The following is a 42,033-nucleotide window of genomic DNA, read 5'->3' on the forward strand; positions in this document are numbered from 1 at the left end:
TTTCAGGGGGGACAGGGGCATTACTCTCCCCAAATCTCGCCTTCGCCTTTGATCCATTCTTTCACCAGGTCGGTGGTTACGGACTTGGGACGCTCGATGGCAAAACCAAGGGCACGGTCCCAGATGAGGGAAGCCAGTACACCCAGGGCACGGCTTACGCCAAACAGAACGGTGTAAAACTCGTATTCCACCATGCCGTAGTGTACCAAAAGGGCACCGCTGTGGGCATCCACGTTGGGCCAGGGGTTTTTAATTTTACCCAGGCTCTGCAAAATGGGCGGAACAGCATCGTAAATATTCCAAACGGTTTGCACCAGCGGGTCGTCGGGCATATGCTTTTTGCCAAACTCCATTTGTGCGGTAAAGCGGGGATCGGTTTTGCGCAGCACCGCATGGCCATAACCGGGAACAACTTTTCCGCTGCTCAGGGTCTTTTGCACATATTCCGCAATCTGCTCTTTGCTGGGTGTTTCGGTACCCAGTTCTTCACGCATCTCGAAAATCCATTTGATCACTTCCTGGTTGGCCAGGCCGTGCAGGGGACCGGCAAGGCCGTTCATACCGGCGGCAAAGCTCAGGTAAGGATCGCTAAGGGCCGAACCTACCAGGTGGGTGGTATGTGCCGACACATTGCCGCCTTCGTGGTCGGCGTGGATGGTGAGGTACAGGCGCATCAGCTCTTTGAAGCCGTCATCGCTGTAACCCAGCATGTGGGCAAAGTTACCGGCCCAGTCGAGCAGGCCATTGGGCTGGATATGATCGCCGCCCTTGTATTTGCGGCGGTAGATATAAGCGGCAATGCGGGGCAAACGAGCGATAAGGTCCATCGAGTCGTCGAACACCGCATCCCAATATTCCTTTTTATTCATGCCGTCGGCATAGCGGCGGGCAAAAGAGCTTTCCGTTTGCAGGGCCATTACTCCCACCACAAACTGGGTCATGGGATGGGTATTAACCGGCAGTGCTTCGATGGTATCGAAAACGTGGTTGGGCACATGGCTGCGGCGTTGCCACAGCGCAGTGATGTGGTGGGCATCCGCATCGGTGGGCAGGTCGCCTACCAGCATCAGGTAAAAAAGCCCTTCGGGCAAGGGCTCGGAGCCGCCTTCGATTTTGGGTAAAAGGTTCTGGAGCTCGGGAATGGAATACCCGCGGAAACGGATACCATCCTGTGCATCCAGCAGGGAGGTTTCGGACACCAGGCCGGTGATGCCGCGCATACCCTGGTAGATCTGGGAAAGCTGTACTTCCCCTATTTTCTTACTGCCGTGTTCTTTTAAAATATCCTTGATCTCTGCTGCCTGGTCATCGGCTTTTGCTTTGAACCGTTCTTTTAACACACCCATTTGATGATTTTATTATCCTGGAAGAAGGGTTTACCTAACCCCCTAAAGATATGTATTGACAGTGAATTGCATTTGCAAAAATAAAGGCTCACAAACCCCTTCCTTCTTTTTCACTTGGGTGCTTTACGGTAAATGTAAAGCGCAACAAATGAGAAGAATATATTGGGCAGCCAGGCAGCCAATAATGGTGGCAGGTTGCCTTTGACTGAAAACACCGTGGAGAAACGATCCGATACAATGAATACGGCTGCAATGATGATTCCAATGGCCAGGTGCAATCCACTTCCGCCCCTGTTCTTCCGGCCCGCTACAATGGCACCAATAAGGGTAAGCAGTACCACGCTAAAGGGCGTGGCCGATCGCCTGAACTTTTCCACCTTCAACGCATTCAAACCTTCAGTACCCCGCAGTTCCTCCACTTTGATATAACGGGAAAGATCAGGTGTAGTCATCCGGTCCTTGGCGTAATCATCTTTCCGGAGTTCTTCGGGATGCAGGTTGAGGGGCATGCGCATGGAGTCTTTAAATACTACCTGTTCGCCCATGGTACCCAACTTACGTTCTACCACGCTGGTGAGCAGCCATTGGTTGCGGGTAGTATCCCACTGCATGCGGCCGGCCCTTACATTGTACACCAGCTTACCACCCTGTATGCGGTCGAGGAAAAAATTGCCTGCCGTTTTGGTCGTGGTATCGTAGTACTTAACGCCGATATAAGTATTGGTATCAATACGGAGGTAATGGGCTGGCTGCAGGCCCTGGTTGCTGTTGCCTTTTCCCAGGTGTTTTACTTCAAAAGTGCTCCGCAGTTCGTTGGCTTTTGGAATATAGTACTGGTTGGCTACCCATAATCCTGCCCCGAAAAAAATGCCACCCAACAAATAAGGGCGCAGCCAACGGTTGAAACTGACACCCGCCGCAAGGATGGCAATGATCTCGGAGCGGAGCGCCATCTTGGAAGTAAAGAAGATAACCGAGATAAAAACAAACAGCGGGTATAGCAGGCCCCAGATAAAAGGCACAAATCCAAAATAGTACTGCCGGATGATCTCGCCGGTAGACAAACCGGTATTCACAAAATCATCGGTTTTCTCGCTGCTGTCTACCGCAACGGCAATTACCGTAAACAACAACATCGAGAAAACGAAGGTGGTGATGAACTTGCGTAATATGTACCAGTCGATCTTTTTGATCATTGCAGTGCGAAGTAAGGAGTTTTAAGGGTAACAGAAGGTTAAGGGTTTGGAGTTTGGGGTTTGGGGTTTGGAGTTAAGAGTTTGGGGGTTGGGGTTAAGCCTTTGAAGAAACAGTTTACCTGAAGTAGCCACATGCATCTCGCTTCAGTATTTGAAATACCAGAATTCGTTAGAACAGTTCATTCCAAAGAACACCAAACCCCAAACTCCTAACTCCAAACCCCTAACTCATAATCTTGTTTTCAACACCGGCACCAGCTCGTTTTTCCAGCTCATAAAATCACCGGCAAGGATATGCTTGCGGGCTTCGCGTACCAGCCACAGGTAGAAAGCAAGGTTTTGAACCGAAGCAATGGTATAACCCAACAACTCGCCGGCCTTGAACAGGTGCCGCACATAAGCCTTGGAGTAGTATTGGCTCCATTCGTTTTCAAGCCCCGGGTCGATGGGTGAAAAGTCGCGCTCCCACTTTTTATTATCGATATTGATCACGCCCTTTGTTGTAAACAACATGGCATTGCGGCCATTGCGGGTAGGCATTACGCAGTCGAACATGTCCACACCCAGCGCAATATTTTCCAAAATATTCCAGGGTGTACCCACTCCCATCAGGTAGCGGGGTTTGTCCTTGGGCAGGTGCTCGCAGCAAAGGGCCGCAATTTCATACATCACTTCCTCGGGTTCGCCCACGCTCAATCCGCCAATGGCATTGCCGGTAGCGCCTTTGGACGCTATGTATTCGCAGGAAGCCTTGCGCAGGTCGTGGAAAACCGCCCCCTGCACAATGGGAAACAGGTTCTGCGTATGACCGTATCTATCAGGTGTGTTATTGAAATGATTCCAACAGCGGTCCAGCCAGCGGTGGGTCAGGTGCATGGAGTTCTCCGCATACTTAAAGGTGCTGTTGGCAGGCGGGCACTCATCGAAAGCCATCATGATGTCGGCACCGATGCTGCGCTCGATGTCCATCACCTTTTCAGGAGTAAACAGGTGCTTGTTGCCATCGATATGGCTGCGGAAGGTCACGCCTTCCTCATTGATCTTGCGGGTGCCGGCCAGCGAAAAAACCTGGTAGCCGCCACTGTCGGTGAGGATGGGGCGGTCCCAGTTCATCAAGCGGTGCAGCCCACCTGCCGCCTCCATGGTTTCCATGCCAGGCCGCAGGTACAGGTGATAGGTATTGCCCAAAATGATCTGTGCCTGCACATCCGTCTTCAGCTGCTGCTGGGTCACCCCCTTCACGCTGCCCACGGTGCCCACCGGCATAAAGATGGGTGTCTGGATGGTACCATGATCGGTGGTGATGGTGCCTGCGCGGGCTGCAGAGGCGCTATCGGTATGTTCGAGGTTGAATTGTAAGGCTGCCATAAAGGGCGCAAAAGTAATCGCAGATTGTGGGATTGGGGAAGGATTTCGCTGATTGCAACATATAGATGATTGGATTGGGCGGGGATTTAACAAATAGATGCATTACGTTCAATACCTACTCATAAATTGGAAATAAAAAGATACCGCATATAGGAGCGGTTTAGCTCACTCTTTATCATGGCACAAAAGCCTACCGTTTTTATCTATTCATTTCAATTCATCATTAAAATCATAGGGGCTTATCAACTTATTGTTCCCAATCAGCGAAATCCTTCCTTAATCCCATCATCTGCGATTACTTTTGCCCACCTATGCCGCCCCTGGGACTACTACTTTTTATCTTGCTGACACTGGTATGCCTGGTTCAACTATACTATTACGGTTATTTTTTCCGCAGGCTGGCCTTTTATAAAGAGCCTGCACCGAGGCAGCAATCATTACAACACCCCGTATCGGTGGTGATCTGTGCCCGTGATGAAGCAGGCAATCTTACCCGCAATCTGCCGGGTGTGCTGTTGCAGCAATATCCCACTACCAATGAAGTGATTGTGGTCAACGACAACTCCGTCGACGAATCACGGTACGTACTGGCCGAACTGCAGAAAACTTACCGCAAGCTCCAGATCATTGAGCTTACGCAGGAAGCCAAATTGATTGACGGCAAGAAGTTCCCCCTCTCAATAGGCATCAAGGAAGCCCGCCACGAAGTGATGCTGCTTACCGATGCCGATTGCGTGCCCGCCACCGAACACTGGATGTTTCGGATGCAGGATGCATTTGCGCCGGGTATAGAAGTGGCCCTGGGTTATGGCGCCTACCACAAACAACCGGGTGTCCTCAACAAATTAATCCGCTTTGAAACCTTTCATACCGCCTTGCAGTACCTGAGTTATGCCCTTGCGGGCAAACCTTATATGGGCGTTGGCCGAAACCTGGCTTATCGCAAGGGCACTTTTTTGCGCAACAAAGGTTTTGCTTCCATCAACCACATTCCAAGTGGCGATGACGACTTGTTTGTAAACAAGGTGGCCACAAAAGAAAATACCACCGTTGTGATCGACCCGGATGCCTTTACCCTTTCGGCGCCCAAGCAAAGCTGGACCGAATGGCGCAAGCAGAAAGCAAGGCATTATACGGCAGGCAAGTATTACAAAGCCGGTCACAAAGCGCTACTGGCAACTTATACGGCAACTTTCCTGCTTTTCTATCCCCTGTTTATAGCTTCGCTGCTGCTTTTTGACTGGCGGCTGGCCCTGATACCGTTCCTGTCTCGCCTCATCGTTCAGGGAATTGTTTGGAAAAAAGCCATGACCCGCCTGCAGGAAGCCGACCTCTTCGCCATCTATCCCCTGCTCGACTTGTGGATGTTTTTTTACTACCTCGTATTTATACCTACGCTGTGGAAGAAGCCGGGGAAGTGGAAGTAAAGCCCACCCCAACGGCCCTCCCCAACCCCTCCCGTTGGAAGGGGCTTTGATTGCCGACAACACTTAGCTTCTTGTTGTCATTTGCTCATAATTAGAGCACCAATTGCTGTGGGGTACTTAAGCCCCTCCCTTCGGGAGGGGTTGGGGTGGGCTGCCTTTCCTATCTTCGCAGCCGTTATGGATATCCTCCTCAAGTATTTCGCCGACTTTAGTGAAAAGCAGCAGCAGCAGTTTGCTGCTTTGAACGCCTTGTATAAAGACTGGAACGCCAAGATCAATGTCATTTCCCGCAAGGACATTGATTCCTTATATGAAAAACATGTGCTCCACTCCCTCGCTATAGCAGCGGCTTTTGATTTTCCCAAAGGCAGCCATATCATTGATATTGGCACCGGTGGTGGCTTCCCCGGTGTGCCCCTGGCCATCTTCTTCCCGGAGGTGCGTTTTCACCTGGTGGACAGCATCAACAAAAAGTTGAAGATCATCGATGCAGTGAAAGAAGCCATTGGGTTGGATAATGTCACCACACAACATTCCCGTGCCGAGGACATCAAGAATATCAAGTTTGACTTTGCCGTTTCCCGCGCCGTTGCGCCCTTGAAAGACTTGTGGGGCTGGGCCAAGCCTTTGCTCAAAAAACGCGATTTTACTGTGGAAGCCGATGGCGGCTATACCGTTTTCCGCTCCGGCCTGATCTGCCTCAAGGGCGGTGACCTGGCGCAGGAAATTTTTGAAAGCGGCACCAAACCCCAGATGATTGAACTGAGCCGGTTGTTTGAAGAAGAGTACTTTGAAACGAAGTATATGTTGTATGTGCCGGCATAAACACCCCCTGTCCCCTAAAGGGGGAACTTAGGTCGAAGCAATTTATAGTAGTTGATAGGGTCCTGTTAATTGAGTTTTGATGGGAACACGGATTGAACGGATAAAACAGATTTTCGTTCTTATCTGTTTCATCCGTTCAATCCGTGTTCCTATCCCCTTGCCGAAGAGCGATGAGCAAGTACAAGTGTGCGACGCAACCAGGTTTCATAGTAGTACAATAGCCTGGTTCATTAAACAACAAAGCCACTCCGGATAGAGTGGCTTTGTTGTTTAAAACAATGTATGACCTAAGTTCCCCCTTTAGGGGGACAGGGGGTGTGGTATTACCACTGCAACTCCAGCTTATTATTCTTTCGCTCCAAATCAGCCATGCGCTGGCTGGGATCGATTTCCACACGAACAATGTCGGTCAGCTTGCGGCTGGTGCTGATGGTGTAAGTAGGATGGGTCCATTTCCACGACTCATATACCTTGCGGCTTTCCTGGCCGGCTTCGGCGGGCTTGCTGCCAAACATCAGGTACATGGGTACATAATGCCATTCGCTGCTGCCATCCTTGAAGGTGATCTTCACATCCATGGGCATGGGCATCTGGCCAATGCGGCGCAGGCGCACCTGGGTGGCATTACCTTCTTCCCACAGGCTGTCGATACCGTAGTCGATGGTCTTGGTGCTGTTTACAAAATATTCCTTGTACCAGTCCAGCACCAGTCCGCTTTCCTTTTCCGCCAGGCGCACGAAATCATTTACGTTGGGATGCTTGAAGCGCCACTGGCGGTAGTACTCCAGCAGGATGCGGTCGCGAACGGGTGCGCCCACTACATAACCCAGTTGCTCCATAAATACATTGCCCTTGCTGTAAGAGGCAATGCTATACGCAAAGTTGGTATTGAAATGATCGGCATGGGTGGTGAGGGGTTCTTCTCGGCCGCTCTTTACCAGTTGGAAATAACCGCCATAATTACCGGCATGGTACAGGGGCAGTTCGGCAGTGGCAATAGAGTCACTTTTACGTGCTTCGGCAGGATTGCTGGTACGCATTTGCTTCACGCCTTGCTGGCGGTAAAACTCTTCCACTAGGTTGGTGGCATACTCCGTAAAGCCTTCATCCATCCAGGGGTACTGGGCTTCATCGGTGCCCATCAAACCCTGGTACCAGGTATGCATCCACTCGTGGAAAGCAGTACCCAGGCTTGAGGAAGCCAGCATGGTACTCATGGGGTATTCCATACCACCATCCCCGCCGTGCAGGAAGGAGTACTGCTGCCAGGGGTATGCACCGAAGTTCTTTTTAATAAAAGGGTAAACCGTTACAGCGGCATCGGCTATACGGTTCCAGGCCGCATCTTCTGCAGGGTTGTTTGCATTGTTTTTATACAACACATGGATGGTAGGGCCATCGGCCATATCGCGGCTGATGTGTTTGTAGTTGGGATCGGCGGCCCAGGCAAAATCGTGCACATTGGGCGCTGTAAAGTGCCAGGCCAGTTTGGCACCCGCCGGGCGGGTAACCTTTGCACCTTTAGCCTCATAACCATAACCAATGCTGTTGGCGTTTTGCAGGTAACCGGTACCACCCAGAATATAGGTCTTGTCGATATTGATGGTCACATCGTAATCGCCCCACACACCGTAAAACTCACGGGCAACATAGGGGTTGGGATGCCAGCCATCATAATCATATTCCACCATCTTGGGATACCACTGCGTCATGGTGTAGCGTACGGTGGTCTGCGGGTTGTCGCGGCCACTGCGGCGTACCTGCAGGGGCACCTGTGCATCCCATGCCAGGTCAAACTGCACCTTGGTTTTGGGCAGGATGGGTTTATCTAAAATCACTTCCAGGATGGTTTCGTGCAGTTTGGTTTTCTGCACCCGGCCATTCAGCTTGATGGTAGCTACATTCTGGTAGCCCACTTCATCAGGCTTGAGCTTGGAGATGCGGTCGCGTACGCGGGCATCCCAGTCGCCCACATCATTGCCGTTGCGGTCTTTGCGCAAAGACACGGAACCCTGGCGGAGGCTGCGGGCATCCATCATGCTACCGGGCTGAAACGCATTCCAGTACAGGTGAAAAAACACACGATCCAGTGTATCGGGCGAATTGTTCCAATAATCGAGTTGGGTTTTACCGGCCAGCTTATTGGTTTGTACATCCACATCTACATTCATGGTGTACTTCACCTTTTGCTGCCAGCGGTCGGGCTGGGCCTGCGCTACAAAAGCAGCAAAAGCCAGCAAAAAGAAAAACGATCTTTTCATCATGTGAACGGCTGAGTTTTAAGGAGGGCTAAATTTCGGTGAAACCCTGTTAGGAGAAAAACAAAAGTTTAAAGCAACCGGGTTAAAAAGAAAAAAGCTGCATCGCTGCAGCTTTGAAATAAGGTAGAATCAAAAAGTGGTGCTAAAGTGTGATGGTTTCACTCACCAGTTTGCCGGTACCGGTAAAGAACAGGTACTTCTTCTGTACTTCGTTTTTTTGCACCTTAATGCGATACAGGGTTTTGTTTCCAGGGCGGGTGATGATCTTGGTTTCGGTTACCTCCCACTCATCGCCGCTGTACTTGCTTTTTTCAAATCCATCCTGCACATCGGCTTCCAGCTTTTCAAACTCCCAATCCTGCTCAGTCTCGCGCCACATGCCCTTGTTGTTGTAGCTGGCTACTTTCTTATTGCCGCCTTCGGCAAAATGCACCTGCACGCTTACAACCTTGTCCAGGTACTCGGGCGACTCTGCATTTGGGTATTGGGCAGCAAAGGCTTCCTTCACAGCAGCCGGTATCTCACGTAATTGGGCAAACGAAAATTGGGAAACGGCAATGGTCAATACGAACATCAAAATTATTCTGCGCATCATGGTCCGGTGGTTTGATTCAAAAAACGAAGAAAAGGCAGAAAAATTTTAAGGAGTGTTAAAGTGATTTCGAAGGAGGGATTTCGGCAGTTGCTTATAGGTGGGATTACGTTGAAGGCTTAGCGGAGGGTTGAAGTTCAGGGTACCTCAGTTTAGCTTATAGGTGAGGTCGAATGCATTACAGCAGCTAATCATCTATCCTTCAGCCCGCCTTTTGCCAAACCGCTGTCGGGCGAAGTGCTTCCTTTGGATGATTGCTTGGTGGTCTTACGAGCCACCTTCTTCTGCTTGTCAATCTTGATCCAATCGCTGATAAGGGCAAAGTCCTGCTCTGTCAACTGGCGTCCGGTAGTTATAAAATCTACGTTCTTCGCTTCTTTGATCATAGCTGTAATTTACTGATTTTGTGAAAAATACCGTGTCACCAACTTGGCCGCAGCACGTGTGTCAATAGCCATAATATTGCCAAAAAGTACAGTTGCTCCCAATGACTGCCGATAGTGCTCGATCAACCTGCTCTTACTCTCAAAAGAAACATATCCGTTATATCCCATTTCAAAGGAGTACTTACAGGCAAATGCCACCAAATTACCTGGCACACCTAAATAGACCTTTTTAGCACCGCGGTTGAACTTGGCACTTTCAATCAATGCCATAAAAATGTGGTCGCCCCGGTCTTGTAACGAGACCAGTCCTTGAATGATGTCGGGATTCCCTTTTATGACCAGCTTGTAAATTTGCCGTTCAGGCTGCTTTCCTTCTCGTTTCCAATCGAAAAGCCATTCTGCTTTTTTAAGCTTACGCCGGTCAGTTTCGGTCAGTGGAAGTACATCAGTTTGGAAGAGGTCACCGGTAATAGCGTTTTCTACAGATCGGGTCAGTTTATCAATTTTAATGTCGAAGGGCTGATCCTTAGGCATATTCTAATGTAGCAAATCTTGCTTACGGACTCTTGCAGATCGCGGACGCCGCATTTCGCCCAACATTACCCTTTGCTACTTCCCGAAACCCCACATCCGACATTCCTACATCTCCTTGCCGCCCACTACCAGCACTATCTCTCCTTTAACCGTTTTCTGGCGGAAATAATCCGCTACTTCCTTCAGGGTGCCGCGTTTGGTTTCTTCAAACATCTTGGTGAGCTCGCGGCTTACGCTGCAGGGGCGGTCGGGGCCAAAGTACTGGGCCAGGTCGTCGAGGGTTTTTACCAGCCGCATGGGCGATTCGTAAAATACGAGGGTGCGCTCTTCCTCGGCCAACTTGGTAAAAGCGGTATGCCGGCCTTTTTTCAAGGGCAAAAAACCTTCGAAGGCAAATCGGTGGATGGGCAGGCCGCTGTTGACCAGGGCGGGCACAAAGGCTGTGGCGCCGGGCAGGCACTCTACCCTGATGTCCTGTTCGGCACAGGCCCTTACCAGCAGAAAGGCAGGATCTGAAATACCGGGTGTACCGGCATCGGTAACCACGGCCATCTTTTTACCGGCCAGCATCTGGTCTACCAGGTGCTGCAATACCTTGTGCTCGTTGTGCTGGTGAAAAGGGCTGAGCGGCTTGTTGATATTATAATGATTGAGCAGCCGCGACGAGTTGCGGGTATCTTCCGCCAGGATCACATCCACTTCCTGCAACACTTCCAGTGCGCGGAGGGTAATGTCTTTCATATTGCCGATGGGTGTGGGAACAAGGTAGAGCATAACAAGTACGAAGTACAAGGTTAGAAATACGAAGTTGGGACAATTACCGGCAATTGCTGGTATGAAAAAAGGCAGCCGAAGCTGCCGGGAATATGAGATTGTTTGCGTGGTGCAAAAGGGAAAGCTGCAAGCTTTTAGCTACAAGCTACAAGTGAACTTTACCGCGATGCAAGACTGCTTAACCTACAGTGATTTCGTAGTACTCCATCACCTGGTTGGCCAGCAGTTTCCTGGCAGCTTCATCGGCTACGGCTTTGGCGGCATCTTCGCTGTCGGCCTCTACCTGCAGGGTAATGTTTTTGCCTACCCGAACGTCGGCAACATTTTTCAAACCCAGGTTCCCCAGGCCGCTCATTACGGCTTTACCCTGTGGATCGAGCAGTTCTTTCAGCGGCATTACTTTTACCTGTACAGTGTAGGTCATAGCTCTGTATTTAGCGATTGGTGGTTTAAAGTTGCGCAAACCTACGAAAGAACCGGGAACCGCAGATTTGTATGATGGAAAATGATTGATAGGATACAGTTCCCTGCTTGTATCCACCGTTTGTTGGCCCCGAATGTTACCTATTGATAAACGCCAACAGCTTCTGCTCTAAACCTTATTTACACTTTGATGTATGGCTTTTTCTTCTTTACTGAAAAAAGAAATCACCAGGTACAGCACAAAGATCACCGGAACAGCAAGCCATTTCAGGATGACAAGGGCTACCAGTGATACTGCCAGCAGGATGTATTTCAGCAGATTGTTCTGGAAAGAAAAATCGCTGAACTTAAGTGCCATGAACCGGCGGTTGCAGGTCATGAGGTAGGCCAGCACCAGAATCACCGCATAAAGGAACCATTGGTTGATGAACAGCTGCTGGATGCCGAATTTGTCGAACCATATAATAAGCGGAAAGGAAGCCACGAACAAGCCGGCTGCAGGCGAAGGCACGCCGATAAAGCTGGTGCTTTGGTTGGTGGCAATATTGAACTTGGCCAACCGCCAGGCCACCGCTCCTGAAAACAGGAATGCAGGCACAAAAAGCAGCATGGAAGTATCCAACCCATTTTCACCCTGCGCATAGGATAACCGCAGCAACTGGTAGAGGATCATTCCGGGTGCCACACCAAAGCTCACCACATCACTCAGCGAATCGAGTTGCTTGCCCATCTCCGAACTGGCCTTGAGCATACGCGCCAGGAAGCCGTCCAGGAAATCAACAACAGCAGCAGCAAAGAGAAAGATGGCACCCCAGGTCATTCTTTCGGGCATTACCACTTGTGTAGCACCGGTATTTTCCAGCACCACAATGGTTTCACCGGTTTGCAGGATGAACACAATAGCAATACAGCCAAACACCAGGTTGAGCAGGGTGAAGAGATTGGGGATCTGCCCAACAATACCCCCTGTCCCCCTGAAGGGGGAACTTAGGCCGGAATTACTGCTATTTTTATCACTTGTATCCAAGACAATATTTTTTAGATGAACGCTTACATTTAAACCGGGTTGTTTGACCTAAGTTCCCCCTTTAGGGGGACAGGGGGTGAGGTTTTATTTCATCTTCGCCTCTATCTCCTCCACCGTAATAGGAATACCGGTGAACAGGTCAATGTTCCCGTTTTCGGTGATCCAGAAATTGTTCTCGATGCGGATGCCCATACCTTCTTCTTCGATATAAATACCGGGCTCAATGGTAAAGAGCATACCAGCCTGGATGGGTTCGGTGCGGGTACCCAGGTCGTGCACATCAATGCCCAAGTGGTGTGAAATACCATGATACAGGTATTTGCGGTAAGCGCGGCTGTCCCTGTCTTCATTCTTCACATCGCCTTCGCTGAGCAGCCCGATTTTTACAAACTGCGTCGTGGCTTCCTCGCCTACTTGATCGGTATAATCCAGGATGGAGATGCCGGGCTTCAGGATGCTTTTGGCGTAGTTGTGCAGGTGCAGGCAGGCATTGTACACCTCGGCCTGGCGCTTGGTGAACTTGCCATTCACCGGAACGGTGCGGGTGAGGTCGGCAGCATAGCCGCCATAGTCGGCGCCAAAATCCATCAGGATCAGTTCACCGTCCTTGCACTCCTGGTTGTTGCTTACATAGTGCAGGGTGCGGGCCCGGTCGCCGGAAGCAATGATGCTGCCATAAGCCTGTCCGCTTGCCCGCTGGCTGAGAAAGGAATGCAGGATTTCCGCTTCTATTTCATATTCCATCACACCCGGCTTGATAAAGCGCAACAGGCGGTCGAAGGTATTGCCGGTGATCTCGATGGCTTTTTTTACCACCTCGATTTCCATAGGCGTTTTGATGGCCCGCAGGTCTTTCATCAGCCTGGCTGCCCGCTCGTAGTTGTGCAACGGATAGCGGCTGCGCATATCATCCACAAAGCGGTAGTCGCGGGTACGCAGCAGGCTTGCCTTGCGGTCGTTCTCGTTGGTATCGAGGTAAATATTGTCTGCCAGGTGCACCCAGGTTTGGAGCATGGCATCGAGGGTGTCCAGCCACACAATGGATTGGATACCGCTGATGGCCGTTGCTTCCTCGCGGCGCAGGCGTTTGCCATCCCACTTTTCCTTTAGCTCGTTGGGGCGTACCAGCACCAGCACTTCCCGGAACTTGGGATCGGGGTTATCGGGGAAAAGCACCACCATCGAATCTTCCTGCATGATGCCGGAAAGCCAGTACAGGTCGCTATTCTGGCGGAAATGAAACAAGGCATCCCCGTTGGTAGGCACTTCATCGTTGCTTACAAAGATGGCAATGCTATTGGGCTTCATGCGTTCCACAAAACGCTGGCGGTTGGTGATAAAGATCTGCGGGTCGAGGGGCAAGTGCTTCATGCAAACTATGTTTATCCTGCCGGGCAGGGTGATGATTCAAGGTTGAGCAAAGTAAGGGAAAAGGATGATTGGGTATTAGGAATTGGGTATTGGTGAGTAGTGATTGGTGATTGGTGATTTCATTGGTGGGCAAAAAATCATCCCCGCAGAAAGGGGCTTCGCCGTACAAAAATCCATGCTTAACGTTTTTTAGCAATGCTTTGAATTGCGAATGAATGGCTGTGCTTAATTTAGGGCAACAGCAAAAGAAAAAGCCACCTTTCCAAGCTGTTGTATCCTTTTTTTTGAAAAACCACCAATCGTCACCACCGGCTATGAACCACCTCATTCACCTGTTTACCGCACTGCTCTTGCTGTTGCAGTACCATGCTGCACCGGCTGCCTACAATTCAACTCCCAAGCACGTTGTATTTAACGACGGCGAAGACGAAGAACACCTGCCCTGGCGCTTCAACCGCAAGCTTACCTGGGAAGACTTCAAGTGTGTCCCGGTTCGCAATACAGAAGCCGTAGCACTTACCAGCACCTCGCTCGGCATTACCTACAAAGTGAAGAACCGCCAGTTTATTTACGACATCAACTGTGCCTTTGCCAAGCAGCACTCCTGGGGCCTGATGAAAACTCCGTACATACTAGCACACGAGCAGGGCCATTTCGATATCACCGAGATTTATGCCCGCAAACTGCACCAGCAACTGCAGGATTACCGTTTCAACGAAAAGTCTTTTAAGCAGGACATCAGTAATATTTACCAGCAAATTGTAAAAGAGAAAGAAGCCTGCCAGGAACGCTACGACCATGAGACCGATCATAGCCGTAAAAAGGTAAGGCAGGAAGAGTGGCAGGTGCGTATTGAGGCTTTGCTGGAGGATACCGATGGATACCGGAATTATCCGTAATACCCCCTGTCCCCCTGAAGGGGGAACTTAGGTCAGACATAACTATATACAACAGCGCCCCTCCAAAGCAGAGGGGCGCTGTTGTATATTAAAACTTCGCGTTAATGCATGTTGCAGATGGAGCAGGCACTCTGGCCTAAGTTCCCCCTTCAGGGGGACAGGGGGTGTCGGGTTATTTAAAACAACCCATACAATTCCGCGTCAATAGCATTGATGATCTTACCCAAGTCTTCGGTGTTGTGGGGAAAACGGTTATCGTCTACATTGATGATAAGCAGTGGGCCTTCTTTGTAACCATCAATGAACTTATTATAATATTCGTTCAGCCGCTTGAGGTAGTCGAGGCGGATATTCTCTTCGTACTCCCGGCCGCGGTTTTGAATCTGGCCTACCAGGGTAGGCACAGAGGCCTGCAGGTAGATCAGCAGGTCGGGCGGCTGCACGGTAGACTTCAGTGTTTCGAAAAATGAAAAGTAGTTATCAAAGTCACGTTTGCTCATCAACCCCATCTCGTGGAGGTTGGGCGCAAAGATCATTGCATCTTCATAAATGGTTCGATCTTGAATTACCGTTTGCGAACCACGATGAATCTCAATCAGCTGGCGGATACGGCTGTTCAGAAAGTATATCTGCAACTGGAAACTCCAGCGGGGCATGTCTTCATAAAAGTCGTTGAGGTAGGGATTATGATCCACATCCTCGAAGTGGGGCAACCACTTGTAATGCTTACTCAACAGCTCGGTAAGGGTGGTCTTACCGGCACCTATGTTGCCGGCAATGGCAATATGCTTTGGTTTTTTATTCGGCATAAATAATTGGATACAAGATGAAAATTTCCGGCTGTTGTATAGGGTAGGGTGTGGTTGATTGTATTAGCCAAGATAGTTCAGTCCCATCATCGCCCTTGCTTCACGGATGGTTTCCTGCGCACTGGCCCTTGCCTTTTCGGCGCCCTGCTGCATTACTTTTTTCAAATAAGTTTCATCTGCGCGGATGGCTTCGGCTTTTTCGCGGATGGGTGCAATAAAACGCACCATATCTTCCGCCAGTTGCTTTTTCATATCGCCATAGCGGATATTGGCAGCATTGAAATCATCCCTGAACTTTTGCAGGGTATTTTCTTCGCTCACCAGCGACATCAACTGGAAGATGTTTTGAATATAATCCGGCATTTCAGAATTGGGCTCGGTTGGACCACTGTCGGTCTTTGCCTTCATCACCTTCTTGCGAATCAATTCATCGGTGTCGGCGAGGTATAGCGTAGCCAGTTGGTTTTCGCTTTTGCTCATCTTACCGGTACCATCCAGCGAAGGCACTTTCACCAGTTCGTTGCCAAAGTTAAAGGCATGCGGCTCGGGGAAGAGCTCGCCATAACGGTGGTTGAACCGCTGCGCAAAGTTGCGGGCCATTTCCAGATGCTGCTCCTGGTCTTTACCCACGGGTACGTACTTGGCGCGGTGGATGATGATATCGGCAGTTTGCAACACAGGATAGGTCAGCAAACCGGCATTCACGTTCTCGGGATGCTGGCGCACCTTTTCTTTAAAGGTTACCGTTTTCTCCAGCTCGCCTTTATAAGCCAGCATATTAAGGTAGAGGTACAATTCCGAAATCTCGGGGATGGCACTTTGCACATAAAGGCACGCCTTCTCGGGATCGAGGCCGGCAGCAATGTTTTCGGCCAATACACGGAGCACGCTGTCCTGCAGCTCTTTTGTATCGGGGTGGGTGGTGAGGGAATGCCAGTCGGCCACGAAAAAGTAACAGTCATACTGCTCCTGCATGCGCACATAATTGCGCATGGCGCCAAAGTAGTTACCCAGGTGTAAAAAGCCTGTGGGCCTGATGCCGCTGACAACAATTTCCTTCATAAGAGCGGCAAAGATAGTTGGGAGTTGGGAGTTTGGGGTTTGGAGTTTGAGGTTTTTCCAAGAGCCACCACAACTACGGGTAAACAAACAGCCTATACCGGTCTCCAACCACTCAACACCAAACCCCCAACTCCAAACCTCAAACCGTTTATATTTGTCTATATGCAAGTAGACGATGCCCTGGTAGATAAACTGGCCACCCTGGCCCACCTGCACTTCAACACCGAAGAAAAGGAAGCCATCAAAGGCGATCTGCAGAAAATGATCGGTTTTATCGACAAGCTGCAGGAACTGGACACCACCGGCGTGGAGCCCCTGATGCATATGAGCGATGCGGTAAACGTGTTGCGCGAAGATGTACCGGGCGCCATGCTCACCACCGGGCAGGCCCTGCAAAATGCAGCCAAGCACGATGGCCATTATTTCCAGGTACCCAAAGTCATCAAAAAATAACGCTGTTTCATGTCGGGCATCATCCACCTCGAAGGCATCCGCAAAAACTACTACCTGGGCAAACAGGTGATCGAAGTACTGAAGGGTATTTCGTTGGAAATTTATAAAAACGAATATGTGGCCCTGATGGGTCCTTCAGGTTCAGGCAAGAGTACCCTGATGAATATCCTTGGCTGCCTCGACACGCCTACCGCCGGCACCTATGTGCTTAATGGCAAGGACGTAAGCCGCATGAGCGATAACGACCTCGCCGAAGTGCGCAACCAGGAGATTGGTTTTGTATTCCAGCAGTTCAACCTTCTCCCCCGCCTTTCGGCAGTAGAGAATGTTGCCCTGCCGCTGGTGTATGCCGGTGTGGGTAAAAAAGAGAGGCTTGCAAAAGCCATGATGGTACTGGAAAAAGTAGGTCTTGCCGACCGCAGCCACCACCGGCCCAACGAAATGAGCGGTGGACAAAACCAGCGTGTGGCCATTGCCCGGGCATTGGTAAACGATCCTTCCATCATCCTCGCCGATGAACCTACGGGTAACCTTGATACAAAGACCTCGTACGAGATCATGGATATCTTTGAAAAGATCCATGCAGGTGGCAACACCGTAGTACTGGTTACCCACGAAGAAGATATTGCCAACCACGCCCGCCGCATCATCCGCCTGCGCGACGGCCTGCTGGAAAGCGACCGGCAGACGGAAAGAGCTGCAGCTGTTACCGTGTAAAGAAAGCTGCAAGCTGTTAGCTGCAAGTATTTGGCTGCAAGCTGTTAGCTGCAAGTATTTGGCTGCAAGCTTTTAGCTACAAGTGTTGGCGCTTAGGCTATAGCCATCAGGTAGAAGATAATAGGTCTTAAAATAGTATAATGTACAAATAAGACAGGGAAGCCAACGCTTCCCTGTCTTATTTGTTTCCTGCCGGTGGGTTTGTTATTGTTCAAAAAGAAGAATAGCCAACCAAGGAATCTTGTCATGCCGACGCATGTCGGCATCTCCATCCGTCGTCAAACATCTTGGCTTTAGTGGGGATGCCGAAACAAGTTCGGCATGACAGCGTTTGATTAGACTAGTTTACTTTGATTAAATGCGTCAAAGGCATTGTGGAAAAATGCCTGCTACTTTTCCGGCAACTTGTTTCCTAACCCGCGACTTTTGCTTTTCCCAACATCAACTTATGGCATTCAAAATATATACAAAGACCGGTGATGCCGGCCACACAGGATTGATTGGCGGTACCAAGGTGCCCAAGAACGATTTGCGTATTGAAACTTATGGCACGGTAGACGAACTGAACTCCTGGATGGGTATGGTGAACGACCAGTTCAACCACCCGGAACTGAAAGCGGAAATCAAGGAAATACAGGACCGCCTGTTTACCATCGGCTCCTTGCTGGCAACCGACCATAGCAAGCAAACAAAGATGGCCCTGCCCGACCTGCACGAAAGCGACGTGCAGCTACTGGAAAGCCGCATTGATATTATGACAGACCAACTGCCGGAAATGAAGTCTTTTATTCTCCCGGGTGGCCATCCTACTGTTTCGTCTATTCATGTTGCCCGCTGTGTTTGCCGTCGTGCTGAACGACTAGCCGTATCGCTGCAGATGCACGATGTACCGGTAGAAGCACTCGTAATTCAATACCTCAACCGCCTAAGCGATTACCTGTTTACCCTTGCCCGTTATGCCGGCATGGTGCTGGGTGCGGAGGAGATTCCGTGGAAAGCGAGGGTATAATGTGCTAATTAGTTAATGTGATAATGTGCTAAAAAATGAAGCTTGTATTTCATTAGCACATTAGCCAATTATCCCATTAGCTAATTACTTTCCCGTCCTTCATCACCACCGTCCTATCACTCAGTTGCGCCAGTTCTTCGTTGTGGGTAACAATGAGGAAGGTTTGATTGAACTGCTTGCGCAGGTCGAAAAAGAGTTGGTGCAGGTCGCGGGCATTGGCCGAGTCGAGGTTGCCGGTGGGCTCGTCGGCAAATACCACACTGGGTTTGTTGATGAGGGCACGGGCAACGGCTACTCTTTGCTGTTCGCCGCCCGATAGGGCGCCGGGTTTATTTTCCAGCCGGTGCGAAAGCCCCAGCATCTGGAGCAGCTCTTCGGCTCTTTGCCTTACTTCTGCTTTACGCCCGCCGGCAATCCAGCCCGGGATACAAACATTTTCCACGGCGCTGAACTCGGGCAGCAGGTGGTGAAACTGGAACACAAAACCAATGTGCCGGTTGCGGAAATTGGCCAGCTTCCGGCCATCAAGGCGGGTAATGGTTTCGCCGGCAAGGGTAACGGCACCGGCATCGGCACGGTCGAGGGTACCCAGGATGTGGAGCAGGGTACTTTTGCCGGCCCCTGAAGAACCGACGATGCTCACAATTTCGCCTTGCTCCACGCTGATGTCAACGCCCTTGAGCACTTCTACAGCGCCATATCTTTTGTGTATGTCCTTTGCGGTAAGTATTGCCATGAATAAGGGAATGGCTGTAAATATCCGGAATGTTGGTTAAAGGCTGCCTACAGAAAGGACGGCATTGTCAAAGCATGGTGCCTGCTCTGTACAACAAAGGTTTGCCTGGCGCAGGTTTCCGCTGCCCTGTTGAAAAAAGGTGCATTTGGAATTTTGCCCAATACAATTACATTTGCCGAAATTTGCGGCCGGAATCTATGCTAAAACTGGCATAATAATTAGGCTTCAAACCAAAACAATAACAGCATAAAACATCCATACAATGTTCTGGACACTTGAACTGGCCTCCTACCTCGAAGACGCTCCCTGGCCTGCTACCAAAGATGAATTGATTGACTACTCGATCCGTTCCGGCGCTCCCATCGAAGTGGTGGAGAACCTGCAGGAGTTGGAAGACGAGGGTGAAGTGTATGAAAGCATTGAAGACATCTGGCCCGACTACCCTTCCCAGGAAGACTTCCTATTTAACGAGGACGAGTACTAATTCAAGAGATATATTTTTCAAAGCCGCTTCTTTAGGGAGGCGGCTTTTTTCATTTCACGCAAAGGCGCCAAGGAGCAAAGACGCAAAAGAAATTGCACGCAACGATACAACGGAGCCACGGCGCAACTATATTTTATTTATGGATTGCCTCACCATGTATCACTTGCAGGTTGTAGCTAAAAGCTTGCAGCTTGTCTTTGCGTCTTTGCTCCTTAGCGCCTTTGCGTGACAATCGTTGCGTCGTTGCGTGCAAATAAAAAACCCGCAACAGGAGCCTGCTGCGGGTTTGTAAAATTGCTATACTAGCTTATTGCTGTCCTTCTTCAATGGTTTTTACCACCGCTTCGCTTACACCCACAAAGGAGAAACCGCCATCGTGGAAGAGGTTCTGCATGGTGATATAGCGGCTCATATCGCTGAACATAAATGCGCAGTAGTTGGCGCAGTCATCGGCGGAAGCATTACCCAGAGGGCTCATTTTTTCCGCATAATCGATAAAGCCGTCAAAGCCTTTTACGCCGCTGCCTGCCGTGGTGCGGGTGGGGCTTTGCGAAATGGTGTTTACCCGCACTTTGTTGCGCACACCATAATGGTAACCAAAGCTGCGGGCCACGCTTTCCAGCAGGGCCTTGGCATCGGCCATTTCATTGTAATCGGGGAAAACACGCTGGGCAGCGATATAGCTTAAGGCTACTACCGACCCCCACTCGCTGATGGCGTCCATATCCCATGCAGTGCGCAGTACGCGGTGCAGGCTCATGGCCGAAATGTCCAGCGACTTTTGGTTCCACTCGTAGTTTATCTCGGTGTAGTGCTTGCCCTTGCGTACGTTCAGGCTCATACCAATGGAGTGGAGTACGAAATCGATCTTGCCGCCAAAATGGGCCTGCGCCTGCTCAAACAGGTTCTTCAGGTCGTCCATATTGGTAACATCGGCAGGGATAACAGGAGCGTTAACGGCTTCCGCCAATTTATTGATCTCACCCATGCGCAGCGCAACGGGTGCATTGGTCAGTACCAGCTGGGCACCCTGCTCGTGGCATTTGAGTGCCGTTTTCCAGGCGATGGATTTTTCGTCGAGGGCACCAAAAATGATCCCTCTCTTTCCCTGCAAAAGGTTGTTAGCCATATTCAGATATTAAAAATGATTCAGTACAGTTGATTTATTGCGGGCTCAAAAGTAGTGGTTTTGCACCTTACCACGCCTAGCGGAACAAACCCGTCCAGTTATAGACGATGAAACCCACGAGGTAAATGGTAAACAGCACCAGGCTGCCGGGCAGGAAAAACATACCGGCAAAAGCAGTGGCACCCAATACTACCAGCGCCAATGCGATCTTTTGGGCCCTGGTAGTTCCGCGCCAGCGGAGCGGGTAAGGCAGCTCGCCCAGGGGCAGTGCCAGCGTGAGCAGCGTAAGGGCACCAAAGAAAATAGTATTGGCATAAGCTGTTCCGTCAAACAGGTTTGTAAACAAGCCCAGTCCCAGCAAGGTCAAACCCGAAACCATGGCACTTACCACCGTTATGGCCGACCATTTTTCCGCGGCTGAAATAGCGTGTTTACCTAAAGGATGAAACAGCAATACAAAATTGGCAATGGGGTTAATGGTCCAGGAGGTCATCACCAGCAAGAGGTACAGCCCAATAGGCAGGAACACCAGTTCTTTGGGTGCGCCGGCGGCACTCAGGCCGGCAGACGCCAACCGGAACAGGATGTATAAAACGATGGGCGAACCGGTACGCCACTTCTTGCCTTTGTTGTGCAGCCAGAAATGGTACTGGAGCAGCCAGCGGTAGGGTGCCACGTTGGACTTGAGGGCTTCCTTCAAACCGGTCCGGGCATTATCGCTGTTGGGATTGAGGCGGAGCGCTTCGCGGAAATGGTGCTGGGCTTCCTTGTGGTTGCCTTTTTCCAGGTAGTTCCATGCAACGGTGGCATGGGTCATTTCGTTGTGCGGGTCGAGTGCAAGGGCATCCTGCATGGTTTCGATGGCCTCACCATTGCGGCGCATTTTATTGAGTGCCCGGCTGCGTGCATTCAGGCAGGTAAGGTTGTCGGCCTCCCAGTAAAGCCCTTCATCGGCCTTTTCGAGTGCGGGCTCCCACTGTTGCTGGGCCAACAGCACAAAAGACTGCAAACCGTAGTATTCGGCAATATCGGGATGAATGGACTGGGCCGTTGCCAGGTAATCAACCGCGGTGGCATATTCGCCCAACTGGTAGTGACCAAAAGCAAGCAGGTAGTAGTAAAAGCTGTGTTCGGGACGCAGGGCAAGGGCCTCGCTGATAAAGCCCATACCATCCTTGAAGTGGCCGCCTTCGTAGGCACAGCGGCCCAACAGTGCAAGGGCCATATCGTTGTATGGTTCCCGCGACAGCACTTCGCGTGCCGCCACTTCAGCATCGTGCACACGTCCCTGCTCCAGCAACAGGCTTGCCCGGTCCAGCAGCACCCCGGTATCTACCATTATTTCTTCAGCTTTAGGTATTGCAGAATTTCGTCGTACAGCCCGGCCTCATTGGCATACAGGGCGTAGTTACGTGCCGATGCCAGCCACTCCAGGGTGGTGGCGCGATGCTGTTTGGCTGCCTTCAGCAGGTCTTTGGTTTCAATAGGCTGAATGGCGCCCTTGGCCAGTGAATCCTGCAGTTTTTCTTCGATGGCGATATCGATTACCGCTTTCAGGTCGGCACCGGAGTAATTATCGGTAGCCGCGGCAACTTTGGCGGCTTCAATTTTACCTACCGGCTTTTCGGCCAGCATCTGGTCCAGCATCTGGGTGCGGGCTTCCTTGTCGGGCGGCGCCACAAAGATTACCCGGTCGAAGCGGCCGGGGCGGCGAAAAGCGGCGTCTACGTTCCAGGGGGCATTGGTAGCCGCCAAAACCAGCACGCCTTCGTTGCTGCTTGCCACGCCGTCCAGTTCGGCCAGGAACTGGTTGATGACATGCCGGAGGGCATTGCCCTTCATATCGCTGCGGCTGGCACCCATGGCGTCCACTTCATCAATAAAGAGCACGCAGGGCGCATTGCGGCGGGCGATTTCAAAAATTTCGTGGAGGTTCTTTTCGCTGTTGCCCATCCACATATCCAGTATGTCGTGTAGACCGATGGAGATGAACTTGGCGTCAATTTCACCTGCGGTGGCTTTTGCAATAAATGTTTTGCCACAACCCGGAGGGCCATACAGCAGGATGCCGCCACCGGCTTTTTTGCCAAAAGCCTTATACAGATCGGGGTTGCGGAGGGGTTCGATGATCTTCATCGAAATTTCTCGTTTCACCCTTTCCATGCCACCCACATGACTGAAGTTGACATCAGGCTTTTGCAAAAACCAGGTGTCGTCTTCGGGGAGCAGGCCGTCGTCTTCGTCGAAATCGAAGGGCGACTGTGCCGGCATGCGCAACTGGTTGTCCAGTTCGGGGTCGCTGAAGCCGGGATGCATGGCCAGTACCCGCTGGTAGAGGTCAACGGCATGGGCAATGCTTTTTTCCTGCACCAGGCATTTGATAAACCGGATTTGGTCGGTCAGGGGCAGCTCGTCGGCAAGCTGCTCGTAAATGATGGTGGCAGCAGAGTACTTGCCTGTTTCGTAATAACAGGCAGCCAGGCCCAACTTTGCCTCGCGGTTGCCATAGCTGATTTCGAGCACCTGCTGGTACTGCTCACCGGCATCGGCATAAAGTCCGTCCTGCAACAACAGGCTGGCCACATGCATGCGCAGGGGTATATTTTCCGGCGAAATCGCCAGTGCGTCGAGGAGGTTTTGAATGATATCGTTTTTCATAAGCAGCCTGAACCGCAGATTTCTATGATTTTAAAAGATTTGTAAGATGACTGCAGCCAATACCTGCCTACATTATCTACAGGCTTGCAAATAAAAAGGACGATGCCTTAAAACCTGCAGTTTGCCTGTAGCGGAAACCCTACAAACGAATACTTAATGATACGAAATTACGGTTGTTCAGTAAAGGGTATTAAAGACTTGCCATTTCGATAGGGCTAAAACAGCCCGCAAACAGGAATGCAGTAGGATTTAAGTTCATACAAATCATTCCCTGATCATATTAATCTGCGGTCACCATTTCGCGTGCATTTTCCAGCGCCGCCGCCGAAGGCTTCTCGCCACTCATCATTTGGGCAATGGCCACAATGCGTTCGTCGGTACTGAGCATGCGCACACCCGTGGTCACGGTATCGGCCTTGGTATTTTTATACACAAAGAAATGCGCATCGGCACGGCCTGCAATCTGCGGCTGGTGCGTGATACAGATTACCTGGCGTGTACCTGCCAGGTCTTTCATGATGATGCCCACCTGCTTGGCGGCTTCCCCCGAAATACCGGTATCGATCTCGTCAAAGATCAGGGTGGGCAGGTCGATGCTTTGCGCGACCAGCGACTTGATACACAACATCAGTCGGCTCAGTTCACCACCCGATGCCACTTTCCGCAAGGGATTGAAATTGTTGCTCCGGTTGGCATCAAACAAAAACTCCACTTCATCAAAACCGGTGGCATTGAGCCCAACTTTCTTGATGTCCACGCGGATGCGGGCATTGGGCATCCCCACCTGCCGCAGCATGGCATCCACTTTTTCCTGGAGCGGTGCCACCACCTTTTTACGGGCGGCTGAAATCTTTTCGGCAGCAGCTTCGGCTTCGGACAGCAGGTGCTTGTATTCTGCTTCCGCCTTTTGGATGGCCTCGTCGATATTGAGTACCGCCTGTAGCTTTTCGTTCAGCGCATCGCGGATGGCCAGGAGTTCGTTGGTGGTTTTCACCCCATGCTTTTTCAGGAGCTTATAACCCAAAGAAAGCCGGTCGTTCAGTTGCTCAATGGTGGCGGGGTCAAAATTGATATCGCCATGTACGCGGTCTACTTCGTCGGCAATATCCTGCAGTTCGATATAGGCCGACTCAATGCGCTTTACCAACTCGGGCAGCAGCGGGTGCAGCTCGGCATATTGCTGCAGGGAAGCGTACAAAGCTTTTAGTTGGCGGGTAACGGGTTCCTCGCTCTCAGCCAGCTCGTAATAGCCTTTAGCCAGTGCTGTTTTGATGCCCTCGGCGTTGTTGAGCAGCTTCAGTTCTGTTTCACTTTCTTCCAGTTCGTCGGGACGAAAACCAGCTTCATCCAGCTCGCTGAACTGAAACTGGTGGTAGTCGAACTCTTTGTCAAATTGAGTCTTTTGCTCGCGGAGGGCCTCAAACCTGCGGCGGGCAGCCTGCGCATCGGTGTAAAGACGCTGGTAAGCTTTTATAGCGGCGGCATTTCCGCCAAGTGCATCCAGCACTTCGCGCTGAAAATCGCTTTCGCCCAGCTCCAGGGTATCAAACTGCTGGTGCAGGTCTACCAGCATATTGGTTACCTGCTGCAGCTGCGACAGGTTTACAGGTGTATCGTTTACAAAAGCGCGGCTCTTGCCGCTGGGTTGTATTTCGCGGCGTACCACCACTTCGGCTTCTTCGGGGTCGAGGTCGGCTTCGCGGAGCAACTCGGCCACGCCATCATTATCGTTGGAAAAAACACCTTCCACCACGCACTTGCGTTCGCGGTTGCGCAGCGAGCCGGTTTCGGCACGCTGTCCCAGGATCAGGCCGAGGGCGCCCATGATGATGGACTTACCCGCACCAGTTTCACCTGTAAGTATGTTGAGGTTGCCGGAAAAGTCAATTTCCAGCTCGTCGATGATGGCGTAATTGTTTATCAGCAGTTTCTTTAGCATAGGAAGTACCCGAAAGGTGCCGGCAATAAAGCTTTTGCAGAAAAAACAGGATTGCAAATGCCCGCTGCAACCACCTTTTTGCGGAGCGGCAAATTAATCAAAGCACCCCATATTGGCGGGTGCAATTCGATAGAGATATGATAAAAAAAGCCGCTCCCAATGGAACGGCCCTATATTATCTGCACGGATCCCGAAACCAGCAACTGGCAACCGGAAGTCCGCTTATTTTACTTCGATGCTGTCGTTAAGGTCGGCATCAACCAGGATGCGGCCACAGTTTTCGCAAACCATGATCTTTTTGCGCTGTTTGATCTCGCTCTGCTTTTGGGGAGGGATGCTGTAGAAGCAACCGCCGCAGGCATCACGCTCAACGGGCACAACAGCAAGGCCATTGCGGTAGTTGTTGCGAATTTTGATATAAGAAGCCAGCAGGCGTGGATCTACGTCTTTGCTCGCGGTTTCAGCCCTAGTGCTGTACTGGGTTTCTTCCTCTTCGGTAGAAGCGATGATTTTTTCCAGCTCGCCTTTTTTGCTGTTGAGTACACCTTCTTTGCTGGCGATGGCCTTTTTAGCTTTTTCCAGCAGCACGGCTTTCTCGGAAATCTCCTCGTTGGCGTCTTTGATGTGCTTTTCGCAAAGCTTCACTTCCAACTGCTGCATTTCGATTTCCTTGTTAATGGCTTCGAACTCGCGGTTGTTTTTTACGTTTTCGCTTTGCTTTTCGTATTTAGCGATCAGCTCCTGGGCGTCCTTAATCGCGTTGCGCTTTTGCTCAATGAACTCGGTAATACCGTTTATCTCTTCTTCCACACGCAGCTGGCGGGCATGCAAGCCCTGGATCTCGTCTTCGAGGTCGGCCACTTCAATGGGAAGCTCGCCTTTCAGGATACGGATTTCATCCAGCTTGGATTCGATTTTCTGCAGCGTCACCAGGGAAGTGAGCTTTTCTTCAACCGAAAACTCTTTTACGTTAGCCATATTGGGAATGTGTGTTTTTGTTGTCGTGAAACGTGAATGGGCAATGGTAAATGGTCAATTGTCAATGGGAACCAAGGTATTGGGAATGTATTACATTCACCATTCCCGATTCACCATTCACGAAAAATACCGCACCGGATTGGTATCCACGCTTGTTTTAAGGACGGCAAAGGTAGGGATTTTTCCTACCAAAAGGTCATACAGCAGGTCGACGGTAAACTGCTCGCTTTCGTAGTGACCGATATCAGCCAGCACCATGCGGCCTTCGGCATCGAAGAACTCGTGGTATTTAACATCGGCCGTAATATAAATATCTGCGCCCTGTGCAAGTGCAGTCCCGGAAAGGAAAGAACCGGCACCACCGCAAACGGCTACCTTTTTTATGGGCTTGCCCTGCAGTGCAGTATGACGCACCACCGGCACCCGGAAGGTTTCTTTTAGTTGTTTTAAAAAAGAAGCTTCATCCATGGCTTCCGGCAGTTCGCCAATCACCCCAGAACCGATACCCTGGTGTACGTTTTCCATGGTAAAAATATCGTAGGCTACCTCCTCGTAGGGATGGTTGTCTTTTAACGCCTTGATGATCTGGTACTCGAGGTAATAGGGATAAACAATTTCGATCTTGGCTTCCCGTTCTTCGTGCCGCTTGCCCACTTCACCCACATAGGGATTGGCGCCTTCCTCCGCCTTGAAGGTTCCGGTGCCTTCACTGTTGAAACTGCATTCGGCATACTGGCCAATATGGCCGGCGCCCCCGGCAAAAAGGGCCTGCCTAACGTCTTCAGCTTTATCAAGGGGCGCAAAAGTGATGAGGCGGCGGAGCACCTTTCGCTTTGGGCTGAGGATGGTTATATTTTCTAAACCCAGCTTTTCGGCAATTTTTCCATTTACCCCCAGCACCACGTTATCGAGGTTTGTATGGGCTGCATAAATGGCAATATCCCCTTTGATGGCTTCGATCACCGCCTGCTCGATATAGTTTTTGCCATTAAGCTTTTTGAGTCCTTTGAAAACAATAGGATGATGGGCAATAACGAGGTTGCAGCCTTTTTGCACCGCCTCGCGGATCACCTCCACGGTAGCATCGAGGCAGATAAGGGCACCGGTACATGCCCAGCCCCGCTGCCCGGTAATCAGGCCTGCATTGTCCCAGTCCTCCTGCAGTTCGGGAGCCGCAAATCGTTCTATATGCAGCAGGATATCATTGATGTTCATCGGGCTGGTATTGGTTTTAGCTATCAATCAAAAGTAAAGGGAAACCCCGGAGTATCGACCATGGACTATGGACCATTGTCCATGGTCGATTTCCCATTGTCCATTCCCTTGCAAACATCCAACCCCTTAGTTTTGCCCCATGTCAAATACCCGGGAGCTTTACCAGCAGTATCAGGAAGAAATGGCCCAGCTGGCCGATGTGCGTTTTACCGGTGCCGTTTTGCAGTGGGACCAGGAAACCTACCTGCCCGCCAAAGGCGCGGAGTTTCGTGGCCGGCAGCTTAGCACCTTGTCCGAAATTGCCCACCGCATGGCCACCTCCGAAAAGCTGGGCGCCCTGCTGCATGAACTACAGGGCAGCGATGGCTTGACACCTGCAGAACAGAAAAATGTGCAACTCACCTGGGAGGACTTTTCCAAACAACAGAAATACCCCGCGGCATTTGTACGCCAACTGTCCGATGCCATCAACAAGGCCTTTCACGCCTGGATGGAAGCCCGAAAGGCCAACAACTTTGGCGTTTTTGAAAAAGACCTGGATGCCTTGCTGCAGTTGAAAAAGCAGGAAGCAAGCCTGCTGGGTTATACAGGCCACCCCTACAATGCCTTACTCAATGAGTATGAAAAAGGCGCTACCGTAGAGGGGATCGACCGGAGTTTTGCAGCCATCCTGCCGCAGCTTAAAAACCTGTTGGACCGCATCACCAGCCGTCCACAAGTAGCGGATGCATTTTTGCAAAAAACTTACCCCAAAGACAAGCAATGGGAATGGGGTATGTGGCTGGTGCAGCAACTGAACTATGACCTGGCGGCTGGACGGCAGGATATCAGCGAACACCCGTTCTCTACTTCCTTCAACCCGCAGGATGTGCGCATCACCACCCGGGTAGATGAACAGGATTTTGCCAACATGACCTGGAGCACCATCCACGAAGTAGGTCATGCATTATACGAACAAGGCTTGCCCACGGAAGGTTATGGGCTGCCCTCAGGAGAAGCCTGCTCCTACTCCATTCATGAATCGCAATCGCGGTTATGGGAAAACAATGTCGGCCGCAGCCGCGGCTTCTGGCAGCACTTCCTGCCCGAACTGAAACGTTATTTTCCAGATCAGTTAGGGGATATTGACCTTGATACTTTTTACCGGGGCATCAACAAAGTACAGCCATCGCTTATCCGCACGGAAGCCGACGAAATCACCTATCACTTTCATGTAGCCATCCGGTACGAACTGGAAAAGCAACTGCTGGATGGCAGCCTGGCTACTGCCGATATACCGGCATACTGGAACGAGCACTATCAAAAGTACCTGGGCATCACCGTACCGGACGATAAGCGGGGTTGCCTTCAGGACGTACACTGGAGCCATGGTTCCTTTGGCTACTTCCCTACCTACAGTTTGGGTTCCTTTTATGCCGCACAATTCTACCACGCCGCAACGGAGGCCAATGCGGGTTTGGTAAGCGAAATCAAAAACGGAAACACCGCCAACCTGCTGTCCTGGCTACGCGAAAAAGTACATGCCAGCGGGAGGTTGCATACGAGCGAGGAACTATGTACCCAGGTTAGTAGCAAGGCTTTGGATGCCAGTGTTTTTCTCCACTACCTGGAGACCAAATACCAGTTTATCTATGGCCTTTGATACTTTTTATTTTACAACTTAATTCAGGCAATAATTGTTGCTTGAACAAATAATGCAATCAATATGGCAATTCAAATCGGTCAGCAAGCACCCGACTTTACCCTCGTAAACATTGAAAAACAACCGGTAAGCCTTTCCTCTTTTAAAGGGCAAAACGTGGTACTCCTGTTTTTCCCCCTGGCTTTTTCTTCGGTGTGCACCGCGGAACTGTGCAGTGTTCGCGATGAAATGGCGCGTTACAACAACCTGGAAACAAAGGTGATCGGCATTTCCATTGATTCGCTGTTTACCCTCGCCAAGTACAAAGAAGACCAGCAATACAATTTCGAGCTGCTCAGCGATTTCAATAAGGAGGTTTCTGCGGCTTATGGCGCCCTGTACAGCGAGTTCTTTGGCATGAAAGGTGTGTCAAAAAGAGCAGCATTTGTTATTGACCGCGAAGGAGTGGTACGCTACGCCGAAGTATTGGAAGATGCAGGCCAACAGCCCAATTTTACACTAATCCTTAAAACACTTGAGGAATTACCCTTAACTGTTTGACAAAATCTTCTACTTTTTCGGCAAACCCTTTGCACTTGTATGCAAAAAATCTAATTTGCTCATAATAAACCAAGAGGGGGTTCGTTGAAGAGAGTTTTACTTATACTGTCCGTTTTACTGATAACCGTTTTTAACCTGGCTGCCCAGCCCAAAACCTCAGGTTTTGATGCGGCGCCCATTTTGAGGTTCTATCCCAACCCGGCTACCAGTATCGTGTCGTTCGACTTTCAGAAAAGTTACGACCGTGGTTATTCCATTCAGGTATATAGCTTTTTGGGCAAGAAAATGTTTGAAGCGAGTAATATCAGTTCCAAATCAACCATCAACCTGAACGATTTTAATCGCGGCATCTATATCTACCAATTATATGATAAAGCCGGAAAGCTGGTGGAGTCGGGAAAGTTCCAGGTGAGCAAGTGAGATGGTGAGTGATGAGTAATGAATGATGAATAGTTAAAGCAAATGTTTGAAGATAAAAGAAGAGGTCGGCAGATAACTGCCGGCCTCTTCTTTTATCTAGGTTTTCATCACTCATCACTCACTACTCCTCACTCCTCACCCCACCTGCACAATCAAAAACTTCAGGTAGTGCGTGTTTTCCATACCCCAGATGATGGGGTGGTCGGAAGACTGGTTCTGAAAGGTCACCTGGCGGATGGGCCTGCGGGCATCCTTGGCAGCCATCTCGATGGTTTGTAAAAACAGCTCCTGGTTTACCAGGTTGGTACAGCTGGAAGTAACCAGGAAACCACCTTTTTTCACCAGCTTCATTCCCCGCAGGTTGATCTCCTTGTAACCCGTAATAGCCTTTTGGATATTAGCGCGGCTCTTGGTAAAAGCTGGCGGATCGAGCATTACCACGTCGTACTGGCGCCCGTCTCTACCCCACTGCTTCAGCACGTCAAAAGCATTGGCGGTTTCAAATTTCACCACATCCTGGAGTCCGTTGAGGGCGGCATTCTTGTTTGCCTGCTGCACGGCATTTTCCGAAATATCCAGTCCCAATACGCTCTTTGCGCCGTAGAAACCGGCGTGTATTTCAAAAGTGCCGGTATAGGTAAAAGCGCCCAGCACATCGGCGCCTTTTACAATATGCTGGATGGCGCGGCGGTTGTCCTGCTGGTCAAGGAAATAGCCGGTCTTCTGGCCATTTTCAATGTCCACATGAAACTTCAGGCCATTTTCGTTGATGATGATCTTGGTATCGAAAGGCGCAGACAGGAAACCTTTTTGCTGGGGCAAACCTTCCAATTCGCGTACCGGCACGTCGTTGCGTTCGTAGATGCCCTTGGGTTGGAAAACGGTATTCAGCGCTTTTACAATCGCCGGCTTCCATTTGTCAATACCCAGTGCAAGGGTTTGGATCACGAAATGATCATTGAATTTATCAATAATCAGTTGGGGCATGCCATCGGCTTCGCCAAAAACAAGGCGGCAGTTTTCAACATAACCCAGTTGCTGGCGGTAGGTCCAGCACTCCTGTATTTTACGGAGGAAATATTCCTCGTTTACCACATCGCTCTTTTCGCGGGTAAGCAGGCGCACCATGATCTGGCTCTGCTCGTTGATATAACCCTGGCCGGCAAACTTGCCATCGTGGTATAAAACCGGCACCACGCTACCCGGCTCGGGGTTGCCTTCAACACGTTCCACTTCGTTGGCAAAGATCCAGGGATGCCCGTTGGCGATCCGCTGGGCGATTTTTCTTTTTAAATGTACGGTTGCCATAAGGGCGCAAAGGAACCACCAATTTGCAGGATTATAAAAGGATTTTTGGAAAAGGGGGGTTGGCACCTGTTAAAATGCACGGGCACCCCTACCTGACAGCAGAAGCCAGTCAAAGCTTTTTACGGCTTCTTTCCTGACACGAAGAACGGAAAGCCGTTAAGTTTACAGGTTCTGCCGCCGCATTCGGACAATTTGTCCCAACCCATACCATTGGCAAACCATTTGACCGCTACCTTTGCACTCAATTTTTTGTTTTGATATGAAGCACCAGGAATTCCAGGAACAAGAGACCAACGGAACAGAAAACAATACTGCCGCAGAGACCACGGAAGATACCCAGGCACCTGCCGCCGAGCAAAGCATTGACGAAACGGCGCAGCTGAAAGCTCAGGTAGATGAACTGAAGGACAAATACCTGCGCCAGGCTGCGGAGTTCGACAACTTCCGGCGCCGTACCGCCAAGGAACGCATCGAGCTGATTCAAACCGCCAGCAAGGACGTAGTAACCGACCTGCTGGAAGTACTCGACGACTGCGAGCGTGCCGAGCGGACCATGGACAAAGCCGAAGACCTGGGCCCCATCAGGGAAGGCATCCAGCTGGTGTTCAACAAGCTGCGCCAAACACTTACCAATAAAGGTGTAAAACCCATGGACGCTAAAGGCCAGGAGTTCAACGCCGACCTGCACGAAGCCATCACCGAAATTGAAGCCGGTGCGGAACTGAAAGGCAAGGTGGTAGATGAAGTGATCAAAGGTTATTACCTGCACGATAAAATCATCCGTTACGCGAAAGTGGTGGTAGGTAAATAATTTGATAATGTGCCAATTAGCCAATGTGCTAAAAAGCAACTACAATCAACGATTCCCGATCATTAGCTAATTAGCACATTAGCTAATTGGCTAATTAACTTTTTATGTCTAAAAGAGATTACTACGAAGTATTAGGTGTTGGCAAAACAGCCGCCGCGGACGAGATCAAGAAAGCGTACCGCAAGGTGGCCATGCAATACCACCCCGACCGCAACCCCGGGGATAAAACTGCCGAAGAAAAATTCAAGGAGGCTGCTGAAGCCTACGAGGTGCTCAGCGATGCCGACAAGAAAGCGCAATACGACCGCTTTGGCCATGCCGGCGTTAGCGGCAACGGCCGTGGTAATGGCGGTTATGGCGGCGGCATGAACATGGACGACATCTTCAGCCAGTTTGGCGACATCTTTGGCGAAGACGTGTTCGGCTCCTTCTTCAACGGCGGCGCAAGAGGCGGCGGTGGCCGTGGCAGCCAGCGTGCCCGTGGCACCCGTGGTTCCAACCTCCGCATCAAGCTTAAACTTACTTACGAAGAAATTGCCAAGGGTGTAACCAAAAACATCAAGGTAAAAAAATATGTAGGCTGTACTACCTGTAACGGCAGCGGCGCAAAGGACAGCGGCAGCGTACAAACCTGCGGCACCTGCGGTGGCAGTGGCCAGGTACGTAAGGTTACTAGCACCTTCCTGGGACAGATGCAAACCGTAACCACCTGCCCTAACTGTAACGGCGAAGGCAGCACCATCACCGCCAAATGCGGCAGCTGTAAAGGCGAAGGCCGCGTGTACGGCGAAGAAACCGTTACCATCGACATCCCGGCGGGTGTGCAGGAAGGTATGCAGCTCAATATCAGCGGCCGCGGCAATGCCGGCGAACGTGGCGGTGCTCCCGGCGACCTCATCATCCTGGTAGAGGAAGAACCACACAAGGAACTCCAGCGGGAGGGCCTCAACGTAGTATTCGACCTGCACCTCTCCTTCCCCGAAGCAGCCTTTGGCGCCAACGTGGAAGTGCCTACCATCGATGGCCGGGCCAAGATCAAAATTCCCGCAGGCACACAAAGTGGTAAGATCTTCCGCCTCAAAGGCAAGGGCTTCCCTGCGGTAAACAGCTACGAGAAAGGCGACCAGCTGGTACACGTAAATATCTGGACGCCCCAGGAGCTGACGAGCGAAGAAAAGTCGATGCTGGAAAAGCTGGCGAAATCGCCCAATTTCCAGCCCAATCCCGACAAGAATCAAAAATCGTTTTTCGATAAGGTTCGGGAAATGTTCCAATAAATTGAAAAAGAGGCCTGAGGGCCTCTTTTTAGTTTCGGATATTAGGTTGGCTATTGTTGCCAGTTTACCATGGGCATTCAACCAATTCAGCAACCAACTCGCAGCAAGACTACCGGGGCAGCACCACTGTAAAGGTGGCACCACGCCCTTCCACTCCCACTGCCGTAATGGTGCCACCATGCCGCTCCGCGATTTTCTTACAAAGCGCCAAACCAAGACCATTGCCTTCAAAATCATCTTTGGAATGAAGTCGGGTAAAGGTGTTGAATATCTGGCCGGCATACTGCTGGTCAAAGCCAATGCCGTTATCTGCAACCTTTATAATAGCTGCTGGAGATTTGTGAAGGGTACCGGTTTCGGCTGTAATGGTAATAATGGGAATAACACCTGTTCGGGTAAACTTCAAGGAATTATTGATCAGGTTATAAAATAATTGATAAAGTAAAAGCGGTACGCCTGATACGTTAGGCATTTGCCCTACTTCCAGGATAGCTCCTTTTTCCTGCATGGGCAGTTCCAGATCTGCGCCTATTTGTTCCAGGATTACATTCAGGTTAACAGGCTGGAAAGTTTCTTCTACCGCATTGAAAGTAGAATAGGCCAATACACCACTGATCATGGAAAACATACGGTCGGTGGCGCTATTCATTTTTTCAAAATAGGTTTTGGCCCTTGCACTCAGGTTTTGGCCCAACTCCATTTCCAGCATGGAACTAAATGTCTTCATTTTGCGCACAGGCTCTTTCAGGTCGTGAGAGGCCACATGAGCAAACTGCTGCAGGTCTTCATTGGAGCGTTGCAGGGCCCGGGTACGTTCTTTCACCAGGGCTTCTAGCTGCACCGCCATGGTTTTACGGTCGTGAATGTCGGTGATGGTACCCAACCATTTGATGATGTTGCCCTTTTCATCATGCAGTGCCTGGCCCCTGTTGAGGTACCAACGGTAAACACCATCATGGCGGCGTATACGCGATTCCACTTCGTAGTACTGCCCGGTAGCTACCGACAGGTTCCAGCTGGCGAGGGCAACTTCCAGGTCATCGGCATGAACCCAGTGGTGCCAGCCTGCGCCGAAAGCGGCTTCCGAAGGGCTGCCGGTGAATTCTTCCCACCTTTTATTTATGTAATCCAACAATCCCGCCTTGTTGGCCGTCCACACGATCTGTGGCTGAAAGTCGGCCAGCACCCTTAGCTCCGATTCGCTCTGGCGCAAAGCCTGCTGGGTTTCCAGCTGCTCATTGATATCAGTGTTGGTACCAATCCACTGCACCACTTTGCCCTCCGCATCTTTGATGGGATAGGCACGGGTGAGAAACCAGCGGTACACCCCATCGTGCCGGCGCAAGGGGAAAGTAAGCTCCCAGGGTTCATCCTTTGTCCAGGCAGCCTGTACAAAACTTACCACCCTGCTTACATGATCGGGGTGGTGCACCTGCTGCCAGCCCCAGCCCTGCATGATTGCTAAATCGGAACCGGTATATGCATACCAGCGGTCGTTGTACCAGTAAATAAACCCATTGGCATCGGCCATCCAGGCCAGTTGGGCACTGGAATTACCCAGGGTGCGAAACCGCTCTTCGTTAGCAGCAAGTGCCTGTTCCGATTGTTTGCGTTCGGTAATATCTACACAGGCGCCGGTCAGAAAAAGCGGCTTGCCGTCAGCACTGGTCAGGGTCTTTCCCTTGTCTGCCAGCCAATGGATACTGCCATCGGGCCATACTACCCTAAACGATTCATCAAAATCGGCGGCTTCAAGAGCACAGCGCCTACAGGCGGCTGCTACCCTATCGCGATCGCCAGGATGCACACAGCTCATAAACTCATCCAGGTTTTGCACCTTTTCGCCCTGCCGCAGGCCAAACAAGCGGTCCAGGTTTTCATCCCAGCTCAGCTCGTTGGTTTGAATATTCCACCGGAAAGTACCTGTGTTGGAAGCATTAAGCGCAGCCTGCAGCCTTTCGCGACCTTCTTGCAACTGGGCCATTATTTCTTTATAACGCGACACTTTCTGCACCACACCAATAAAGCGGCGGGGCTGACCGGTTTCATCAAAAAATACCCTGCCCCTGGAACGTATCCAACGAATCTGCCCATCCTGCAGGTGCACTACCCGGAACTCTTCGTCGAAATTGCCTCCGCTGCCGAATTGCATGGCCCCGGTGGTGGTGGCAACGATGCGGTCGCGGTCATCGGGATGGATAGCCTTGTAAAAGAGTTCGAGAGTAACGGGAGCCTCGAAATCCACACCAAAAAAGCTCCGCGTCTTTTCGCTCCACACCACCTGCCCACTCTGGAGGTAAAAATCGTAGGTACCCAGTTCGCCGCCTTCAAGAGCCAGGGAGAGATGCTCTTCCTTGGCTTTCAACTGTTCTTCCACCAGCTTCTGCTCAGTGATATCGATGCTGATCCCTGTTACGGCAAGGGCTTCACCTTTTTCGTTAAACTGGTATTGACCTACCGACCGTATCCAACGCCGACTACCGCCTGCAGGCTCAATGCGATAGGTAGCATTGAACTGTAACCCTTGCGCTTTGGATTGTTCCATCAGGGCCAGCACCTCGCCCTGGTCGGCTTGGTGTATGCAGTTGTGCCAGTCGGCAAATACAAACCCGCTACGGTCTTCGGGATAGCCCCACATCTTTTTATGGAGTGCCGACCACTCCAACTCACCCGTTTGCACATTGTACCACCAGGTGCCCACATTGGCCGAATCGGTAGCAAGCTGTAGTTGGGTTGCCAGCTTACGCTGTTCCAACTCAGTCTTCTTTATTTCCGTGATATCGGTGGAGATGATCAGTACAGAATCAACTGCACCATTTTCATCCAGCTCGGGTGTGAAGCGTGAAAAAACATGGCGGTTGTCGCCAGGCATACTGTAGGAAACCTGGTGCTTGCGGCCAGTACTGAAAACATAAGCAAGGGCTTCGTCAAAAACACGGCAGAGGGAATCAGGGAAACCCACTTCCTGGTAACTGCGGCCAAGGAACTCTTCGGGTTTATGGCCGGTATAGCTTTCAATTTGTGGGCTTACATAGAGGTAGTGAAAATCCCGCCCATGGCGGGTGATCACATCTGGCGAATTTTCGGCCAGTGACCGGAAGCGTCGTTCGCTGGCTTCCAGTTGTTGCCTGATCTCTTCCTGTTCTGTAATATCAATATTAATCCCGCTGATATAGACCAGGTTACCGGAAGGATCAAAAGAAGTGCGCGACCGGGCTTGTAACCACCGCAGGGCACCATCCGCCCGCCTGATCCGGAACTTGTAGGCATAATCGGTGGTTGCTGCCTGGATTCCTTCCTGGCTTTCGTACATCTGCTGCAGGTCTTCGGGCAATACAAAGCGGTGGAAATCGGCTACCCTGTTGATACCGGTGTGATCGGTGAGGCCAAAAAGCTGCAACTGTTCCTGGCTCCAACTCAGGGTATCGGTAAGAGCATCCCAGTACCACAATCCTACCCTTCCGGTGTTGATGCCCAACTCCATTTGCTCCTTGGCTTTTTGCAACAGTTCCTCCCTTTGCTCGTTGCGCTTTTTTGCCTTTACCGTTTCCGTTACATCATAACCTGACACCAGCAAACCGATGGTTTGGCCCTGTTCATCCTGCAGGGGCTGAAACCGCGTATTGAAATAACCATGGTACAGCACGCCGTTTACCAGGTAGGATGCCGGGTTCTCTTCTATTTGTTCGGCTATACCGGTGCGCATCACCCGCTGATGAATTTCATCAATACCGCTGCCTTTCAGTTCGGGGTAAATGGAAAAAAGCGATTTACCCAAAACATCGGAAGCGTTTTTGCTAATGAGCTGGCAATAGGCGGGATTTACAAAATCAACAACCTGGGAAGGTCCCAGGAATACTGCCACAGCTACAGGCAAAAGGTTGAAGTAGCCATACACTTTTGCCAGCTCTGCCTGTGTTGCCGGAGTGCTTTCACCCACAAAAATCGGATGGTCTGTCATGTTTGCGTATGCCTTAGTATAAGGGTTAGTAGGCTGTATGCTGCTAAATTAAAGGCATCGGCCCTCCATACGTACAGCGGTCAGCTACATTGCAGGCTAAACATCAAACTTTTTTTTACTACTTTAATTTTGTTTGATTTTCACCAATATTAAAAGGGTTCAAATCGAAACAATATTTTAGAGGACTACAAACTCGCCACAAAAAACGTAGTTGAAAAATCTGTTGCAGCCCTGGTCACCCAACGTTTGGATGCAAATAGGAGCAGCCTTTTTTTTGTTGGTTTCTTGTATCAAAACTGTTGGATGAAATACCGATGCTTGTACAGCTTGGTTGTGGTTGCACTGACAGGTTATAATTGCAAAACACCCGCCACTACCACCGCACCTACTGCCAGCAAGAACCCCAACACGCCTACCGAAAAGTATTGGAAGCTAGTTGAACTCAACGACTAACTGATAACCATAGCCGAAGACGGCAAGCGCGAACCGCATTTTATTTTGCATAAGGCCAACCAACAGGTGGCCAGCAGCGGCGGCTGCAATGTTTCCAGCGACAGCAATGAACTGCAACCCAACAACGGGATAATTTTTTCCCAAATAGCCATTAACTGCATGACCTATTGCGGCCTAGAGGTGGAGACCAGGATAATGGATGTTCTCCATACTGCAGGGAGATAATACCTATGGAGATAGCCTGCACCGTGCCCCGTTGGCACCTTTGGCCAGATTGGTAGCGGTAAAATTTAAGAATGTACATCAGGCCATTAGCAGAGCCTTTGGCGATTATTTCCGCTTTTTCCTTTTACCATATATATGCCTTGCCTGCTGCACGAGCGTGATGAACTCCAGTTGGGAAGGATTGCCGTTGCCAAGGGCAGGTCTTGCCAGTCGCAGTACATCTTCAAAATCAAGGTTGCGGGTATAACGGCTATTGCGCAGCAGCATGCCAAACAGCGCAACCGAACCTGCCAGTTGGTACTCCTTTTCCAGGGCAGTCCACGGGATGAAATTAATAGGCTTAGCAAAATCCCGCTGCAGCATTTTGCCGTCCCCCGGCAAGTGGTACTGTATATGAAAACGGGCGGGAATGGTTTGGTGCAGATCGGCTACCTGGGGCTCCAGTTCAAACAGCAGCAGGGAGGCATAGGCCGAGCCAATCTCGCCACCTTCGATGGTAGCCAGCGGGTCGTGGATGGCGCCTACTTTATTATCAAAACCAATCAGTCGGTAGTGCTTTACAAAAGCCGGGTCGAAGTGAACGGTAAAGGAGGCATTATCCGCAACGGTATAAAGGGTTTGCATGAACTCGTGTAGCAGCACCTTTTCGGCTTCGGCATAGCTGTCGATGTAGGCAAAATTGCCGTGCCCTTTTTGCGCCAGGGCCTGTATCCTTGAATCCTTGTAATTGCCCATACCCACGCCCAGGCAGGTAAGGTATACCCCCGCACGGGTTTGGGTAGCAATCAGGTTTTCCAGTTCTGCTTCGGAGCGGAGGCCTACGTTGAAATCGCCATCGGTGGCAAGGATCACCCGGTTGTTGCCGTTTTTGATAAAATGATTTTGGGCCACACTGTAGGCCAGTTTTACCCCCGACTCACCCGGCGTAGATCCGCCCGGCTCCAGGCTGTCAATTGCCCGGAAAATTTTTTCTTTTTCATTGCCCCCGGCAGTGGGTAGCCACACCCCTATCGTTCCGCCATACACCACGATGCTTACAGAGTCTTTGTCGCGGAGGTTTTGCACCAGGCTACGAAACCCTGACTTCAGCAGGGGCAGGCGGTTGGGCATATCCATACTTCCGGAAACATCTATTAGAAAAGTAAGATGGCTTGGCGGCAGGCTGTCGGGAGCGATTTTGCGGGAGGCCAACTGAACCAGCATCAGCTGGTTCTGGCTGTTCCAGGGGCAGTTGGTGAGTAGAGATTTGACGGAAAAGGTTTCTCCAGGCGGCGGCTCTTCGTACCGGAAATTAAAGTAATTGATCATTTCCTCAATGCGCACCGCATCGGGCGGAACGGGAGTATTCATTTTCAGGAAACGTCGCACATTGCTGTAAGAGGCGCGGTCCACGTTGAGGCGTATACCGGTGGATGGAAAAGCACCCGAAGGCACAAAGCCATTTTCCACCAACGAAACATAGGTCTCATTACCGGTAAGCCAGGGCTGCTGAAAATCGCGGGAAAGATTCTGGGTAAAAGAGGCCAACCGGCTCATGGAGCCCGCCGTGGCGGGTTTGCGCTTCAGCTCCACTTTAAGGTATTCGTTGGCCCGGGCAGGGAGCCGGCGACTCAGAAAGCCATCCATGCTGAAGGTAAGCGTATCTACATGCCTGTTGGAAAGAATACCAAAGCCACCGGCTGCACCGGCACGAATAACATAACCCGTACTGTGCTGCAAAATGGCCACGTTGGCCAGGGGCTTTCCGTGCTCGTCGGTCACCTCGCCACGGATATATACCTGCTGGCCAAAACCCCAAAAGGGCAGCAGCAAACAACAGAGCCATAACGGTAGGCGGTTATTCAAAGCAGACAGATTAACTGCCAAAGTACAAAATAGCGGGGAAGTGAGTGGGAAGGCGTCTTTGGTGTTTAGTTTATGGTTTTTAGTTAACAACTGCTTGTCTAACTAAAAACCATAAACCAAAAACTATAAACCTACATTAAGCAAGTTGGTAAATCTCCTTCAAATTCCGTCCCAGTCCATCGTAGTCGAGGCCATAGCCTACCACGAACTTGTTGGGGATGGCAAAGCCCACGTAATCGATCTGGAGCGGAAACTGTGTTGCCTCGGGTTTATGCAGCAGGGCGGCAATACGCAGCGATGCCGGTTGCTGGTGCTGCAACTGTGGCAGGAAGTGGTGCAGGGTCTTGCCTGTGTCCACGATGTCTTCCACGATGATCACGTCGCGGGCATAGAGGTCCTGTTCCAAACCGATGGCCGTGATCACGTTGCCACTGCTCTTCATGCCTTTGTAGGAGGCCAGTTTGATAAAGGATATTTCCGCATCGATATTGATTTGTTTGAACAGGTCGGATGCAAACATAAACGACCCGTTGAGGATGGCGATAAACAGGGGCTTTTTGCCTGCATAATCGCGGTTGAGCGCATCGGCCAACTCCTTTACTTTCGCTGCGATGACCGCCTCGGTAAGGTAGGGGCCAAACTCCTTGTCTTTTACACGTACTTTTTCCATTATTTCCGGATGCGAAGTGCCTGACCGCTGCGCAGGTTCATGTCCTGCATGTCGTTCCACTTCATGATTTCTTCAATGCTTACAGAATATTTCCTGGAGATGGCGTAAAGGGTCTCTTTGGGCTGAACAATGTGTTCGGTATAGGAGCCACCTGTGGGCTCACTGGCTTGCAGGGGCACCATATTGACGGGCTGCGCGGGGCCACCGGCCTGCTGCACCGATTGCTGCACTACCTGGGGCAGGTCGGCCTTGGCCATAGTAGTTGCAAGGCGGGGCATGCCGGCAGCTTTGTGTTTGAGATAAAGGGTTTCACCAATTTCGGGCTGCTGGCTAGGCTGGAGGTGGTTGAGTGCCAGCAGGCTTTCCAAACGGATGCCTTCTGACTGGGCAATGCTGTACAGGGTTTCGCCAAAACCAACTTTGTGGGTTTCGTTGTTGCCCGACTTGCGCTTACGCTGCAGGTACAACAGGCCATCGGCATCAGCAGTTTCCTGGGGCGCCATATCGTTGAAGTCGAACAGGCGCGAAAGCGGCATATTATGTTCCTCGGCTACCTGGAGGTAAGATGTGCCTTTGGTGATATACTTAACCTTGGTATCGTTGATCCGGAAAACACCCGATGGATACAGGGGCATGATGGGTGCAGGGAGCGCTGCCGGTTCGGCAACCACGGTGCGGGCAACCGCAGCCACCGGCTGGCTTGCAGCGGGCGTGGTGATGCCCTGTGCCCATAGCACATCCGGGCCCTCGGTTTTCTGCCCCATGGCCACAAGGGTATAATCGTGGAGGTTGTAATCGCGAATCAGCTTGATGAGGATCTGCGGGTATTTGGGGTTGGTGGCATAGCCAGCCTTTTTGAGGCCATAAGCCCAGCTTTCATAATCGGTAGGATCGAGCGAAAACAGGGCATTGTAGTGCTTGCGGGTTTTCAGGAAATCCGAATGATCGCGGTAAGAATCAAAGGCATTGTCGTATTTACGGAAACATTCCTGCGGTGCATCATCATCGTGGTTTACCGAGGCACCCGTCCAGGTTTCTTTGCACTTGATACCAAAATGGTTATTTGATTTGCGCACCAGCACCGAGGTACCGGCCATCGTTTCGTGAATACCCTGCGCCAGCGTGATGGATGCCGGCACACCGGTGCGTTTCATTTCTTCGATTGCAATATCCTTGAATTGGGTAACGTAGGAACGGATCACGGAAGCCGGTTGGGCAAAGCTTGCTTGAGCGGCCATTAAAATACCGAGGAATAGCGGCAGG

General features: G+C 50.9%; 38 protein-coding genes. 13 read left to right on the forward strand and 25 right to left on the reverse strand.

The features are described 5' to 3' along the window. Positions 1-20 precede the first annotated feature (20 nt). From BUE76_RS18740 to tgt, 3 genes are all read right to left on the reverse strand, one after another. Positions 21-1,346 (reverse strand): citrate (Si)-synthase, eukaryotic, encoded by a 1,326-nt coding sequence (locus tag BUE76_RS18740; protein WP_073045707.1) that lies wholly within the window; start codon positions 1,344-1,346, stop codon positions 21-23. A 110-nt stretch (positions 1,347-1,456) separates the two neighbouring features. Beyond that, complete coding sequence (locus BUE76_RS18745; protein ID WP_083596630.1) at positions 1,457-2,542, reverse strand: LptF/LptG family permease; 1,086 nt, start codon at positions 2,540-2,542, stop codon at positions 1,457-1,459. A 228-nt stretch (positions 2,543-2,770) separates the two neighbouring features. Then, positions 2,771-3,910, reverse strand: a complete 1,140-nt coding sequence (gene tgt, locus BUE76_RS18750; protein ID WP_073045704.1) for a tRNA guanosine(34) transglycosylase Tgt — start codon at positions 3,908-3,910, stop codon at positions 2,771-2,773. Positions 3,911-4,251: 341 nt separating this feature from the next. On the opposite strand from tgt, the gene BUE76_RS18755 reads away from it, so the two are divergent. Both BUE76_RS18755 and rsmG read left to right on the forward strand, forming a co-directional pair. Next, positions 4,252-5,337 (forward strand): glycosyltransferase, encoded by a 1,086-nt coding sequence (locus BUE76_RS18755; protein WP_245798399.1) that lies wholly within the window; start codon positions 4,252-4,254, stop codon positions 5,335-5,337. Between the two features lie 177 nt (positions 5,338-5,514). Then, positions 5,515-6,162, forward strand: coding sequence for a 16S rRNA (guanine(527)-N(7))-methyltransferase RsmG (rsmG, locus tag BUE76_RS18760; RefSeq protein ID WP_073045698.1), 648 nt, complete (start codon positions 5,515-5,517; stop codon positions 6,160-6,162). 323 nt (positions 6,163-6,485) lie between these two features. Here the strand turns inward: rsmG and BUE76_RS18765 are convergent, their stop codons facing one another. The 8 genes from BUE76_RS18765 to BUE76_RS18800 form a co-directional block, all read right to left on the reverse strand. After that, the gene (locus BUE76_RS18765) at positions 6,486-8,426 is read right to left on the reverse strand and encodes a M1 family metallopeptidase (protein WP_073045695.1); all 1,941 of its coding nucleotides are present in this window, start codon (positions 8,424-8,426) and stop codon (positions 6,486-6,488) included. 139 nt (positions 8,427-8,565) lie between these two features. After that, entirely contained in the window at positions 8,566-9,018 is a 453-nt protein-coding gene (locus tag BUE76_RS18770; protein ID WP_083596629.1) for a PepSY-like domain-containing protein, read from the reverse strand. A gap of 188 nt (positions 9,019-9,206) precedes the next feature. Beyond that, positions 9,207-9,401 (reverse strand): hypothetical protein, encoded by a 195-nt coding sequence (locus BUE76_RS18775; protein ID WP_073045690.1) that lies wholly within the window; start codon positions 9,399-9,401, stop codon positions 9,207-9,209. A gap of 9 nt (positions 9,402-9,410) precedes the next feature. After that, positions 9,411-9,935 (reverse strand): hypothetical protein, encoded by a 525-nt coding sequence (locus tag BUE76_RS18780; protein WP_073045687.1) that lies wholly within the window; start codon positions 9,933-9,935, stop codon positions 9,411-9,413. 105 nt (positions 9,936-10,040) lie between these two features. Then, a complete protein-coding gene (rsmI, locus tag BUE76_RS18785; RefSeq protein WP_073045684.1) occupies positions 10,041-10,709 on the reverse strand; it encodes a 16S rRNA (cytidine(1402)-2'-O)-methyltransferase in 669 nt (222 codons plus the stop codon). Between the two features lie 178 nt (positions 10,710-10,887). Further along, positions 10,888-11,133 (reverse strand): phosphoribosylformylglycinamidine synthase subunit PurS, encoded by a 246-nt coding sequence (gene purS, locus BUE76_RS18790; RefSeq protein WP_073045675.1) that lies wholly within the window; start codon positions 11,131-11,133, stop codon positions 10,888-10,890. A gap of 168 nt (positions 11,134-11,301) precedes the next feature. Further along, positions 11,302-12,159 (reverse strand): CDP-alcohol phosphatidyltransferase family protein, encoded by an 858-nt coding sequence (locus BUE76_RS18795; protein ID WP_245798398.1) that lies wholly within the window; start codon positions 12,157-12,159, stop codon positions 11,302-11,304. Between the two features lie 84 nt (positions 12,160-12,243). After that, positions 12,244-13,530: an aminopeptidase P N-terminal domain-containing protein gene (locus BUE76_RS18800; protein ID WP_073045673.1), complete on the reverse strand. Its 1,287-nt coding sequence runs from the start codon at positions 13,528-13,530 to the stop codon at positions 12,244-12,246. A 314-nt stretch (positions 13,531-13,844) separates the two neighbouring features. On the opposite strand from BUE76_RS18800, the gene BUE76_RS18805 reads away from it, so the two are divergent. After that, on the forward strand, positions 13,845-14,429 hold the full coding sequence (locus BUE76_RS18805; RefSeq protein WP_073045670.1) for a DUF922 domain-containing protein: 585 nt from the start codon (positions 13,845-13,847) through the stop codon (positions 14,427-14,429). Between the two features lie 176 nt (positions 14,430-14,605). Here the strand turns inward: BUE76_RS18805 and BUE76_RS18810 are convergent, their stop codons facing one another. Next, positions 14,606-15,238 carry a deoxynucleoside kinase gene (locus BUE76_RS18810; protein WP_073045667.1) on the reverse strand — a complete coding sequence of 211 codons (633 nt, stop codon included), beginning with the start codon at positions 15,236-15,238 and terminating at the stop codon, positions 14,606-14,608. A gap of 63 nt (positions 15,239-15,301) precedes the next feature. Next, entirely contained in the window at positions 15,302-16,300 is a 999-nt protein-coding gene (trpS, locus tag BUE76_RS18815) for a tryptophan--tRNA ligase (protein WP_073045665.1), read from the reverse strand. 162 nt (positions 16,301-16,462) lie between these two features. Here trpS and gatC point away from each other — a divergent pair, with 162 nt between their 5' ends. From gatC to BUE76_RS18830, 3 genes are all read left to right on the forward strand, one after another. Beyond that, the gene (gatC, locus tag BUE76_RS18820; RefSeq protein WP_073045662.1) at positions 16,463-16,753 is read left to right on the forward strand and encodes an Asp-tRNA(Asn)/Glu-tRNA(Gln) amidotransferase subunit GatC; all 291 of its coding nucleotides are present in this window, start codon (positions 16,463-16,465) and stop codon (positions 16,751-16,753) included. A 9-nt stretch (positions 16,754-16,762) separates the two neighbouring features. After that, the gene (locus BUE76_RS18825; protein ID WP_073045660.1) at positions 16,763-17,470 is read left to right on the forward strand and encodes an ABC transporter ATP-binding protein; all 708 of its coding nucleotides are present in this window, start codon (positions 16,763-16,765) and stop codon (positions 17,468-17,470) included. 448 nt (positions 17,471-17,918) lie between these two features. Further along, complete coding sequence (locus tag BUE76_RS18830) at positions 17,919-18,479, forward strand: cob(I)yrinic acid a,c-diamide adenosyltransferase (RefSeq protein ID WP_073045657.1); 561 nt, start codon at positions 17,919-17,921, stop codon at positions 18,477-18,479. Between the two features lie 76 nt (positions 18,480-18,555). On the opposite strand, the gene BUE76_RS18835 is transcribed toward BUE76_RS18830, so the two are convergent. After that, a complete protein-coding gene (locus tag BUE76_RS18835) occupies positions 18,556-19,215 on the reverse strand; it encodes an ABC transporter ATP-binding protein (RefSeq protein WP_245798397.1) in 660 nt (219 codons plus the stop codon). A 262-nt stretch (positions 19,216-19,477) separates the two neighbouring features. Here BUE76_RS18835 and BUE76_RS18840 point away from each other — a divergent pair, with 262 nt between their 5' ends. Further along, entirely contained in the window at positions 19,478-19,699 is a 222-nt protein-coding gene (locus tag BUE76_RS18840; protein WP_073045655.1) for a DUF2795 domain-containing protein, read from the forward strand. A gap of 307 nt (positions 19,700-20,006) precedes the next feature. On the opposite strand, the gene BUE76_RS18845 is transcribed toward BUE76_RS18840, so the two are convergent. The 6 genes from BUE76_RS18845 to BUE76_RS18870 all read right to left on the reverse strand — a co-directional run bounded on the left by BUE76_RS18845 (position 20,007) and on the right by BUE76_RS18870 (position 27,618). Further along, on the reverse strand, positions 20,007-20,828 hold the full coding sequence (locus BUE76_RS18845) for an enoyl-ACP reductase FabI (protein WP_073045653.1): 822 nt from the start codon (positions 20,826-20,828) through the stop codon (positions 20,007-20,009). Between the two features lie 76 nt (positions 20,829-20,904). Beyond that, the gene (locus BUE76_RS18850; RefSeq protein ID WP_073045650.1) at positions 20,905-22,167 is read right to left on the reverse strand and encodes a tetratricopeptide repeat protein; all 1,263 of its coding nucleotides are present in this window, start codon (positions 22,165-22,167) and stop codon (positions 20,905-20,907) included. Beyond that, a complete protein-coding gene (locus BUE76_RS18855; protein WP_073045647.1) occupies positions 22,167-23,486 on the reverse strand; it encodes an AAA family ATPase in 1,320 nt (439 codons plus the stop codon). The genes BUE76_RS18850 and BUE76_RS18855 overlap by 1 nt, the downstream gene beginning before the upstream one ends. A 280-nt stretch (positions 23,487-23,766) precedes the next feature. Beyond that, the gene (gene recN / locus BUE76_RS18860) at positions 23,767-25,425 is read right to left on the reverse strand and encodes a DNA repair protein RecN (protein WP_083596632.1); all 1,659 of its coding nucleotides are present in this window, start codon (positions 25,423-25,425) and stop codon (positions 23,767-23,769) included. Positions 25,426-25,647: 222 nt separating this feature from the next. Continuing rightward, on the reverse strand, positions 25,648-26,403 hold the full coding sequence (locus BUE76_RS18865) for a zinc ribbon domain-containing protein (RefSeq protein WP_073045642.1): 756 nt from the start codon (positions 26,401-26,403) through the stop codon (positions 25,648-25,650). 117 nt (positions 26,404-26,520) lie between these two features. Then, a complete protein-coding gene (locus BUE76_RS18870; RefSeq protein ID WP_073045640.1) occupies positions 26,521-27,618 on the reverse strand; it encodes a Nif3-like dinuclear metal center hexameric protein in 1,098 nt (365 codons plus the stop codon). Between the two features lie 139 nt (positions 27,619-27,757). Here BUE76_RS18870 and BUE76_RS18875 point away from each other — a divergent pair, with 139 nt between their 5' ends. The 3 genes from BUE76_RS18875 (at position 27,758) to BUE76_RS18885 (ending at position 30,220) form a co-directional block, all read left to right on the forward strand. Continuing rightward, positions 27,758-29,260 carry a carboxypeptidase M32 gene (locus BUE76_RS18875; RefSeq protein ID WP_073045638.1) on the forward strand — a complete coding sequence of 501 codons (1,503 nt, stop codon included), beginning with the start codon at positions 27,758-27,760 and terminating at the stop codon, positions 29,258-29,260. 63 nt (positions 29,261-29,323) lie between these two features. Next, positions 29,324-29,800, forward strand: a complete 477-nt coding sequence (locus BUE76_RS18880; protein WP_073045635.1) for a redoxin domain-containing protein — start codon at positions 29,324-29,326, stop codon at positions 29,798-29,800. 84 nt (positions 29,801-29,884) lie between these two features. Next, a complete protein-coding gene (locus BUE76_RS18885) occupies positions 29,885-30,220 on the forward strand; it encodes a T9SS type A sorting domain-containing protein (protein ID WP_073045634.1) in 336 nt (111 codons plus the stop codon). 135 nt (positions 30,221-30,355) lie between these two features. On the opposite strand, the gene BUE76_RS18890 is transcribed toward BUE76_RS18885, so the two are convergent. After that, positions 30,356-31,528 (reverse strand): class I SAM-dependent rRNA methyltransferase, encoded by a 1,173-nt coding sequence (locus BUE76_RS18890; RefSeq protein WP_073045631.1) that lies wholly within the window; start codon positions 31,526-31,528, stop codon positions 30,356-30,358. 259 nt (positions 31,529-31,787) lie between these two features. On the opposite strand from BUE76_RS18890, the gene BUE76_RS18895 reads away from it, so the two are divergent. Both BUE76_RS18895 and dnaJ read left to right on the forward strand, forming a co-directional pair. Beyond that, entirely contained in the window at positions 31,788-32,339 is a 552-nt protein-coding gene (locus BUE76_RS18895) for a nucleotide exchange factor GrpE (RefSeq protein ID WP_073045629.1), read from the forward strand. 104 nt (positions 32,340-32,443) lie between these two features. Further along, the gene (gene dnaJ, locus BUE76_RS18900; protein WP_073045626.1) at positions 32,444-33,616 is read left to right on the forward strand and encodes a molecular chaperone DnaJ; all 1,173 of its coding nucleotides are present in this window, start codon (positions 32,444-32,446) and stop codon (positions 33,614-33,616) included. A gap of 109 nt (positions 33,617-33,725) precedes the next feature. Here the strand turns inward: dnaJ and BUE76_RS18905 are convergent, their stop codons facing one another. Further along, entirely contained in the window at positions 33,726-37,577 is a 3,852-nt protein-coding gene (locus BUE76_RS18905; protein WP_073045623.1) for a PAS domain-containing protein, read from the reverse strand. A 303-nt stretch (positions 37,578-37,880) separates the two neighbouring features. On the opposite strand from BUE76_RS18905, the gene BUE76_RS24570 reads away from it, so the two are divergent. Continuing rightward, complete coding sequence (locus BUE76_RS24570) at positions 37,881-38,030, forward strand: hypothetical protein (protein WP_158070001.1); 150 nt, start codon at positions 37,881-37,883, stop codon at positions 38,028-38,030. 330 nt (positions 38,031-38,360) lie between these two features. Here the strand turns inward: BUE76_RS24570 and BUE76_RS18910 are convergent, their stop codons facing one another. The 3 genes from BUE76_RS18910 to BUE76_RS18920 all read right to left on the reverse strand — a co-directional run. Beyond that, positions 38,361-40,100, reverse strand: coding sequence for a YfbK domain-containing protein (locus BUE76_RS18910; protein ID WP_143157384.1), 1,740 nt, complete (start codon positions 40,098-40,100; stop codon positions 38,361-38,363). 136 nt (positions 40,101-40,236) lie between these two features. Then, positions 40,237-40,770: a hypoxanthine phosphoribosyltransferase gene (hpt, locus tag BUE76_RS18915; RefSeq protein ID WP_073045619.1), complete on the reverse strand. Its 534-nt coding sequence runs from the start codon at positions 40,768-40,770 to the stop codon at positions 40,237-40,239. Continuing rightward, positions 40,770-42,033 (reverse strand): glucosaminidase domain-containing protein (locus BUE76_RS18920; RefSeq protein ID WP_216820684.1); only part of this gene is annotated, 1,264 nt, incomplete at its 5' end. The genes BUE76_RS18920 and hpt, both read right to left, overlap by 1 nt.

It is taken from the genome of Cnuella takakiae (assembly GCF_001953305.1).
In the GTDB taxonomy this organism is placed as follows: domain Bacteria; phylum Bacteroidota; class Bacteroidia; order Chitinophagales; family Chitinophagaceae; genus Flavisolibacter; species Flavisolibacter takakiae.

What these genes read in the sequence shown, in the direction of transcription:
- BUE76_RS18740 (WP_073045707.1), bottom strand. Translation starts at nt 1,346, where the DNA reads ATGGGTGTGTTAAAAGAACGGTTCAAAGCAAAAGCCGATGACCAGGCA.
- BUE76_RS18745 (WP_083596630.1), bottom strand. Translation starts at nt 2,542, where the DNA reads ATGATCAAAAAGATCGACTGGTACATATTACGCAAGTTCATCACCACC.
- tgt (WP_073045704.1), bottom strand. Translation starts at nt 3,910, where the DNA reads ATGGCAGCCTTACAATTCAACCTCGAACATACCGATAGCGCCTCTGCA.
- rsmG (WP_073045698.1), top strand. Translation starts at nt 5,515, where the DNA reads ATGGATATCCTCCTCAAGTATTTCGCCGACTTTAGTGAAAAGCAGCAG.
- BUE76_RS18765 (WP_073045695.1), bottom strand. Translation starts at nt 8,426, where the DNA reads ATGATGAAAAGATCGTTTTTCTTTTTGCTGGCTTTTGCTGCTTTTGTA.
- BUE76_RS18770 (WP_083596629.1), bottom strand. Translation starts at nt 9,018, where the DNA reads ATGATGCGCAGAATAATTTTGATGTTCGTATTGACCATTGCCGTTTCC.
- BUE76_RS18775 (WP_073045690.1), bottom strand. Translation starts at nt 9,401, where the DNA reads ATGATCAAAGAAGCGAAGAACGTAGATTTTATAACTACCGGACGCCAG.
- BUE76_RS18780 (WP_073045687.1), bottom strand. Translation starts at nt 9,935, where the DNA reads ATGCCTAAGGATCAGCCCTTCGACATTAAAATTGATAAACTGACCCGA.
- rsmI (WP_073045684.1), bottom strand. Translation starts at nt 10,709, where the DNA reads ATGCTCTACCTTGTTCCCACACCCATCGGCAATATGAAAGACATTACC.
- purS (WP_073045675.1), bottom strand. Translation starts at nt 11,133, where the DNA reads ATGACCTACACTGTACAGGTAAAAGTAATGCCGCTGAAAGAACTGCTC.
- BUE76_RS18800 (WP_073045673.1), bottom strand. Translation starts at nt 13,530, where the DNA reads ATGAAGCACTTGCCCCTCGACCCGCAGATCTTTATCACCAACCGCCAG.
- BUE76_RS18805 (WP_073045670.1), top strand. Translation starts at nt 13,845, where the DNA reads ATGAACCACCTCATTCACCTGTTTACCGCACTGCTCTTGCTGTTGCAG.
- BUE76_RS18810 (WP_073045667.1), bottom strand. Translation starts at nt 15,238, where the DNA reads ATGCCGAATAAAAAACCAAAGCATATTGCCATTGCCGGCAACATAGGT.
- trpS (WP_073045665.1), bottom strand. Translation starts at nt 16,300, where the DNA reads ATGAAGGAAATTGTTGTCAGCGGCATCAGGCCCACAGGCTTTTTACAC.
- gatC (WP_073045662.1), top strand. Translation starts at nt 16,463, where the DNA reads ATGCAAGTAGACGATGCCCTGGTAGATAAACTGGCCACCCTGGCCCAC.
- BUE76_RS18825 (WP_073045660.1), top strand. Translation starts at nt 16,763, where the DNA reads ATGTCGGGCATCATCCACCTCGAAGGCATCCGCAAAAACTACTACCTG.
- BUE76_RS18830 (WP_073045657.1), top strand. Translation starts at nt 17,919, where the DNA reads ATGGCATTCAAAATATATACAAAGACCGGTGATGCCGGCCACACAGGA.
- BUE76_RS18835 (WP_245798397.1), bottom strand. Translation starts at nt 19,215, where the DNA reads ATGGCAATACTTACCGCAAAGGACATACACAAAAGATATGGCGCTGTA.
- BUE76_RS18840 (WP_073045655.1), top strand. Translation starts at nt 19,478, where the DNA reads ATGTTCTGGACACTTGAACTGGCCTCCTACCTCGAAGACGCTCCCTGG.
- BUE76_RS18845 (WP_073045653.1), bottom strand. Translation starts at nt 20,828, where the DNA reads ATGGCTAACAACCTTTTGCAGGGAAAGAGAGGGATCATTTTTGGTGCC.
- BUE76_RS18850 (WP_073045650.1), bottom strand. Translation starts at nt 22,167, where the DNA reads ATGGTAGATACCGGGGTGCTGCTGGACCGGGCAAGCCTGTTGCTGGAG.
- BUE76_RS18855 (WP_073045647.1), bottom strand. Translation starts at nt 23,486, where the DNA reads ATGAAAAACGATATCATTCAAAACCTCCTCGACGCACTGGCGATTTCG.
- recN (WP_083596632.1), bottom strand. Translation starts at nt 25,425, where the DNA reads ATGCTAAAGAAACTGCTGATAAACAATTACGCCATCATCGACGAGCTG.
- BUE76_RS18865 (WP_073045642.1), bottom strand. Translation starts at nt 26,403, where the DNA reads ATGGCTAACGTAAAAGAGTTTTCGGTTGAAGAAAAGCTCACTTCCCTG.
- BUE76_RS18870 (WP_073045640.1), bottom strand. Translation starts at nt 27,618, where the DNA reads ATGAACATCAATGATATCCTGCTGCATATAGAACGATTTGCGGCTCCC.
- BUE76_RS18875 (WP_073045638.1), top strand. Translation starts at nt 27,758, where the DNA reads ATGTCAAATACCCGGGAGCTTTACCAGCAGTATCAGGAAGAAATGGCC.
- BUE76_RS18880 (WP_073045635.1), top strand. Translation starts at nt 29,324, where the DNA reads ATGGCAATTCAAATCGGTCAGCAAGCACCCGACTTTACCCTCGTAAAC.
- BUE76_RS18890 (WP_073045631.1), bottom strand. Translation starts at nt 31,528, where the DNA reads ATGGCAACCGTACATTTAAAAAGAAAAATCGCCCAGCGGATCGCCAAC.
- BUE76_RS18895 (WP_073045629.1), top strand. Translation starts at nt 31,788, where the DNA reads ATGAAGCACCAGGAATTCCAGGAACAAGAGACCAACGGAACAGAAAAC.
- dnaJ (WP_073045626.1), top strand. Translation starts at nt 32,444, where the DNA reads ATGTCTAAAAGAGATTACTACGAAGTATTAGGTGTTGGCAAAACAGCC.
- BUE76_RS18905 (WP_073045623.1), bottom strand. Translation starts at nt 37,577, where the DNA reads ATGACAGACCATCCGATTTTTGTGGGTGAAAGCACTCCGGCAACACAG.
- BUE76_RS24570 (WP_158070001.1), top strand. Translation starts at nt 37,881, where the DNA reads ATGAAATACCGATGCTTGTACAGCTTGGTTGTGGTTGCACTGACAGGT.
- hpt (WP_073045619.1), bottom strand. Translation starts at nt 40,770, where the DNA reads ATGGAAAAAGTACGTGTAAAAGACAAGGAGTTTGGCCCCTACCTTACC.